The organism is Chryseobacterium endophyticum, assembly GCF_056333165.1.
Window position 1 is genome coordinate 115,343 of sequence record NZ_JBWGXE010000008.1, and the last position, 57,671, is coordinate 173,013.

A 57,671-nucleotide genomic window follows, 5' to 3' on the forward strand; every position below is an offset into this window, starting at 1 on the left:
TGCAATTCTATGATAAAATGTATGAGAGATCGTACGGAGAGCTCTTCAGAGCTCACTCCGATTTTTGAATGCTTTAAAATCATTAATACTTTTTTATTGGTGATGTTTATATTCATATCTAAGGAATAAACTTTTCTCAAAATATATTCCTTAAATAATTTTGGTGTAGAATTGTTTTATGCGATAGGGTTTTAACTTGACAATACAATTTAATTCATTTAAAAATCAATGATTATGATTGTAATCAATATGAAAAAATAAGTTGTACAGCCGCAAAAACAATCAACCATGCTGTGTATACAAAATGTTTGCTAAAGTCTGTTCAGGAGACGGGAAACGATCTTTTTTAAAATAAAAAAAGTTCAGCATGATACTGAACTGTGAATTAAAGTTTTGATGGTGACCCGTTTACTCTTAAACTATTTATTTTTAAAGTAAATATATTCATGCCTCTTGATCCATTGGTCTCCTTCTGTAAAACGGACATCTTTTTGTATTGAAAAAAAAGATGTTCCTATGATGTAGGTCTTTCTGATGACTGCATCTTTTTTATCATTGCCATCATTGCCCATCTTTTCAGTGATGATCTGTACTTTATTTTCGGGGATTTCTGTTCGGGATATTACTTTTTCGTCATTAATAGATTGTTCGTCTTCGGAAATACTAATGGTATCCTTAGAATTTGCACTCCTCTCTTTCGGATAAGTATTGATTAAAAGAAACTTATTGGTGTGATCAATTCTCCTGATCTCAACATCTGCCAACATGGTGTAAGGTTTCCCGGATTCATAATCAAGATAAGTTAAATTTCCCTTCCAGCTTCCCTCTAAACTGGCAAAATCCTCAATAATCTTATGATTCTTTACAGCAAAAGATATTTTTGTAACGGTATTATCTGCGTTTTTTCCAGGGATAATATTAAAAAACAACAGTGCTGAAACTGCGTATAAGCTTACGAACAGGTAAATTTTCATTTTAAATTTTTTTGATTTTTAAGCTTACCAAAGCTATTGATAAAAAAACCAAATTCAATTGATGATAGATAAGTTTTTATTTAAAATGTCCAAAAACCAGTTTTTAATTGCTTTTTATTTCGCCCACGTTATCCGGCAAAAATATGATTTATAACCACTAAATCATAAAAGCAATCTAAAATAAGACAAAAATATCTTATTTTAAATATCTTTGCTCTGCATAACCGAAATTATACGAAATGAAAAGAATACTAACCGCTCTTCTGCTTACATTATCGCTTCTGATCAATGGAATACTGATCTACAAATTCTTCTACCAGGGCGAAAAAGTTCTGATAAAAAAAGACGGCCGGTCCGAAATCAAAATGAGCCGCGAAAACCGTGAATTTGTCATGTCAGAAATGCGGGGATTCCTGGAAAGTGTTCAGAAAATTAATGAAGGAATCGCTAAAAATGATCCCGGACTTATCGCCAGTGTCGGCTGGCAATCCGGAACGTGTAAAGTTAATACGGTTCCGAAAGGACTTGTGAGATCGCTTCCGTTTGAATTCAAACAGATGGGTTTCGGAACGCACAAACTTTTTGATGAAATGGCTAAAATGGCCAAAGAAAAATACGACCGCCAGCAAACCCAGATCAAAATGAATGAACTTCTGAACAATTGTGTTGCCTGTCACAGAACGTATAAAATAACCGCTGAAAATCCTTAAAATGCTCAAATACAAAATTGCAACCGTATTTTTAACGCTCACATCCGGTCTGATGATGGCCCAGGTCGACAGTCTGAAAATGAATTTTGACCTCCGCACAAGAGGCGAACTTGACAATGGCGTTAAAACTTTAATTCCTAAAGGAAAATCGGCTGAAACTACGGTGATTTCCCGCGCCCGATTCGTAGTTGACTATTATTATAAAAGTCTTGAAGTATACGTCAGCGCACAGGATGTGAGAACCTGGGGAGAAACTAATTCCACCGCGGCAAAAAATCAGAACTTTACGCTGAATGAAGCCTGGGCAGCCTATCATTTCTCAGACCGATTTGCGATGAAACTGGGAAGACAAATCCTTTCTTATGATAACGAACGCCTGATCGGTGCATTGGATTGGGCTATGCAGGGAAGAAGTTTTGATGCTCTGAAAGGTATTTTAAGGATAAACAAAAAAAATAAAATCGAAGCAGTTATCACTTATAATAACGATGATAATGACACCAACGATCTTTCTGAAAAAGAAATATATACGATTGCAGACGGAGGAGAAATCACAAAGTCATTCCAGGTGGTGCACTATCAGTATGCCGGAAACAAAAAATTCCAGTTTTCTGCCATTGTCATGAACAATGTCCTGCAAAACCCGTCGGGAACGCATTATGATATGTTGACGATGGGCATTAATGCTAAAAAATATTTCGAACGTTTCGGATTTTTTGGTTCGGCTTATTATCAGACCGGGAAAAATACGCTTGCACAGCGTAAATTGGCGTATCAGTTTTCCATTAATTCGGATTTTCTTATTCATCCGAAATTTAATGTAATCGCCGGTACAGAATGGCTTTCCGGAAATAGTTTTGACACCGGTTCAGGAAGAAACAACGCTTTCAGTCCGCTATATGGGACCAATCATGTATTCAATGGGTTTATGGATTATTTTTATTCCGGAACCAGCCATTTCAACAGTTTCGGGCTGAATGATTATTATCTGAAATCAAACCTGAAAATCAATTCAGATTCTTCTCTGCAAACGAATATTCACGCGTTTACCTCCAACGGAAAATTGGGTTTCAATGCTTCAGGAAACTCATATTCTTCCTATCTCGGAAGTGAACTCGACCTGGTTTTCACCCAAAAATTAGGAAAACTGATTACGGCCAACCTCGGCCATTCATTAATGTTTGCCGGGGAAAGCATGAAATTCCTTAAAAATGTTCCGGATCCGAAAAAACTGCAGACCTGGACCTGGATTTCCCTTAAAATTGCCCCGAATTTCAGACTGAAATAATCCAGCCTTAAAGCAGGTAGTTCGCACAGGATTTGTATTTTTACATTCTCAATTGAAAAACTGATCCCAATATTTAGCAAAACCCTAGAAATCCATGCTGATATTTTCGAATACCTGTCAATATGCCATCAAAGCCTGCATTGTACTGGCCAATGAAAAAAGAAAAATAGGAATTATCGATATTTCCGAGCAGATCAGTACGCCCACTCATTTCACTTCGAAAATCCTTCAGCAGCTTACCAAAAAACAGCTTATTTCTTCCGGGAAAGGAAAAGGCGGGGGATTTTATCTCAACGATGAGCAATTTGAAAATTTAACGATCAAAGATATCTACGAAAATTTTGAAGGAAAAGAGGTTTTAACGTCCTGCCTTTTGGGTTTAAAACAATGCAACGGGGAAAATCCGTGTCCGATACATCATCTTGCTTTAGCGATCAAAGAAAAGGTGCTGATTATGTTTCAGTATAAAATTAAAGACTTAAAAGACCTTGGATCTGTGCTGAAAATGACGGAAATCTAATGATTACTGATACTTATCGATTTCAAGAAGACCAAAACCGACACCATAATCATCACCGAAGCGAAAAGCAAACCATACTTTAAGCTTAAAAAGGGAATAAATACTACCGAAAAAATTCCGGATGCGGCCAGTAATAATTCATTCAAAACAATTCCAGAAATCAATGTTATGACACTAATTTTCAGTATTTCCGTTTTTTGAATAATAGGCAACTGAACTATTTTCCAGACCAGGAAAAGACTGATTCCCATCAATAAAACCAGATGCAGGTAAGCAATCACAACGTTGATATTGCTGAAAGCCAATGTTCCCAATGCCGGAATTACCGACAAACCCTGCAGCATGAACTTTGCTAAAAAAGCAAATCCAAAAGCACCGGCAAGCCATCTTTCTATCGAATTTTTATGGGTGAATATTTTACTTCTTCTGATCCATACCAAAAGTTTAACGGCACCCAATAGCTGGATAACAGAAATCAGAAGCATGAAAATGTATAAAAAACGGTTCATGTCTATCCACAAAACTGACAGTCCGTACCCCAGAAAACATCCGGCAAATAGCAGGTAGAAAAGATTCCGGTTCAATTTTGCAGGGATTGTAATTCCCTGTGGTGGTAGTGAAATAAGAAACAAACCGATGCAGGAAAACAGGAAAAACCCGTTGTACTGGTAATGAAGATAAAAATAAGTCGATGCTCTGAAAAGCACCTCAAATTCATCTTTTTTAGAAGAGAAATAAGCCAGTCCGAAAATTCCGGCGGCTGATAATACGGCAAAAAAAGCGCCTGATTTCAGCCAGATGATCTCAGGATTTTTATTGCTCCTGGTATCAATCAGTAAAAAGATAAAGTAGGCAAATCCCGAAAATAAGGCTATGGATGAAAAGACAATCGACAGCCAGAAATACCCTTTGTAGAGAAATGACACCAGCATTCCATAAGAACCGATCTGGTTGAAAATCATTAAAAACTGGTATTTGGACAGTCTGACACCGTCCACATTTTCATTTAAATATTTTACCGCAAAAAGATAAATCGCCGCACTCACCCAACCGTAAAAAGCAAAATGAGAATGCGATTCCTGCATAAATTTATGGTTGATCCCGGGAATTGAAAACGCCATATTATAGCGCATTGCCACCCCCAAAACCGCCACTATAAAAAAGTTGAACAGGCACAGCTTCAGCCAGAATCCGAAATATTTCATGGGATATTTCATTTAAACAAAAGATTTACTCCATGCGGTCAATAGTCCCGCACTTGGTCTTGTCTCCCGATTTTAAAACAGAAATATCAATGTATTTTACGGTTCCTTTGGCGGCGGCTTCAAACTGTTTTGCTTTTTTATCTGCATATTCCGGGGTATATCCCACGCCAAGAATTACCTTATGCCCGTTGCAGTCGCCCATAGCCAGATAAAGATATTCTCCCAATTGTTTCTCTGTATTTTCCATTTCTTATTTTTTGATCGGTTTAAATTTTATTTGAATTAAATTTTTAAGGTTTAACTTTAAATATGCCTATTGAATCATCATTTCCAGAATTCATCGGGATAGTCATCGATCCCTTTATGATCGGAATCTGACAGCAGTTTGCCTATTTCCTTCATTTGCTCATCGGAAAGGTTGTCTTCATACTCCGGGAAAACCACGCGTTCCTCAAAACGTATATGATCCTGAAGCGCATTGGCAAAATCAAGCAGCAGTTGTTTTTCTTCCGATGAATTGATATGACTGATCAGCTTTCTGATTTCACTGTGCTCCTTCTCCATCTGATTCTGAAGTATGCTGTTTTTTATTTCGGGAAGCACATGATCTTCCGTTTCAAAATGATGACTGAGACTTTCTTTCCAGAAATAATTAACATAATTCAGGATTCTTTTATATGCGATTCCTTTAGTAACGCCCTGCCTGATCTTCCACACACTAAGCAATCCGAAATGATGCTCTCTGGAAAGCGGGACTAAATTTTCATTTCTTTTCATAGTATTTCTTTATTAAAATTAGAAAAAAGAACTGCCATTACCTCACAAAAACGAATGACAGTTCTCATAGTTAATCAATGGTTATCTTTCTTCTTTTAACGACCATCCGGTTTTTAATCCGATAATGAAAATCACCAGCAGCAGTTCTCCCAACGCCAGTAAAATATCACCCGGAACCCGCAGCCATCGTAAGGTATGCATCATATCCGTCTGCATAAATTCCGCGGAACGGGCGTACCAGTATCCTTCTTTAATGGACGCTACCGACTGCATGATTCCGATCGGCAGCAGGCTGATGGTTACCATCACCAACAATCCGATATTGGTTAACCAAAACGCCCAACCGATCAGTTTATCATTCCATTGCCGGTCGGGATATAAGCCTCTCAGGACAAACATCATCAAACCGATTCCGAGAATTCCGTACACCCCGAATAAGGCGGCATGACCGTGAACAGCAGTCGTGTTCAGTCCCTGGATATAATACAAAGCGATCGGAGGATTAATGGCAAAACCAAAGATCCCGGCTCCGAGGAAATTCCAGAAGCACATGGCGATAAAACAGTAGATCGGCCATTTATACGCTTTGATCCATTTGGTAGATTTGCTGATCTGGTAATTCTGCCAGGCTTCAAAACCAATCAGTACCAGCGGAACAATTTCCAACGCACTGAAGGTCGCTCCCAATGCCAAAACCGCCGTCGGCGTCGCACTGAAATACAGGTGATGGAAAGTTCCCAGGATACCACCCGCCAGGAAGATAATGGTGGAAAACAACACCGCATGGGTGGCCGATTTAAGCCTTAACAATCCTAATCTGGTAAACAGGAACGCTGCGACTACGGTTGCAAAAACTTCGAAGAATCCTTCTACCCAAAGGTGCACGACCCACCATCTCCAGTATTCTGCGATGGCCATGTGCGTCTGTCTGCCATACATTAATCCGGCTCCGTAAAATAAGGCAATAGCCACCGCTGAAAGCGTGAACAGCAATAATAAATGCCTGTCGCCGCCTTTTTTCTTCAACGCAGGAAGCAGTGCTCTTACCATTAATACCAGCCAGAGAATCAACCCTACCAGCAGCAGGATCTGCCAGATTCTTCCCAGTTCTACATATTCATACCCTGAATGGCCCCAAAGGAAATTATCTACATAGCCCAGCTTCTGCATCACGCCCAGCCACTGTCCTGCCAATGATCCGAAAACGACGATCAGTAAAGCACCGAACAATATATTGACTCCCAAAACCTGATATTTCGGTTCATATCCTGAAACGGCAGGAGCAATGTACAATCCTGTCGCCAGCCACGACGTTGCAATCCAGAAAATGGCCAGCTGAACGTGCCAGCTTCGGGAAATCGATTGTGGCAGAACCTCATCCAGAGGAATTCCGTAAAAGGCACTTCCTTCCACGCCATAGTGTGCGGTAATCACACCGGCGAGCATCTGAACGAGAATCAGCAGAGCCACGACCCAAATATATTTTAAAGTCGCTTTCATCGAAGGCGTCGGCTTCATATTTCTCAGCGGATCTTCCAGCGGAAGCATTTCACTGATCTCTTCTTCTTTGTTTCGGGCGTGATAAAATACCAGCAGCCCGACACAGCCCAGAAGCATTAAAACACTGAACCCTGACCATAAATGCAGCGAAGGCGGAGGAATATTACCGATCATCTCGTCATGAGGCCAGTTGTTGGTATACGTTACGTTGTCTCCCGGCCTTTCCGTAATGCAAACCCAGGCTGCCCATGAGAAGAAGGCATTCATCTTGGCCATTCTTTCCGTAGTTTTCACCGTATTTTTCGGAATGGCATACTGATCCCGAAGCTGGTTCATCTCCGGCGCATTCATAAAAATTTTAGCATAATATTCAGCCAGTTCGGCCTGAACTTTGGCTCTTTCCGGGGAAATGACAATGGTATTGGTGGCTTCGTCCAGTGTATTTTTACGGAGTTCTTTTTTGAGCAGCACTTTGTACCGGGCCTGCTCGTCATCCGGCAGGTATTTATATATTTTCCCGTCTTTTTTGGCAAGCTCGTCCAGCAGGAGCAGCGATTCCCGGTGAAGATAGTCGGCACTCCAGTCCGGGGCGATGTAGGCTCCGTGTCCCCAGATACTTCCTACGGTCTGTCCGCCGATCGACTGCCAGACGTTCTGTCCGTCTTTAATGTCCTGTCCGGTAGCGACGGTAATACCGTCGGTGGTCACTACTTTATCGGGTACAGGCGGAATTTTCCGGTAGATCTCAACGCCGTAGAAAATAAGGACTGCGAAAGACCCGATGATTACTGCTGTAAGCCAGATCCATAATTTTTTAGGTGTCATATTTTTTTAATTTAATTAATAGCTTCTGAAAATTCTTTTTCCAGTCGGATGGCTTTTGGGAAAAGGATATTGTTTTCCAGGTGGATGTGTTTATGCAAATCGTTTTCAAAATCCTGAAGCATGGAGAAAGTTACCCTGTAGGTGTTGCAGGCATCTGCCGGCGGATTGTACTCATCGGTAAGCTCGGCGATCTTTCTCAGGCGTTCCCCTTCTACGGTATGTTCGTGCTTCATCATATTCACCGGGTTTTCAACGGTTCCGAAAGGAGGCTGCTGGATAGCGTTTCCTGTAATTTGTGCTTTCACCATATTTTTAATGAAAGGGAACAGCATCAGCTCTTCTTTTTTCAGGTGCGCGCCAAGATCCCGGGCAGAAGCTTCAAACAAATCCCGGATCTCAAAAAGCTCCGGATGTCTTCCCCCGTGTACTTTGCAAAGCTTATCGAGAAATGCCTGAAGCACCGGTGTTTTTTCTTCCACATAGCGATGATGGGTCTTTTCTACATAATCTGCGAGTAAATCCAGGGGCCAGCTGTTGAAATTGATGGCAGCCCCGTCATTCTTCGGAAGGTTTCCGATTTCTTCATAAATTTTATCTGCATTCAGTTTTTTATTTTCGCAGGCTTCTTCGATGGTTCTGCCGCCCTTGCAGCAGAAGTCGATGCCGTAATTTTTAAATATAGCCGCTGTTCTGAAATCCTGAGCGACGATGTCTCCTATAAAATCGGTCTGTACATTCATAATTAAATACTTTTTTATCTTTTATTATTTTAAATTTTTTTTGCTGAATCATTCCTGTGGCTTCCTGAATTGTATTGTAATGGAAAGCCTCTTGATATTTGCGGTTTAGCCGGAAACCAGGTTGTTTTAAGCTTCCTTCCATTGCATTTGGTTACAAACAACCATGTTTTAAATAAAATGCAATTGTATTTGGTTACAAACACCCTTGTTTTATTAATATGTAAATTGCATTTGGTTACAAACAACATTGTTTTAAATAAAATGCAATTGTATTTAATTCCAAACAATGTTGTTCCGGGTGTCTGCAGGTCCCACGGTGACAGCAGCTTTTTATAAACTGCGGGTCATCACACGGGGTTTTTACTTTTTGAGGGAAAGAATATATTTTACCATTTTCTGTGCATTTTCTTTGCTGAGCCCGGCATGCGGTGTCATCGGGATCTCTCCCCAAACGCCTTTGCCACCGTCAATAATCTTTTGGGCAAGATGGTCGACGTCTGCATCGGTGTACTTGGCGGCCACATCCTGATAGGCCGGGCCAACCAGTTTAGCATCCACCTTATGACAGGAAAGGCAGTCGGTGCTTTCTACAAGGGATTTTCCTTCTGCTATTTCTGCTTCCGGACCGGTGGCTGCGGCTGTAGAAGCTACGGCGGAAGTATCTTTACGCTTTGGTTCTTCCATCATGATATTCGATTCGGTGGCAGGAACGGATTCGTCAGCAACGGATTCTTTTTTTTCTGAACAGGAAGTGATGGCGAGTGACAACAGCAATGCTGTTACAAATAACTTTTTCATTGTTTTAATTCTTTAGGGATTATAATTCTAATTGTTTTTTAATTTCATTGACCACAGCAACATCGTCTGTATCGAGGCCTTCTTTTTGAAAAGCCAGGGTTCCTTTTTTCGAGTACACACTGATGATGTTGGAATGGGAAAACTGGATCGGCGATATTTCTTTATATTTTACCGCCATGATATTGGCAAGCTCTCGGGTATCGGCTTCGTCGCTGCGGATGAAGGTCCATTTTCCGTCATCGAATCTGTGGGATTTGAGGTAAGCTTTCATCACTTCAGGCGTATCGGTTTTCGGATCAATGGAAATCAGCACGTACTGAATGTTTTCCGGATCCGTGTCTCCTACCTGTTTTGAAATTTTAGCCATCTCGGCACTCAGCCTTGGGCAGGCCGTTTTGCAGGAGGTAAAGATCATCGAGGTGACCAAAACCTTATCTTTAAGGTCGGAAAAGGTAATCTTCTTCCCATCCTGATTTTCCCATTCCGATTGTACATGATAAATAGAATCCGGACTGATGTCTTCGTTTTTTTTGCTGCATGATAAAGTGATCATGGTCAGCAAAACATATAGTATGGTTTTCATAAAGTTTAATTTTCTGTATTTTTAGCACATCTGAAACCCAGGTTATTCAGGCAGTAATCTGCTTTTAAGCTTCCTCTGAGGGCATATCTTACAAATGCCGCATAGTTTCTGAGATCGGATGAAGTGACTGCCGCTCCGGCGCAGAACAGCGATTCGTTGGTGGTCTTGTCTTTCCGGGATTCACCGCTCATCATCACCGAATTGAAGTCGTACGTCCATTCCCAAACCATTCCGTACATATCGTAGAGGCCGTAATAATTGGGTTCGGACCGCTTCACCAGCTGTTTGTTTTTATCTGTTTTCTGATAGGATTTTAAAATGAAACCGGTAAATGCCGGGTTTCGGGATGCATTTTTTGAAACGCGGTCTGCCAGCGCTGCATATTCCCATTCATCAATGGTCGGCAGTCTTTTTCCCACGCTTTTGGCATAAGCTTCAGCAGCGTACCAGGAAATATTGGTAACAGGAGCCTCAGGGCTAATATGCGGCGGGATTTCATAATCATTCTTCCAGTACTTAAGGTAAGTGCTGTCTGCATACAGCTTCAGTACTTTACTTCTGGTCCATTGGGGATTTTTTTTAAGAAACTGCAGATATTCTCCGTTGGTAACGGGAGCTTCATCCATATAAAAGGATTCCACCTTTACCACCCTCCCGGAATCTTTTCCGATAAAAGCTTCATAGCTTCCCGCCTCGATTTTTACCATTTTCTTTGTGCTGGAAATGCTTGTCAATTGATGGTCCGTCTTTTTCTGATGACCGGGCAGATCACGGTTCCCGGAACAGGAAACCAGGCTGATAACAATTATAAAACACATTACGAATACACTTTTCATGATTTCCTGTTTAATCCTAATGGAACCTTTTCTAACTCCTTTTCAATTGATGTTTTGTTTTCCCTTGTTTAGTTTTTCTTGTAAACTGCCGGATTTTCGGGCCCGGTTACTTTTAATTTTCCTAAAGCTCCCTTATTGAAAGCTCTGAAAATAGCATGATCCACGATCACATATTCCCCGGGAACCGTTGCTTTGAATTCAACAATAGACGCTCCGCCCGGCGGAATCACGGTGGTCTGCACATTATCATTGATCTTACTTCCGCCTTCGATATAGACTTTATCAAATATTTCCCCGATCACGTGGAAGGAAGAAGTCAGGTTCGGCCCCCCGTTTCCGACAAAGAAACGAACGGTTTCCCCTACTTTTGCCTGCAATTCGCCGTCACCGAGTAAAGCCCCCGTATGCCCGTTGAACACAACGTACTCGGGATGTTCTGCGATGGCTTTATCCATATCAAACTCCTGCAATCCTTTGTCCCCGAATTTTCCTTTGGTGTAGAAATCGCCCTGCATGATGTAGTACTCGCGGTCAACTTTCGGAAGTCCGCCTTCGGGTTCTATAAGAATAAGACCATACATTCCGTTGGCAATGTGCATTCCTACGGGAGCCGTGGCGCAGTGATAGACGTACAGTCCCGGATTTAACGCTTTAAAATTGAATACTTTTTCGGTTCCGGGTGCTACAAAAGTGGCTTCTGCTCCGCCGCCGGGGCCGTTTACCGCATGAAGGTCGATGTTGTGGGGAAATGTATTGTTTTCGTTGTTTTTAAGATGAAGCTCGATCTCATCTCCTACCCTTGCCCGGATAAAACTTCCGGGCACCGTTCCGTTGAACGTCCAGAAATGATATTGAGTGCCGTCGGCAAGATCACCGGTCTTTTCGATGGTTTCGAGGTTTACCACTACTTTTTTGGCGGCTCTGCTGCCAACCGGATTCGGAACATAGGGCGGAGCTACCAGTTTCTGTGTTTCCGATGATCCGTCTGTGAGTATTTTTTCGGTATCCGTCTGCCCTTCTGCAATCTTAGAATCATTTTGCCTGCAGGAATTTGTATGGATCAGAACGGCTAAAACAGCGGTAATGAAGAATGATTTTCTCATGTTAAATTGTTTTTAAAGGTTTTTGATTTAATAACTCCTCCAATGAGATATAAATACCTTTTAGTATTTTATTAAACCGTAATTTTTAATTGGATCTTATTTAAATTTAATTTTAAAAAGCTTATTGTTTCAGAAAGGTTAATTTCAGATCTAGATTTTTGACAAACATTCTGATCTTCGAATTCTCAAGCATGTCTTTAATTTCCTGCCTGATGTGTTTGAAATCATTATGAATGGGACAGGGATGTGCTTCCGAGCATTCTTTCAGTCCCAGCCCGCAGCCGGAAAAGAGTTTGTCGCCATCGATTTCCCTCACGATGTCTGCGACCGACTGATCGAGATTGGCATCATCCATATAAAAGCCGCCGTTCGGTCCTTTTACCGATTGCACGAAACCTTTTCTGCTGAGATCCTGCAATATTTTCGCAATGAAATATTCCGGAGAACTGATTCCCGCTGCAATGTCTTTGATCCCTATCCGCTTTTCATCCTTCGACTGCTGTGCGATGAAGATCAAAGCCCTGATGGCATATTCACAAGTCTTGGAAAACATGGGCAACTTTTATAGGACAAAGATAGAGATCGAAAATTAAATAAAAGATATTTAAGTATTTTATTTTAATGATTAATATCATTAGACTGTGGGAGGACAGTTTAGATTCAGAATGAAAAGCCTGTTTAAATTCCGAGTATATTTTTAATTTAGAAATCGAGGAAGATGACGGACAATTTTCTCAGTTAAAATTTAAACAGGCTGTATGTTTTACATCTTAATCTCAAATTCAGCCGACGAACGCACGGGTTTTATTTTAAATACACAGACTCCTGCCACAACAAATAAAATACCGGCCAGGATAATCGCCGAAGAAGGATTGCTTCCTAAGAGATTATTGAAGATCGATCCGAAAGACAAAGTCTGGATCAGCATCGGGATCACGATCATCATATTGATTACCCCCATATAAACACCTCTTTTGCTGTGAGGGATCGAAGCCGAAACCATGGAATATGGCAGTCCCATCATCGAAGCCCACCCGATTCCCAACGCGATCATCGGAAGCAGGATGAGATACTCATCTTTGATAAATGGCAAAGTCATCAGTCCAAAGCCGGTAAGGAACAGGCAGCAGATATAGGTATTTTTGGAAGTGAATTTATTGGCAAACGGCACCAGAAGTAACGCAGAAACCATGGTCACGATGTTGTAGGAACCGTTCATCAGTCCGGTCTGCCCTACAGCTACTTCCACCTGGTGAAGCACGTCTTTCGCCCATGTCATATCGGAAGTGGCCACGGAAATTCCCTTTTTGGCACTTTCCAGGAAACCGTTTGCTTTTATTTCATCGGCTTCTGAAATTCCGTACAAAGACCATTTCAGCATGGGCGTGATAAACTGCCAGTACACAAAGAGCGCGTACCACTGGAAAAGGTACACCAGTGACAGCTGCCACAGGATTTTAGGCATTTCCCGGATGGCGGTTATAATTTCTATAAAAGGCGTAAAAAACGTACTTTCCGCTTTTGCTTTTTTTAATTCTGCCAGCTCTTCTTCCGTTGGCGGAATCTCAGGCGTTTTGTAGACCGACCAGGCAACGGATGCAATGGAGCAGAAAGATCCCAGGAAAAATGAATAGTATACCCAAACCGGAATACCGCCGTTTGCCGCGTTCCCGCCCAGGTACTTCTGGAAAATAAACAGTGAAAGGTTGGCTAAGGTAATCCCCGCCCCTACGAATAAACTCTGCATCTGGAACCCGAAGGTCTGCTGATCTTCCGGCAGCTTGTCGCCGATAAAAGCCCGGTAAGGTTCCATGGCGGTATTGTTGGCGGCATCCAGAATCCACAGTAATCCAGCTGCCATCCAGATCGTAGAACTGAACGGGAATAAGAACAGCGCAATACTGCAGAATACAGCACCCAGTAGAAAGAACGGCTTCCGGCGGCCCCATTTCGGGCTCCAGGTTTTATCGCTGATGGCACCGATCAGAGGCTGGATCAGCAGCCCGGTGATCGGGCCGGCCAAATTCAGGATTGGCAGCTGTTCCGCATGGGCTCCCAAAAAGGAATAGATGGGATTCACCGCGGTCTGCTGCAATCCGAAGCTGTACTGAATGCCGAAAAATCCGACATTCATGTTCCAGATCTGCCAGAAGCTCAGGCGCGGAATGATTCTATTGACGTTCATACATTCGGGTTTATGGGTTCATAGTTTTTTCCGAGGATAAGATCCGCATTATTTTTGAAATTCCGGATGATCCGGTGTTCGATTTCCAGAACTTCTTCTACGAAATCGCTTTTTTCATCACGGTTCCGTTTCATCCGGTTTTCATAAGTGTCCCGGTAATTGCGGTCTATGAAGATTTTATAATCAAATCCTTCCGCTTCAAAAATATAGGTTCCTTCCACAATCACAACGTCATATTCCGAAACATTGATTTTTTCCGTCCCGATGGAATTTTCGTTATAATTGACCAACGGTTTTTCGATTTCGGAAACTCCGTTCTTAAAGGCAGTGATGTTTTGGGCCAGTTTTTCGAGATCCACTTCATGGATTCCGACATTATCCAGGGATTTCAGCCTGTTTTCATGGTTGGATCTCGGAGGAAGCTTAAAATAATCGTCCATTTGCAACACGATACTTTTTACCTGTTCCTGTTCCAGCACCTTCTGCAGGGAAAATGCCGTTACCGATTTTCCGCTCCCGCTTTCCCCTGCAACACCGATGGCAATTTTAGAAGGCGTTTGTAAGGAAAGCCGTTGTTTCAGGATGGCTATGATTTCTTTGGCGATGGCCAGATGTTTTTCTTTCAGTTCAATAATATCACCTATCATTTCGTCATTTTTTTGTTATTGGTTGGTTTTTCTACCACAGATTTTCACGGATTTTCACAGATGATGACGCTCTATTTAATACATTAATCATTTCGTCATTTTTGTTGTTTAGTTTGAACGCAAAGTCCGCGAAGTTTTTTTTACTACTAACTGTTTTTAAGTTCGCAAAGGTACTTCGACAGGCTCAGCATAAACTTTTTACTTAGCAAAGACCACGAAGAGTTTGTTTCACAGAGATCTCACGGATTTTCACAGATGATGACGCCTGATTTAATATATCAATCATTTAGTCATTCTTTTATTATTGGTTGTTGTGAACGCAAAGCCCACGAAGTTTTTTTACTACTAACTTTTTTAAGTTCGCAAAGACGTTCTACTTAAAGAAGATCGCAAAGAGTTTGTTTCCCACAGATTTTACGGATTTTAACAGATGGTAATTCTTTATTTAATACATCAATCATTTCGTCATTCTTTTGTTATTGGTTGTTGTGAACGCAAAGCCCACGAAGTTTTTTACTAGTAACTGTTTTTAAGTTCGCAAAGGTACTTCGACAGGTTCAGCATAAACTTTACTTAACTAAGACCGCAAAGAATAAAACCATTTTAAGAGCTTTGAAGGTCTTTTTTGATGCTTCACCACAAACTTTTATGGTAAATCATCAATAAAAATCTTTTATGATCTTACATATGCGGGCTTCAACCAGGCTCAGCTGCCAGAAATCTACCATTCTATGGGTGACCCATGTGTCAAAAAAGCTTTTGTAACTTTTGCGGTTTAATTTTAATTCGTCATCAGAAGATATCCCGACGCGGAAAAGCAAAGCTGTTCCGTTCCCAGCGGCAGAAGTTCATCCGTGGAATAGTATTCCCTGAAATGCTCCCCCTTTTCTTTCATCAGCGATTCGTATTGGGCAATAATTTTCTCGGGAATTTCCGGGAAGCCTTTTCTTTTGAGCCCGAGGCAGAGCCAGCCTAAAAATATCGGCCACGATCCGCCGTTGTGGAAATGATGCGGCTCATTTTTAAAGCTGTAGCTGTAGTTGTTTTCCAGCAGCCTCCAGTCGTCATCGCCCGGGAAAATCACCGGATAAAAAACGGGAAGCATCCAGTGTCCGAATTCTTCATGAACGGTTTCCAGGAATGCTGAAAAAGCATTATATTCCAATTCAAAATCTAAGAGAATGGCCAGTGCGTTTCCGGCAAGATCAAACCTTACATCATAGCCATTGGCATTCAGCGAAGCCCAGAAATAGGGTTTTGCCGGAGTTTTAGCATAGGCTGTTTCGTGATATTTTATCATATCCGAATCGTTTTTGTAAAAATTCTCCTGGATGAGTTGTTTTGTGTTTACGGCCTTCGTTTTCAGGTTTTCATCATGGTAAATTTCAGCAACATTCTTTAAAGCCCAGTACCGTAAGATGTTATCGTATAATGTATATCCGGAAGTGACATATTCATCTGCCCAGTTTCCGCCGAGTGGGCTGTAGACCAATCCTCTCTGATTATATTCCCAGGTTTTAAGACAGGAAAGTGCCTGGTAGATCTGTGGCTGAAGCTTATTTTTAAGAGCTTCATTTTTCTGTTTTTTAAGATACTCACAGGCAACAACCACCCACCATGTTGTGGCATCGGTTCTTCCGACGTGGGTTCCGTAGCTTGCTTTGTCATTCACCACATTGGATGGGATCTGCCCGTTTTCCGCCTGGTGCTTGGCGAGCGTCAGGATCGATTGTTCAAGCCCGGCCCGTATTTCTTCGTCATCCGTTAAAATCCCGGCGTAGCCTGTCATCATGGAATCCCTGGCCCATACTCTTGCATAATTGTCCCGTTGCTGTGCCGATGCCAGGATTCCTTCTTCGGTAATCGCTTTCCGGATGACTTCAATGGCTTCTTGTTTAAACATATTATTGTTATTAAAAAATGCAGAATGAACCGTAAGGTTCATTCCACATGGTGTATACTATTAAAAATCAAATTTTACGCTGGCGCTGTACGAGCTTCCCGGAAGGGTTCTTGCTCTTATGATACCGTTTCCGCCGGTGATGGATCCTTCTTCAGCTTCCGTCACTGCGATGGTATTGAAAACATTGTTCGCATTCACACTTACGGTAAGGTTTTTCATCACCTGGTAAGAAACATACGGATTTACAAGGGCATAGCCCGGCATGATCAGCTTATTGTTGTCCTGTGTAAAGGCTTTCGTAGCCCCGATCAGGTAGAAGCCTACATTCAGCTTATCCATATTGAAATTAGGGTTTACGGAATACATGAACTTCGGTGTTCTTCTCGGCATATTCCCGATAATGGTAGGATCAAGCGCGTTTTTGATTTCAGCGTGGGTGTAAGTAAGCCCTGCTTTCACATCAAAGCTTTTGCTGATTCTGTAATATCCGTCAAGCTCCACACCCACCGATTGGTATTTGTTTTCGGTTTTTCTCTGGGTAGTCGCTTCATAGTTGGCTTCTTTGGTTCCGGCATAGAATAAAGTCGTGTTCAGGAAGTAACCGGCTCCTCTCAGCTTGTAACCGGCTTCCACCTGATTTACTTTGTTTACCTTTACCGCATCCAGTGCCGGATCGTCGTTATTGGTATAGTTGTATCCGGAAAATAAGATTCTGTCTGCCGAAGCGCTTCCACCCTGGCTTACCCTAGCAAAAACCGCATTCTTACTGTTCAGCGCGTAATTGGCTCCTACTGAATATCCGAAGATTCCGTAACGGTAGTTTACAGGAACGTTGATGTTGTCGTTTGAACCTACCATCTGCTCCGGAATGTCGATCACACCGTTTCCGTTCATATCGCGGCTGGTGTAGGTTACCGTAGCTCCGGAGAAATAGCCGGTCACTTTTCCGATGTCATATCTTGCACCGGCATCGATGGTCAGCTTGTCGGTAGCGTTGATTTCGATCTGTGCATGCGGAGCGGTAATATCGTATTTTGTATTGTAATCTCTTTTCAGGTTGCCCCAGTCTTTCATCCCATAGTTCAGCAGACCGTGATCGGTAATTAATGCGCCTGATGTATTTTTAACATCTATCAGCCTTGCATTATTATCGCTCACTTCCTGGATGTAATTGTTCCACATCCATGACATATTGATGTTCTGGGTAGACTTGTATAATCCGGCGTTCATCTTTACATGGCTCCATTTTTTGCTGATGTTGAAATCGTTTACAAAATTATTGAAGTTGTTAAGCTTTACATTAAAGAGTGCCAGTTTCATATAATAAGCGTTCATGTCTACCGGCGTATTGGTTCCTGCATACACGGCACTTCCGAAGTTGGTAAAATTAGCTGCGGTAAAGAAATCGCTTCCTTTGCTTACGCTGGCCGGGAAAGGAGCAATAAACTGTCCATCATTGGCTGCATACCGGATTTTCTCTTCAAATTTCCATCCTTCTCCAAGGTCATAATTGAATTCGGCACCGATGGTCTTAGAGATCGAGTGCATTCCGTCTGAAACATCGCTGTTGAAGATATTTCCGTCATTCCCCAGGGTTCTGTCGTGCTGTAAGTTAATGGTCTGCAAAGCTCCGGTAAGGATGTTATAGCTTGGTAAAGAAGACCATTTGGGATCGGAATCCGTTCCGGTAACGCTTACCGGCATCGGCATATAAGCCGCGGTTCTGTCATCCAGGAATTTAGCATAGACTCTGAAGCTTCCGCGATCGAACTTTTTAAGCAGGGAAATCCTGAACTGTCCGCCGTTGTTGGAATTGAATCCTGTTTTTCTTGGTCCGTCACCGATGCGGTAAAATCCGCCTACTGAAGCGTATGTCCCTTCTGCGATTCTGGTTCCGTAATCGAAATCCGTTCTGTAGTTTTTATAGTTAAGGCCCATCTGCTGGGTGATGCTTCCGCCTTCCTTCTCTCCTGTTTTGGTGATGAAGTTGATGATCCCCGCCGGAGAATTACTCGCAAAAACAGATGCAGAACCTCCTCTAAGCGCTTCGACCCTGGAAACAAAAGAATCGAATCTGGTAAACTGGTCCTGTGTCCCGAAAGCAATATCCCCGAACTGCATCACCGGTAGCCCGTCTTCCTGGATCAGCAGGTATCTGGAACCTCCCGCCGAAACAGGAACCCCTCTTACCGTAATATTTGAGTTCCCTTCCCCTCCGGAAGATTCCGAACGGATTCCCGGGATGGTACGAAAGATTTCAGCTGTCGTCCTTGGCGCGGCATTTTCTATATCTTTCATCTTTAAGGTAGAAATAGAAGTACTGGTTTTGATGGAGGCTTTCGGATTCGCATTTCCGGTTACCACCACCTCGTCGATGGCCTTGCCTCTGGTAATGGTATCATTTTCCGTGCTCTGAGAGAACATAAATGCGGCGGTATTCATAGCACCGAAAATGAGAAGTCTGGTAAAAATTTTTGATTCCATATGTTTTGGGAGTTTTTAATTATGGTCTAAAAGTATTTTTTTTACCATATCCAAAATGCAGTTTACAGGCTATGTTAAATTAGTATTAATTTCAACCGTTTGCGCAACCGTTTGCAGTGGATAACTAATTTTTATTTTAACTTTTTATTAACTTTTATTTTAAAAATATTAACATTTTTTAACTTAATTTTAGCCTCATAATATCACTAAATTAACCCAAAAATTGCCTCCATTAACTTAAAAATGAAAAGAGTCACTATAAAAGACCTTGCAGAAATGCTTAATATCAGCGTCTCCACTGTATCCCGGGCACTGAAAGATCACCCCGACATCAGCCATGCAGTAAAGGTCCGTGTAAAGGAGGCAGCGGCAACTTTTAATTATATTCCCAACGATTTTGCCATTAATTTCCGGAAAAAGTCTTCAAAAATGATCGGGCTGATCATTCCCGAAATGTCGATGTTTTTTATTCCGTCCATCATTAAAGGAATATCTTCGGTTCTTCACCGGGAAGGCTATCATTTTTTCGTGCTTTCTTCCGAAGAGTCGCTCAGTATGGAGGAAGAGAATATTGTAACCTGCATCAACTCCAGGGTAGACGGAATCCTTATTTCGCTTACCAGGCATACGAAGGATCTTTCGCATCTGCAGAGAATCCGGGAGATCGAAGTTCCGGCGGTTATTTTCGATAAGACCATTCCGCAGAACTTCTTCGAAGAGATCATTTTTGATAACAAACTGTATGCAGAAGCGGCGGCTGACAAATTCATCGAAAACGGCTGCAAAAAGATCCTGGCTATCTTCGGGGACGAAAACCTTGAAATTACCCAGGCAAGAAAGGATTTCTTCCTGCAAAAAATAAACGCATATCCCGATATGGAATGTAAGGTTATTTATTGCGAATCGGCCGACAATGTAAAGGAAAAACTGAACATCATCCTGGATTATGAAAGTTTCGACGGGTATTTTGCCATGAGCGACGAAACGCTTGCCGGGCTGCACAGCTCATTAATTAAAAAGAAAGTCCAGACTTCCGTGGTAAAGGTCGTGGCGATCACCGAAGGGATTTTGCCTAAATATCTCGACGAATCTTACGAATGCATCATCAATGACGGGTTCAGTATGGGAACGATGGCGGCCACTACCCTTCTGAATATTTTAAAAAAGAGATCGCATCACGCATAAATTTAACCTAAAAAAAGAGGAGTTGTTCAAAGTACAATATTGAAATACAATCCATCACCGATAAAAAAAATACGCCGAATGAAGAAAACATTCAACGTATAGATGTAAGTGAAGAAAGTATTATTAAAAGGTTATTTTCTAATATCGGGTGATTTATGTATATTTTTCATCAATAATCTGGCTGATCTCTTTTATAAAATCGTCGTAACTGGATTTTTTATTTAAAAAACCAAAATAGGAAAACCCATTTCCCATGATCTGTGCAACGATATCCCGGGAATAGACGGATGAAATAAAAACAGGCAGAAAAGGCATGGTAAGGATTTTTTTTATGTTCTGTACACCAATCTTCAGGGAATCCATATCGAAAAACATAAACATCGGATAGCCGTCTTCAAAGAATAGCTCCTCTTCATCAAAAATTTCTAAAAAATAAGTTTTTTCAACAAACGTCACCAGTTTGCTAATCAATAAATCATTCCTGCTTACCATGAAGCATTTAATCGTATTACTCAAAAAATTGTCCAGGTTATGGTTGGCGTTGTATATTCCATTGTGGTCGAATCTTTAGAACTCTCAGATTTTTTCACAACTTTTTTTTTCACTTTCAGCTTATGCTGCTCTTGTTTTTTAATTTCAGTTTTCATGGCTATTAATTTTGATACAAAAAAATAACAGATTGAAAACGAAAGCAAAATCATTCGCCGGAAAGCCGGATAATACCGACAGAAGAGTAAAAAATAAGGTTTAAAGAAAAAAGAAAATCAACGGGAATTTCAATTACATATGCAGAATCTGCAATGTAATTAGATTATTTTTATATTCTATTTAAAAAAAATACGAAAACATACAGATCTGTAATAAAAGACCTATATCACAAATTTCTGTCAATGACGTGAAAAGGAGTTAAAAGCTGATCCGCTATAAACCAAGTAAGGAAAATAATTCTTCTTTTTTGCTGATGGCCAGGGAGATCACTTTACCATTGTTCAGTTCTACCATATTGCCGTTTACGGCCTGGACCGCAGATACATTGATAATAAAAGAACGCTGTACTCTGAAAAAATCCGGGAGCCTGAGGGCTTCGTCCATAGATTTCATGGTAGAAAGCGTAGTGTAGGAATTTTTTTCGGTGGCAATTTTTAAATAGTCGCCCTGAGCTTCAACATATAAAATATCTTTAAGCAGGATTTTGACCAATTTGCCTTCCGTTTTAATAAAGATACGGTCTGTCAGTACCTTTTTCTCAACTTTTTTTGTGTTTTCAATATAATCTTTCGCACGGTTCACCGCTTTTAAAAACCGGTCAAAACGAACGGGTTTTACGAGGTAGTCTTTGGCTCCCGTATCGAAGCCGTCGAGGGCAAAGTCGCGGTGTGCAGTGATGAAAATTACGGTGGGAGGGTTCTGCAGAGATTGTATAAGCTCGAGACCGTTTATTTTGGGCATCTGAATATCAGTCAACACGATATCGACCTCAAAATTCTGCAGGTGATCCAAGGCCTCAAGCGGATCTCCAAATGAAGCCGCCAGCGTAAGAAACGGTATTTTTTCAATAAAACTTTCAATGACTTCCCTTCCCAAAGGTTCGTCATCGATCACTATACAACGTAATTTTTTGCTCATTCAAACTAATTTTTAAAGAAACCCTGTAAACTCCGTTTTTATCTTCAACAGACAGTTCGTGCCTGTTCGGGTATAATAATGCCAGCCTTTTTTTTGCGTTGGAAATGCCGATGCCTCCAAAATAATTTTTACTCCCGTCCGGTCTGTTGACGTTTTCGCTATCATTTTCGATAACAAATAAAAACGAATCGTCCCGAATATCAATAAAAACGTTTACAAATTGTTCCTGAGTGCTTTTCAAACCATATTTAAAGGCATTTTCTATGAACACAAATGTGAGCAGCGGCGCTACCTGATAGTCTTTTCCCGGATGTTCTTCCTTTACGGTGAGGGTGATTTTTTTATCTTCAGGGTAACGCATCTTTTCTAATGCGAAATAATTTGAAATAAACTCCAGTTCTTTCTGCACAGAAACCTTCTCTGTATTTGATTCATATAAGGTGTATGCCATTATATCCGACAAATTTAAGACAATTTCCGGAGCTTTATCGTCTTTTTTCACCGTTAATGCATACAGATTGTTCAGGGTATTGAATAAAAAGTGAGGATTCAGCTGGGCTTTTAAGAACTCTTTTTCGATATTGATATTATTTATTTCAAGATCAGATTTTTGTTTCTGAATACGCAGTTTGGCTTCATTAAGCCTGGTGACATCAACAATAATCTTGGTAAAAAAGAAAGGGGAAAGCGAGTAAATAACCGACAGTGTATTGAGAATAATAAATTTAAATTTAAACACTTCCATCAGGTTCGGATGATAGTCTTTTTCTTTGCCCATGATCGGGTACAGATTGGTCAGGTCATATTCCAGATAAGCGGCCGCGACGTAGAAAAAGTTGTTGATAAACAGCCAGGTAACGATAAGAAACGGTACAATAATAATGATCAGCCAAAGATTTTTCTTTTTCTTGGCAAAAGGCAGCAGGAGATAAAAAAATAAATAGAACACCACGGCACTGCTCACCAGGACTCTTACCGCTAAAAACATGGACTGCCCGAATGAGATATTAATCGCAAGATAATAATCTAAAAAGAGCAACAGGGTAAATGAAAACCACATGAAGACATGGGATAGAATTCTTATCCCGACATTATATTGTTCTTTGTGTTTTATAAAATTTACCAGTCCGGCAAAAGTGAGAATTCCATTCTCTTTTTTAGAATAGCTCATCAATATTAATTGTTTAACAGTCTGTTATAATAATTCTTCAGAAAAATATAGCCCATATATTCAAATGGTCTCTGGCTGGAATCGAACCATCGGTTGATGCTCATGTGAATAAAGCTGGGCAGATTTTCCCTGGAGAGATCCAGATTTTTTATTTTTACATCTCTCAGGGCAAAAGCATCATTCAGTTCGGAACTTTCCATATAATCATACAGGTTTTTCGAATACAGCCTGTATTTCGAATATAATGACTTTTTCATATGCTGATCGAATTCCGTTTCGAATGCCGATTCCATTTCTTTGCAAAAATAAAATTTGTCAACTAAACTAAGATCAAATGCAGATAAATAACGATCTATATTTTTGATGGCTGAAAAAAGCCGGTAATCTTCATCACCTTCAAAATATCCGGAATCCAGGCAATTTATAAAAAAATTACTGTCGTAGCAGAACAACATTTCGGTATCCTCTATTTTTTCCTCACCGTATCTTTCAATCTCGCGTCGGTAGGTATCGAGCTGAACATTCCAGATCGCATGGTTTTTCATATACGGATCCAAAGCCGTATACAGGTTCTGTAAAATTCCGGGAAAGAAGGAAGTATCTTTTAAATTCAGCCTTAACCTGATATGGTAATGAGGATCTGTATACCTGATGAAAAAAAACGATTTGATCATTCCATCGGATTTCCAGGCAGACAGCAACGGCTGCAGGACCTCTTTTATTAAAACGTCTGAAAAGGGCGAGCTGCAATATATTTTAGTATAAAACCATTCTGATCCGGGTATAAAATCCCTCTGGATCGATTCCCGATATTTTTTTCCGGCAGGCAATCTGAGCGGATGAGGATTCGTATTTTGATACGGAATAATGATCTGGTCCGCAGATTTCAGACCTTCTTCAGGCATTAGCCATTCCGACAATACAACATGATCTTTTTTTCGGATTTCCTCTAAAAGCAGCGTGATGTATGAATCGTTTTGCAGATCTAAAAACAATTCGTTGTCACCTTCAATCATTGATACAAACTGACAGGCCCCAATACTTTTCATATGTTCTTTAAGCGCCTCAGCAGGTGAATTATGTTTTAAAATTCCGGCAATATCATCTGCTCTTAAAATCCAGCTGGCCCTGTGCAGGATGATTTTTTTGTAAACAATTCTCGGATAGAACCTTTTGAGGCTGAGGCTGTAATCTAAACTAAAATTCAAGCCCGAAACATTCTGGTACTGAAGGGAGCATAAAAATTTAAAGGCCGGAATGGTGCTGTTGCTGAAGTTATAAGCATTCGACAGCCTGGGAATAATCCTTTTATTCAGGATTTTTGATTTAATGATTACTTCATCGTTTTCTACGGAAACTATAAGATCATCCAATGAAATCTGGTTTTCTGCTTTTAATGAGGCTTCCGTAAGGATGCATATTTCATACTCTGAAAATGAATTATTGCGGGTAACATTCCCTATTTTCCCAGCAGGAATATGGCGGATGTCAGCAAAAATAATTTCAGGATTGTTATTTTTTTCAGTATTCCGGATATCGAAACACAGATTTTCTATTTCATCATCAAGATAGGCAAACCGCCCGATGAGAGACGCATTTGCCCCGCCCATATTCTGTATAAAAAAATGATCCTGGTGAAAGCTTCCCATCAGCGTAATATTTCCGGGGATTTTCTTTTGGGAAGCCGGGATATCCGGAATATCAGAATCTTTTACTTCCAGCGTGTAGGCTTGTCCGGACTTTTCTATTTTGTCGTACAGCCATTCCGTTTTGGGTTTTGGGATTATCGTTTTACTGTCACTGCTTTTTTGGTGTTCAGACCCTGCAAAATAATCGTCGTAAGGAATATTTCCCAGAGATTTTTCGGCCGGGAAACCGATTCCGAATTCATTATCCAGAACCCTCAGAAAAGGCACTTCCTGGTTTTCGTATTTTATTCTGAACACATTGATGAAATTCCTGATCTGCTTGTCGATACTTGATTCACTATTCGATATTTTGCCAACGAACTGTATCGCTGAAGATATATCAGATGCGTATTGGTGATAAAGCTCTTTATATTTTAAATGGTCCTTACCCCCGTTTATAAAATCAATATGAAAAAAATGCTTTGAAACCATGCCATTTTGGCTCACAAGATCTTCCAGTTCATGGATTTCCTTTAACGGCAAAAAATCCGGTGGTGTACTGTTTATCAGCAATATGCATTCTGAAAGCTTATCCAGCAAAATTGAGTACTGTCTCTCTTCGGGAAAGCAGTGGGCTTCTATATTTGCGACTGTTTCTTTTAGCCGGTCAAGGTTTTTCACATCGGCAATTTCACTTACCAAAAACCCTGAATCGATAAGATCAGTAATAAAATCCGTAATTTCTTCATCCGTAAAGCTGTCGGGAAGAATCGATTTTATTTCATTTAAAGTAGCTCCGTCTTTCTGCCATAAGGTATTATACACCAGATCGATATATTCGGTTTTCTCCAATGAGCTGAGCTGATATTCGGTTTTATTTTCTTTTTCGGAAAAAAACGGTTCTGTAAATCTGTACTGATCTGCGATCCTGTAAACCGAGCTGTTTATGGTGTATTTCAGCCAGGGAATTATTTTCACATCATTTCCGATATTTTTTTTTATTTCATCTAAAAATGCCAGATCAATTCTTGCGACACGCCTGTTATTTTCTTGATCATCTTTATCAAAATACCCTATTCCCAGGCCGGCGAAAGTTCCGTAAGGTGTTGCTCTTGTACTGGCTCTCAGCACATACTTCTTTAGAGTCCTGAAGAGTTTTTCTTCTTTTGATTTTTTTAAATTTCCTGCTTTATACAACTGAATGGTTCTGTACAAATCGGGGGAGCTCCAAAAAATGGACGTGGTAAAAAGTGGGTCCTCCAACGCATTTAGTACAACTTCATCCAGCGGCTTTGTTTTATTTTTTCCTAAAAAAAGAATATCATAAGAAAAAGAAGGCTTTCTTATGATATATCTATGGTAATTTTTAAACGAATTTTCTGTCGGCATAAATATTTTAATTCAAATCTAAAAGACACTCCCAAAGATGCGATAAAAAATACTTTTATCACTTAATAAAATTTCTCCTTCACCTTGCATTACGGGCATTACGGGAATTTCTTTATGTTCGGAAGTGATGATCTTTTTTCCGGGAATCTTTACGTAGGCCTGGTGCATGCCGTCGATTTCCACGGGCAGTATGGAGGAGATGGTTCCTTCAATAAAACCATATTCATGGCTGGGAAACCCATGAAGGCTGAACTTTACCGTTTGTCCCATTTTTACATTCCCTGATCCTTTTACCGGAAATTTTATTTTAATTTCAGAACCTGTAGATTCCGGAACGACCCATATAATTTTATCCAATGTATTGCTTTCATTTGTGCCGTTGGAAAGGTAAATCTTTCCTGCCATGGGCGTTATGGTATTGTATTCTTTTCCGGTATTCTTATCGATATGGACGAGAAGCGTATCTCCCGGCTTTACCACATCCCCGTTTTTCACTAAAAAATTGAAAATCTGACTGGCGTCATCTCTTTTCACGGTCACCTTCCCCGGCTGGTTTTCAGACTGTACAATGACGGTAGTCTGCAGGGTTTCAGGATATTTTATAAAAAAAGAAACGAATAAGCCCATCACCCCGATGATAAAAAGGCATGTAAGCCCCCAACGGGTAATCCAGCTTGGTATAATGCCGACAATTTCTTCCATCTCGGCACTTCTCTCTTCTAATATTTGATCTAATTCTGGCATAATTACGCGGCACCAAGTTCCAATTGGTTTTTTACTAATTCAAAATAATATCCTTTATTCTTTGCAAGCTCGTAATGATTGCCCTGCTCTACAATTTCCCCATCTTTCATGACAATGATCTGATCCGCATGTTTTACAGTACTCAACCGGTGTGCAATAACCACTACGGTTCTGCCTTCATAGAATTCATTGAGATTTTCCATGATAATTTTCTCATTATTGGCGTCAAGAGCACTGGTCGCTTCATCAAAGAACAGATACTTGGGATCTTTGTAGACCGCTCTGGCGATGAACAATCTCTGTTTCTGCCCTCCGCTGAGGCCTGATCCGCTGTTTCCTATCCTCGTGGTAAAACCAAGGGGGAGTTTTGAAATATACGGATGCAGGTTGGCTATTCTTACCGATTCAAAAAGTTTCTCTTCGTCTATTCTTTCTCCTTTCATGGCAATATTCCTTGCTATGGAATCGGAAAAAATATATCCTTCCTGCATTACAGTTCCTACATTATTTCTCCAGAGCTGGGCCGAAATATCCTGGAGAGATATGCCGTCTACCATGATATTTCCTTCGCTGGGTGCATAAAATTTAAGCAAAAGTTTCAGCAGCGTGGTTTTTCCGCTTCCGCTTGCTCCTACGATGGCTGTAATTTTACCTTTCGGAATAAAAAGATTGATATCTTTAAGCACCAGAGGACTTTTAGGCGAGCCGTAACGGAAAGAGAGGTTTGAAATTTCAATTCCGGAACCGCTGTTTTCTTTTAATCTTTTGGTGAATAATTCGTGACTGAGGTAGAGTGAATCAGAATCATGTTCGGGACGGATCGGGTGTTTAGTGTCATTAAAGCCGATCAGATCTTCATCGCTTTCTTCTTCTTTCCTGTTGTGAATTTCATTCAAACGATCCAAACTTATCTGTGCATCCTGAATGCTTTTTATGAAGGAAATAATTTGGGTAAGCGGACTGTTCATCTGCCCTACGATGTAGGAAATACTTAACATGACCCCTAATGAGATCTGCTGGTTGACCACCAGGCTTGCGGCCAGGTAACTGATGAGAATATTTTTCAGCTGGGTAAAAAATGTAGCCCCCATTTCCTGATACTGTTCAAGCGAAAGGCTTTTGATATTTACTTTAAAAAGTTTGGCCTGAATCCTCTCCCACTCCCAACGTCTGCTTTTCTGGCTGTTGTAGAGCTTGATTTCCTGCATTCCGGTAATAATTTCGTAAAGGCTGTTCTGATTTTCCCTGGCTCTCTGGAATCGGTTGTAATCGATATTTTTTCTTCTTTTGAGGAAAAGGAGGATCCATCCTATCGAAAGAATGCTTCCTACGGCAAAAACCCCTAAAAGCTGCATATTGTAAATTCCCAGAATAAAAGAAAATACAAAAAGGTTGATGATCGAAAAGAGGGTATTAAGGGTAGATCCGGTAAGAAATGTTTCAATCCGGTGATGGTCATTGATTCTCTGGGTGATATCCCCTACATTTTTAGATTCGAAAAAATTGACCGGAAGTTTCATCAGCTTGATCAGAAAATTGGATATGATGCTGATGCTTATCCTTGTACTGATGTGCAGCAGGATCCAGTTTCTCAGCATATCTATCGCTACGCTTCCCAGAAATAAAAGCAGCTGCGAAAACAAAATAAGATGAATAAAGCTTAAATTTTTCCTGTTGATTCCGAAGTCTACCAAACTTTGGGTAAGAAACGGAAAGCACATGCTGATCAAACTTGCGAGCACCATCCCTAAAACCAGCTGTACAAAGTATTTTTTGTATGGTTTCAGATAGCCTAATAAAAATCCGAATCCGCTTCTGTTTTTTTCTACCCCTTCTTCGTTCCGGTAGAAATCGGGTGTGGGTTCCAGAAGCAGTGCTACGCCTTTTTTATTGGAAGTAGAAAGCCAGCATTTTTCAAAAACATCTTTTTCGACCCTTACCATGGTGTGGCCTGGATCGGCGATGATAATCTGTTCTTTTTTCCGGAAAAGACTCTTTTTCTTGATGTCGTAGAGCACAATAAAGTGTTCCTGGTTCCAGTGGAGCACACAGGGAAGAGGAACATCATTGGCCAGCTGTTCGTAGTCCAGCTTTGCCGTGAGCGTTTTAAATCCTATTTTTTCTGCCGCCTCGCTCAGTCCCAGAAGACTAACCCCATTCTTAGTAATATAGGAATTGGCTCTTAAATAGTCGAGTGAGTATTCTTCTCCGTAGAATGAAGATATCATCCGCAAACAGGTGGGACCACAATCCATGAAGTCCAGCTGTTTGTAAAATTTATATTTTTTACTAAGAATTGCCATTGGTGGTTGTTTTACAAATTAGAAGTTGGCCATTGGGTCATCACTGTAGGATCGGTTTTCCTGCCTCCTGTGATGGCTTCTGCATCTACAGGCTCAATATCGGTCGATAGTTCTTTCGTGATGCCGAGAAATTTCACTTTCTGCTTATCCACTAATGTTTTATTGTCTTTAGGCGTCTGGTTTTTGTTCTTTTTATCAGTATTTTTCATCTTTTTATAGGTTTATTAGGCGTTAGTATCCGAGAAAAGATTTTTGATCTTCAGATCTGTATTTTGGGTGTGATTTTGGGTGTAAATAGGTGGTTTATATTCTCTGAAGCCTCCGAAAAAGCTGTCAGACTGTACCTGATCCTGAATATCCAGCTTTTGCTTACAGCTGTCTATGTCTCTGTTTTTAGTTTTTGTAATCCGTAATTTCTGAAACAACTTTTTCATTTTCGTATAATTTTCTGATTAAATTGAGTATAGAGATCGTTCCTGGAAATAATGCTTCCTGATTTTTTCCGATAAAATGATCCGTTTCTTCCTGGTGAATTTCAAAACCTGGTTTTGAGATCAGCTCTAAAAAGTCTTTCAGAACATATTCACCTTCGTATTCAGGGACAAACTGAACCAGAATATTGGATATAAAATCCAGGAAAGAACGCAGGTATCTTTTATTTTTCAATCGGGAAAGAATCTTAACCGTATCATAAACGATCTGGTACATCATGGTACATTTCAGGACAGATTCTTCTTTTTTGTCATCAAAAGCAAATTCTGAAAGATACTTTATTCCAACATTCTTTTTAGTAATAATGAACAGTAAGAGTTTGCAGTTCAGCATAATTCCTTCCGAAAAATGATTGGTCCTGAAACCTATCCTCGCTATATTCTGATATTGCTGGATCTGAATAAAAACAGGCAAATCTACTTTCGTAAGCTCTTTGATTTTCTGATTGGTGACAATTGATTTTAAAGTAAGGTATCCTGCTAATTTGATATTTCCGGTTTTGTAATACCAATAGGCTTTTTTAGGATAAAGGGTGTCTTTTAAAATGAGTTTAAAAGTTTCGTCTTTACTTTCCCGCGGAAACATTTTTTCACCGTACTCAAACTGAGAAATACTTTCCTGCATCCGGTTTTCCTTTATGAGGCTGAAGGCGTCGAAAAATGTATTCTCCAGGCTATTGTACAGTGCAGTATCATCCAAAGATCTCGTATTTATAAATTCCCTGGTATAGATACCGGTGAAGAGATCATCATTGATAATGGAGGAAATATTTTTCTGCATAATTTAGCCGGCTATTCTGATCAGTTTCTTTCTTACGATTTCCTTTTTCTGGTTTTCATCGAAATCATAGACACAATAATCTTTGTCTTTATTTTCCATGGCGTGCTGTGAGCATCCTCCGTTGCATAAAGGAAGGATAGAGCATGAAAGACAAGGCTTGTTTTTAAACTTGATGTTCATTCTTTCATCGAACTTCTCGTTCCAGTTTATCTCACCATTCGCCTGTAATGTGCCTTCTTTGGAGCCCCCCGAAAAATCCCTGGCGGTACATTTGAAAACTTCTCCGTTGTAATTGATGGTTGCATTATTGATTTTATCTGCGTAACAGGAATGTTTCACATTATCCGGAACGGCTCCTTCATGGGCAGCAAATCCAAGAGCTTTTACCTTTCGGATCAGATCATTTACCCTTTCGGTAGTCTGTGCATCTTCCACAACCTGCCAAACCTTATGAAAAGAAATGGATGCATAATCTCTCTTTTCCACATCAATTTTCTCAAGATCTTTGTACACTTCTTCGAAATCATCAAGATTGTCATTGGTGAAATTGACCCTGATTCCTACTCTGAAGTCATTTTCACAAAGCTTTTTTACATTTTGAATGATCACATCATAAGATCCGCGTTTTGCGTTTACATACCTTACCGTATCGTGTGAGGCTTTATTCCCGTCCAGAGTGATCTGAAATCCGTTTATAGGATATACTTTCAGCTCTTCAATCATTTCGTCGGTGAAAAGGAAGCCGTTGGTGGTAAACTGGGTATCGAATTGCACCCCGTATTCTTTACAGATCTTATCTGCAAAGGCCATGATCGGTGCGATTACTTCTTTGTAGTACATCAAAGGTTCTCCTCCAAACCAGGAAATATGGAATGTTTTCAGTTCCTTTTTTGTGGTGATGATATTGTTGATCAGAAGACAGGTCTTGGTAACCGTTTCGTTGTTCATCTTCGATCCTTTCACGTGGGATTCGTAGCAGTACCAGCATTTAAAGTTGCAGTTCATGGTTGGATTCACGATCAGCGAGTAATGGGTTTCATCACTGTCGATCTTCTTGCTCAGTGCGCGCACTTTATCCACCTCATCAACTTCTTTTTCCACAATAAAACCATTTTTATACAATGACTGGTAAAAAGTAGGATGATAGCCGGAAAGATCCTGAATATCTTCTTCTGTTCTCAGTGCTTTGAACAGGTCTAATATCGTCGCATCAATACCTATAAACTTATTACTGAAAGAATTATAAATATAGTTTTTGTTATTATGAAAAATACTGTGATTAAATTGGCTTGTTTTCATAATTAGTTTTTTTAAAGAAGTCAGCCTAAAAAAATTTTAGGCTAACTTAAAATTTAAAATTAAGGAGGTTTTTTTAGCTAGCTGTCGGAGAGGTAGTCGGAGAAGTCGTACCCGTTCCAGGTGATACAGAGCACTTACATTTAGAGAAGTTGATCTCAATAAGTTCTAATTGCTCTTCTGAAACAGCATCTGAAAAACCTCCAGCCAATTGTCCGGCTTCGTTTTCATTGATAGATTCGAATTGTAATGATTTTGATAAGTGCTCAAGCGCCTTTTCTTTTGAGTTGTTTAAATCTTTAGACATTTTAATTTAATTTATGGTTATTACTTACTCTTTTATACCGGTTTTCAGTTTTCCCCGTAGTTGTTGCAACAATATCTTTACAATCAATTCTTTTTTCAGAATGATTTGTACTTTTTCAGTTATGAGTTTCCGCCTGTTTGCGGTTTGTGATATCCACACTTTGACCAGTTAACATGGATAGTCTCTTCCTCCTCTTCTGATGTAGGTTCCGAAAAGCCACCTGATAATTGTCCGGATTCATCTTGATTCATTTCTTCAATTTTCAATTGTCTGGATAATTTTTCAAGAGCATCCTCTTTTTCTTCCGGATTATTTTCTTTCATTTTAATTAAGTTTTTATGGTTATTAGTTTTTAGTCCTTTTATGCATTAAAGTCTTCCTTTTTCATCAGCACTGCTGGATTCTATCTTTTTTGCCTTAAAGCTTTCTCCGCTTTTGAAATTGTAGATCAGAGAAAGAGACAGTACCCTGGATTGCTCCTTATGGCTGATATGGATTTTCGTATCATTAAAGTAGCTTGTCGCCTTATAATTATTGGTGTAGAAAAGGTCACTCACAGAAGCCCGTGCCGTAAGCTGATTCCTGAAAAACTTTTTCTGCAGCCCGAGATCTACTCCGGCGATACCTTTGGTTACGATATTTCCGGTTACCATCTGTGGGGTGTAAAATCCGTTTAATGTAAACGTATAGTTCTTGCCCAATGAAATTTCCTGTTCAGACTGTAATACGAACGATGGTTTTTCAATCAAGAAATAAGGTGATTTTGAAACCGTATGGGTTAAAAGCAGGTTATTATTGGTGGTCCACCATTTTGCAATATTTACAGGCACACTTATGGTCGCCGTTAATACTTTACTTGTTCCCGCATTCGCCTTAATTACGGTGACCAACTCCTGCCCCGGATAATTTTCGATGATCTGGGCAATGATATCGGTGGTATAATTATAACTTAGCGCCGTATAATATTTTCCGCCCCACATTCCGCTGACCTCGAACGAATTGGTAAACTGAGGCTTCAGATAAGGGTTTCCTGTAGTTACCGAATAATTGTCGATATAATATTTATACGGATTAAGATCAAAATAAGAAGGTCTTTTTATCCTTCGGTTGTACGAAAAGGCTAAAAAATTGTTCCCTTCCGCATCCAAATTTCTTTTCAGGAATAGTGATGGAAACCAGTTAAAGTAATTCTGAGAAACCTCTCCCAGCTGGCTTCCGGTAAGCGTTCCGGATACATCCGACTGCTCTCCCCTTACGCCCAGTTTATATTCAATTTTCTTCCATTCGCCGCTAAAACTTGAAAAAGCAGCATAAATTCTTTCCCTGTATTTAAAATTGAAATTATTTTCCGGAACGCTGTACCATGAGTTCTGAAATATTTCATAACTGTTTTCATTATCGATATCGGTGCTTGTAGCCTTTGCTCCGAAGCTTAAATTTTCCCCGGATTTAAAATTCCAGTTGTATTTGGCATCCGCCGTAAAGATCTTCGCCGTACTCGGGTATGAAAATCGGAATAAAGTATCTCTTACAATAACATTGTTGACATCAAAATCCCGGCTGTCACTGATGCTGTTTCCCGTTCTCTTATTGTACGTATAATCTGTTACAAAACTGAATTTTGAACCCAGCGTATCGGTTTTTATGCTGTAATTAAGACCTCCGTTATGATAATTTGTCTTCGATTCCGTAGGAAAGCTTCCTATCGATCTTACATTATTGGCCGCATCAGGATAAGAGATATAAGAATCTGATACGGAGTTACTCGAGAAATTACTGAACTGCCCCGTATACTGCAGGCCCAAAGACTGCTTGTCTGAGAAATCATACGTCGATCCTATTTTTATCCGGTTGCTTTTATTTTTCTGAATATCGGTTGAAGACTGCTCATATTTTCCTCCATTCGTAAAATCTCTCTTCTGGCTCAGTTCTTCATAGCTTTTGCCATTGGTATAAGAATAACTTGAACTTAAACCGAATTTTCCTTTTTTATAATTAATGGCTGCATACGGATTGTAGCCAGGGTATTTCCCTAAACCGATCGAATAATCATTTCCTATATAGCCATTGATGCCTTCCTTGGTATTTTTTTTCAGAATGATATTAATGATTCCACCGGAGCCTTCCGCATCAAATTCTGCCGGAGGATGGGCGATCACCTCTATCGACTGTATTTCATTGGATCGTAAATTCTGGAGATAATTCTTCAGATCGACGCCACTGATGTTCAGCATTTTTCCGTCGACCATTACCCGGGTTCCCCAGACCCCGTTGATGGAGATTTTACCGTTATTCACAAAAACGCCCGGCGCCAGCCTGAATAAATCTAAAGATGATTTTCCCGCTGCAATAGGATTATCGGATACATTCATCACGATTCGGTCGATCTTTCTTACGATCGTAGATTTTGCTCTTTTACTTACGACAACTTCCTGGATGTCCGTTACCTTTTCCTTAGGTAAGGCAATAGATACCGTAACTTCGGGATCATTAAAATTAAACTGTTGAGAAAAAGGAGCTGAGTTTTTATAAGAAGCCACTACTTTATACGTTCCGCTTTCAGGAAATAAAATCTGGAATTTTCCGTTTTCATCAGCAATCTTTTCTGTGAAAGACTGTGAAGGATTATTTACATTATAAAACTTTAAAGAAGCAAAAGACAACGCCCGACCTTCATTATCCGTCACCTTTCCGGTTACGGTCGTCTGTCCGTAAAGAGCTCCGTACCCCAGAAAAAATGCCGCAATAATAAAAACTGATTTTCTCATTACTAAAAAATTATATCTCAAAAGTATCAGGATAGAACTTTTTAATCAATTTTAGTCGATAAGATGTGGCATTTTCACGATAAAAATACAGAATAGACCGTTAAGGGATCGTTTTCAGGAAAGATTACGACAGATAATTTACCCTTATTTTTCGTGTAGATCATTAAAGGTAAACATAAAAGCCCAATAAACAATAGCATCTAAACAACTATTAATCAACAATATAATCCATTTAATAATTTAAATCTTTCATACACATAGTATTCAGCGTATCAAATTGTTCGTAAGGAATAAAATCCGGGATTTTCAATGCTAAAGGTTTAATTTAACATTTTACTACATTTGTTCAGAAAATACTTCGGAAATGCTCAAAGAATTCGCATACAAACAGTTCGGCCAACTGCAGTCTTCAGATTTTGCAGTTGATGACAGTATACTGCTTTCCATTGCAGACAACATCAAAATTCTTTTTTTGACTAAAAACACCACGGTAAAAGTCGATTTCGAAACTTTCAGCCTGGATTCTGATGCCCTTCTCTTTATTAATCCGAAAGTAAAGATCAAATTCCTGCAAAGTGAGGATGGTCATGAAGTACTCCTGCATTTCAACAGAGATTTTTACTGTATAGAGATTCACGACCAGGAAGTAGCCTGCGACGGTATTTTGTATAATAATGTATTCGAAGTTCCTTTTATAGAGCTGGACGAAGCGCAGGCTTCCAATATCAGATCAATCATGGAAGACATCCGGTTTGAGATGAAAAACAGCGATGCCAATACGGAAGAAATGCTCAGGGTTTTGCTTAAGCTCATTATTCTGAAATCAACAAGGATCTGGAAAGACAAACACCGGCTGTCGGAGAACGACCGGCAGCCTGATGTACATTTTCTCAGGAAATTCAGCAAGCTGGTGGAAGAAAACTACAAAACCCACCACACGGTAGCCGATTATGCAGAAATGCTTTTCATCAATCCGAAAAGCCTCAGCAAGAAAATAGGCCTCCTGAGCAGGGAAACGCCAAATGATATTATTAAAAACAGAATCATACTGGAAAGCAAACGCCTGCTGGCACATACGGATATGACCGTTAAAGAAATTGCCTATCATCTGAATTACGAAGATGACGCTTATTTCATTCGATTCTTCACAAAAAATACGGGCGTGTCCCCGACCAAATTCCGGAAACAGTTCTGACCTTATTTACAATATCACATCAAAGTGCAACCATAGATCGCGTTTTGCTTTTTCTGTCAAAGAGAAAAAAGTGCAATTCAAGGCGAAGACCGTCCATTGATAGATACTGCTTTTTAAGAGAACTTTGCATCATCAAACAAACAGTAACAATTTAAACAGTAAAACAATGAAAAAATCGGCTTTAATTTTAGTAATGTTAGTTTCACTTTTTGCTAACGGTTTAATGGCTCAGACACAAAGAATCCCGGCCTCTGCGGAAAGAGCGGAATATATAGAAGTGGAAAAAGGGGTAAAGCTTCATGTGACGGATATCGGCGAGGGCAAACCGATCGTCCTCATCCACGGATGGCCTTTGAGTGATGAAATGTATGAATATCAGTATCAGTACCTTTCAAGAAAAGGTTTCAGAGTAATTGGCATTACCCTTCGGGGATTTGGTAAATCTGACAAGCCGTACGGAAAATACGATTTTGATGTTTTCTCGGACGATATCAAGGTGGTTTTAGATAAACTGAAAATAGAAAATGCAGTCTTGGGCGGTTTTTCAATGGGTGGTGCCGTTTTGATTCATTATGTTACCAAATACAATTCTGCGCACGTCGGCAAGCTGGCATTGTTTGGTGCCGCAGCCCCTTCCTGGAAACAGAGAGAAGGGTTCCCAGAAGGCATTCCCGCTGATGTAGCTGAAAACCTCATTAAAGCTACCCTGACAGCCAGACAGAATCTTGTGGCAGGTCTCGGCGCGGCCTTCCAGGCAAAAGAAGGGAATATTTCAAAAAATATGGAAAGATGGATTGAAAGAATGAGTCTTGATGCTTCCCCTTACGCAACAACAGAGGCGATTACCGCACTGAGAGATCTGGATCTTAGACCTCAGCTATCGAAAATTCATATTCCTGTTGTGATATTCCATGGGGTGCAGGATAAAAGCTGTCCTTTTGTGTGGGCAGAAAAACTGCAGCAGGGAATCAAAAATTCAAAGCTCATCCGTTTCGAAAACAGTGGCCATGCCTTGTTTCTGGAAGAAGCGGATAAATTTAACCATGAGCTTGAAAAGTTTGCGATTTAAAATAAGATTAAAGACTTCATCAAAAAACTTTCCTTTTCGGGAAAGTTTTTCGGTTTTCTAAAATGCTAGCGGATATGACCATCACAGCGTTTTTTAAGATCGGTAATAACTCCCGTGTAAAACAACACTGTATGGTATTCTGTTTCCAACACCGGACTATATAGAAAGATTATTTTTCACCAGCCGATCTCGCCGGAATCAGGATTCGTTTCCTCACTGAAAAATTTTCCGGTCGGTCCGTCATTACCAATCAAAACGTATTTGATAATCCGTTCGGCCGCCACGCCCACTTCTCCTCCATTGAAGAAGGTAAAATCGGTCCTGGTAAGACCGGGACAAACCGCATTCACCCTGAAGTCCGTATCCCGAAGCTCATACGCCAGCTGAACCGTATACATATTAAGCGCTGCTTTTGACACGGCATATACTCCGTATCTGGCATAATGGTAAGCCGCCCATTCCGGGTCACTCTGCAAGGAAAGAGAACCTACGCTGGTGCTGACATTGACGATTCTCGGTTCCTGCGATTTCTTTAAAAGATCTATAAAAGTCTTTGTCACATCGGCCGTTCCTATGAGATTTGTTTTCAGCGCATCCAGATATTGATCAGAGGTAGCTTCCAATACGGTGTAGGGATCACTTCCGCCATTGATGCCGGCATTATTGATCAGCACATCCAGCACCGACACTTTTTTGCCGATCTCCTCACGGGCTTTTTGTATTGACGCAAAGTCCGTAATATCCAGTTGTACGGCTTCTGCCCGTAAAAGACCTTCTGCTATCAGTTTTTCAGCCGCTTCAATACCATTTTCCAAACGGCGGCTTCCGATGAATACGAAAAATCCTTTTTGTAAAAGCTTCCTTGCCGTTTCAAAACCAATACCTTTATTTGCTCCTGTAATTAATACTGTTTTCATAACATTTAATTTTAATTCAATACAAAATTCAGGCATTCGCCAACGGTATCGTTTACCAAATGTTAAAAAAAGCAGATTAGCGGATATTTTTTCTTATCCTGCTCAGAGACTGCTGTGTTACGCCCAGGTATGAGGCAATATATGACAAGGGTACACGGTTGATCAGTAAAGGATAATTTTCCATAAACTCTAAGTATCTCGTGGTGGCATCCTGGGAGATGACCGGTCCTCTTCTTGATTTCTGGTACATACAGAGCTGAACCATTTTATTTTTAATGTTATCCCAGCCGATAATGATCTGCGAAAGTTCTTCCCAGTTACCTTTTGAAAATACAATGAGGTTACAGTCCGTAACCGCCTGCAAATATTCGGAAGAAGTCGCATTTGCCTCGAAATTGACATAATCGCACACCAGGCTGCTTTCACTGATAAAACAGCGCGTGATCTCTTCTCCTTTGTTATTGTAATAGCAGCCGCGTATAACGCCCTCTACGACAAATCCCACCTGCTTCGGAATCTTCCCCGCCTCCGAAAAAAAATCATCTTTTTTCAACCGGAGCACTTCACCTTTACTTTTGATAAGGTCAATCTGCTGCCTATTGAGACTTCCGAATTTCAGAATATATCCAATCATTTCTTCCATTCGGTGAAATTAGAAATTATATCTTTTTTGTCGTTTAACAATTGGTAAAAACTTCGTATTCATGAATAAAGAGTAAAACAGAATTTCCTCTGGGTAAAGCAGAAGTAATCATTTATTTTTTAAACTTCATCGTTAAGCACAGTATTCCTATGGAGTAATCCCCAAAAATGCAATTCATCCAAAACTTTACCTAACGATAATCCATGTTCTGTGATCGAATACTCAACCGTGGGCGGAAATGTACTGAATACCTCGCGTTTCAGAAGCTTATTGGCTTCAAGGCTTTTTAGTTCTTTCGATAGCATCTTATCGGTAATCCCTCTTATTTCACGGGAAATTTCTTTAAAACGTTTCGGCTTCTCTGATAATGAAAATAAGATGAGCAATTTCCATCTTCCTTCCAGAGCTTCGAGGGCATCCTGTATGGATAACATCGTTTTTGGGCAACCACCGTTTGACAGCATAGATCTGATTTTGTAATTACTATCTTACCGGACAGCGCTATCCGACGAGATAGTAATATATTTCGGATAGTAAAGATATATAATTTTGTGTTTACTATTTAATACAAAACTATGAACGAGCAATCTCCATCAAAAAAAATCTTGAACATCCTTACCTTCATATTTCAAGGTCTGTTATTTTTAATACTTGGGTGGGCAGGGATTATGAAACTTTTTAAACCGGAAGACCTTCCTTTTCCCTGGATTAAAGATCATCCCAAATTGGTCCTTCTGACGGCAGCTTTTGACCTCTTGGGAAGCATTGGAATTATCCTTCCTCCTATTTTAGGGTTAAAAAGTAAAATCACCGTCTCGGCCTCCATCGGAATCATTCTTCTAATGCTATCGGCCATTGTTTTTCACGTACTCAGAAATAAATCCGGCGATATTACATTCAACATTTTTGTGATGGCTATGGCCGCATTTATCATCTGGAACAAAACAAAGCAGATAAAATCCTAGCAGAGCAGCCCATCTTCCGAAATAGAACGACGGCCGAATTCACCGTCATTACTTACAAAAACAAAAGCATTGATCTGAAAGCTTGTTCAGATCAATGCTTTTATCTTTTCTTATTAAATGTTCCTTACCTGATATTTCGCATTCACCGGGATTACACTGTGGGTGACGAGCCGCCATCCACGGAAATATTGGTTCCCGTAATATATTTCGATTCGGAGGAAGCGAGAAATGCCACGATGCCGGCCACCTCTTCAGGCTCTGCCATTCTTCCCATCGGCACGCCTACAGTATCAATGATATTCCGGAAGGATTCCTCAAAACTCGCCCCTGACTGTCGGGCCATATTTTCAATGAATTCATTCATCAGAGGTGTTTTTACCACACCGGGAGAAACAGTGTTCACCCTGATGCCCTTCGGTCCTACCTCGTTTGCCAGTGCTTTGCTGTACGCGTTCAATGCGGCCTTTGCAGATGAATACGACATTGTCATGTCCCAGATCGGCTGTTTTGCCGCTCCTGTGGAGATATTGATGATGGCGCCGTCCTTCTGTTCAATCATTGCGGGAAGCAACGCTTTGTTGATTCTCACCGCCGACATAAAATTGAGTTGCCAGTCTCTGAACCAGTCCTCATCTTCCAATGTACTGTAACCTCCTCCCGGACTGAGATTCGCGCCGGCATTGTTGACGATGATGTCTATTTTACCATACTTTTCCAGGATCTCTTTTGCTATTTTTTCAGCGCCTTCAGCCTGGAAAAGATCAGCTGAAATAAAATGATGATTGTTAAAATTATCCTTCGCTTCAGTCCGGGCAGCGACCACTACCACTGCTCCGTTTTCACTTAACTTATCGGCAATAGATTTACCGATCCCTTTTGTTCCGCCTGTTACCAGGGCTATTTTTCCGTTTAATGAGTCATACATAACTGATTTATTTTAATATTAAGTTGCAAATCTATTTCCATTACTTTACTTTTGCAAGTAGTTACACGAATGTATACCAATAACCCGATTGTAACTTTTATTGAAAACCAACTATTTATGATTAAAGAAAAATCAGAAAAAACGGAAAATAAATGTGAGCTTCAGAAAATCTTAGACATTATCGGAGGAAAATGGTCGATGTCGATTATTTATGCCCTGGCTTTCGGAAAGAGACGCTTCAAAGAATTAGAAAGACTAATACCCGGAATCAGCACACGAATGCTGGTAAAAGAACTGAAGAACATGGAAGAAAATGACATTATCAATCGCAAAGCTTTTGCCACAGTTCCGCCTACTGTTGAATATTCATTAACGGAGAAAGGCAGAAAACTGCTGCCGATCATCAATGAATTATATCAATGGGGATTGGAATACGGCATTACTGAACAGAAAAATATTTCAAAATAATTACGTCTGTTACTGCAGATCAATCTATTTCACGCTGATTCTTCCATACAAAATTCCCGATACGCTTTTCAATAAACCACCGCCGATCCTGACGGACATAGTGATCGTTGTACACAGCTCCAATAGTGGTCATGGTTTTCTTATCTTTTCCATTACTGATCAATGTGATAAGGCAATAACAGGTGCCTGTGGCTTCATCTCCTTTGATGGTAAATAAGGATTGTCCATTAAAATGGTATACAGTATCCACGTCTTTCAGAAACTCTTCGAATGCCCTGGCCATGACTTCACGCCCTTTTAATTCCATAATGACTTTACCATTACTTCTGGTTTCCGATATGGCCTGCTCTGTAAAAAGCTGTACCTGATTGTTAAAATCTTTTTGATCCCCAAAAACAGAAACCTTGTCTACAAGTTCTCTCAGCATTATTTTGTCTTCTGACATCGTATTGTTCATTGAATGATGATTAAAGTTAAAACAAGGCTTTCTTTTAACCCGGAAAGCCTTTGTTATAAATATTTCGTTAATTATTATGATTTACGGTAAGAACAATTTTCCCCTGAATATGCCCTTTGGCCGCTCTTTCGTGCGATTGACGGGCTTCAGAAAGTGGAAATGTGCTGTCGATAACGACTTTTATAATCCCCTGATCAAGCAAAGTGGCCAACTCTGAAAGCTGTTTGCCGTTGGAACGCACCTGGGTTGCCGATACGTTAACCCCTAATTTTTCTGCTTCATCCCGATCTGTGAACCCCAGAGGAAAGATCGGAAACAATGAACCTCCGGCTTTCAATGTCTTTAAGAATCTTCCTGTTTTCGGGCCTCCGACCGCATCGATGACCAGATCCACATCTTTTACCACTTCGTCCGCGTTGGTTTTTGTATAATCAATGAATTCATCTGCGCCCAGTTCCCGTAATAAGTCTTCCTGTTTTCCGGAAGCTACGGCGATGACCCTTGCGCCTTTCCATTTGGCGATCTGCAGTGCAAAATGCCCTACTCCGCCACCCGCTCCATTGATCAGCACGGTTTTACCTTCGAGGGGAACAGGAATATGCTGGTCAGGCTGTAAAGGATTCTGCTCATCATGACCCACTTCAATCATAAACTGCCAAGCGGTAAGCAGTGACATCGGAGCACCGGCTGCATGAATATGATCGATACCAGCCGGTTTCAGGGCAAGTTCTGAAATCGGAACATTGACATATTGTGCATACGCCCGGCTCGGCCCATAACTTGGAAATCGCACCATGGAATACACTTTGTCACCCACAGAGAATCCTTCCACATCATCGGCAACCGATTCAACGACTCCCGAAATATCCGTACCTAAAATGATGGGAAAAGGAACCTTCGGCTGCCACTCGGGCGGTAGCATTTTGTATCCGTCACGCAGGTACCAGTCCGGTGGATTGAGACCTATGGCATGAACTTTCACCCGTACTTCCCCTTTACTCAACTCAGGAACCGGAGCGTCTTCATAGAACAGTACTTCGGGACCTCCGAACTTATGCTGACGTACAGCTTTCATTGTTTTAACTACTTTTAAATTGCTTTTTTCGTTATCTGACTGTTGCATTTCTTATTTCTTTAAATGATGGTACAAAATTAATTTAATAGTATCTTTGTTACAAGTATATACTTTTTGGTATGCTATAGACTAAAAAGTATGTATTACTGAAAATCAATTTATTAAAATTTAAAAAAGATGAAAAATAAAACATCTGTACCGGAAACCGATCAGCAATGTGGCGTCGATTACGCGTTCAAACGTATCGGAGGAAAATATAAAGGAAGGATATTGTGGCACCTGAATTCCAAAGAGGTATTGCGTTATGGCGAACTCAGAAGAACGCTACCTGATATTACTACCAAAATGCTGACACAGACCTTGCGGGAACTTGAGGACGACCGGCTGATTACCCGGAAAGTATATCACGAAGTCCCGCCAAAAGTGGAATACGCGCTCAGTGAAACGGGCATGGAACTGATTCCGTTCATCAAACATCTGCACCATTGGGGCAACAAACAGCTGGAGAAGGAAGTGATTTCGTGTGAAAAATGATAATACATTTTTGATCAATGCACATGACACGAATAAACTTCATTTGTTCATTACAACACGGTCTGGATCTCAACCGTTAGATTTCGGTGGTGAAGACCCGGGATAGATTGATTTATTGCTGATTGTTATTGGCTAATTAAATGACTGCCTGAACTCCAAAGGTGTCTGATTCGTCTTGCTTTTGAATAACCTGGTGAAGGATTGTGGGTAATCAAATCCCATATGATAGGCAATTTGTGAAACAGACAGATCCGTCGTGGAAAGTATGTCCTTAGCGGTTTCAACAAACCTGTTGTGGATATGTTGCTGGGTGTTGAGCCCTGTTAAGGAACGCAGCATGTCGCTCAGGTAACTTGCCGAAACATTCAACTGATCAGCAATATTCTGCACGGTTGGCATTCCGTTCTGAAGTTTCTCATCATCATTAAAATAATGGTCCAGAACTTTTTCAAACTTCTCAATGAGATGATCGTTGACGGCCTTAAAGGTGATAAATTGCCTTTTGTAGTACCGGCTGCTGTAATTGAGAAGAAGTTCGATCTGCGAAATGACCAGATCCTGACTGAAATCGTCGATTCTGTTCCTCAGTTCTTCATCAATAATATTAAATACTGAAAATAAGGTCTCCTTTTCTTTCTCTGAAACCTGAAGCGCCTCATCCTTGGCATAGGAAAAGAAACCATATTGCCTGATCTTCTTTGCCAGCGGATAGGAAAGCAGGAAATCAGGATGCAGCAGGACAAGAAATCCTTTGCTTTTATTGTTCCTGGGCTTTTCAAAAAGCTGACCGGGAGCCGTAAAAACCAGACCGCCTTCGCCAAAATCATAATGGTGCTGTCCGTACTTAGCGCTGCCGATGGTGTCTTTATAGGCAATTTTATAAAAGTCCAATACCATCTGATCGGGCAGCCCTTCAGGGATCGTCATATCTTCAAGACGGATAAAACTCACCAGCGGATGCTCCGGTTTTGCTAATCCGAACATCTTATGGAATTCAGATAACGAATTGAATTTATGCAGATGCAAGTTGATTTTCATTTTTTAATCATTAAAACCAACACCTTAAATAACATACCTCAGGTGCTGGTCATGTAAAAATAGTGAATTAATTACCAAGGTGTTTCACCGGATTCGGGATTATATTCTTCACTGATGAATTTCCCGGTGGGTCCGTCCTGAGCGAGCATTGCGTATTTTGCTATTCTTCTTCCGCCGTCTTCCACGGTTCCGGTACCTCTGTGATTATTAAAATCTGTAGCAACGAATCCGGGGCATACCGCATTGATCTTAAAAGCGGTGTCACGAAGTTCGTATGCGAGATGGATGGTATACATATTCATTGCGGCTTTTGAAGCAGTATAAACGGCCGCTTTATGACTGTAATACGCCCAGTCGGGATCGGAATGCAGGGTAAGCGAACAGCCGCTGGAAGAGACATTAACGATCCTTGGCTGTTCAGATTGACGAAGGAGATCCATAAATGCCTGTGTCATTCGGATAACGCCGTAGAGATTGGTGTCCATTACTTTTTGAAAAGATTCTACCGGTGCCTGCAGGGCAGCTTGTGGCATTCCACCATTTATTCCCGCGTTATTGATGAGCACATCCAAAACATCGGTTTTATTTCCGACTATCCGTCTTGCTTCTTCTACTGAGGCAGCATCGGTTACCTCCAGCTGTATTGCTTCTATATTTTCAAAGCCTGCGTCTTTAAGCTGTTGCACCGCTGATTGGCCGTTCGCAATATTGCGGCTTCCGATAAAGACAAAATATCCGTTTTCTAAAAGTTGTCTGGCCGTTTCAAATCCTATTCCTTTGTTGCCACCTGTTATTAATGCTGTTTTCATTTTTAATCTTTTTTTTGGCTATATTTCTGTGCAAATTCTTTTGCAAAATCTGCTAATTTCACTTTCCCGAATGTTGGTTTATGGGCATAAAAATCTTGATACAGGCTGCCGTCCTCCTGTGCCTTTTGCATGGCAACCATACCTTTAGCGATCCATTCATTGACGCCGGCAGAAAGCATTTGATCTAATAATTGTTCACCCGGAATTACTTTCCATTCTAGATCCGTATTACCTATTGCTTTCCCTAACGAAGCAGCAATTTCATCCGGAGAAACCTCATCGCTTGCGATATAATGAACTGTTCTTCCGCTGAAAGATTTTTCCATTTCTTCTGCAATAGTCGCTGCAATATCATAAGGTGAAACCCAGGGTTCTCTGCGTGTTCCTCCGTAGCCCTGAATAATTTTTCCCTGAGACCGTATCGTCGGAAGCCAGCGGTACATATTGGTGAAAAATCCTACGGGACGCATAAATTTGATCGAAATATCTTCAGGAAGTGTCTGTAAAATCTGCTCAACATTGTAATGCACCAAAAGACTTCCGGTGCCCTGCTCAGAGTGCGCACCAATACTGCTTAAGTGGATGACCTTTTTTACACCTGACTGTTGAACAGCTGCTACATATATCCTGGCTATTTTCTTAAATTCAGCTAAGAAATCGATATCTTTATCGAAGAGACTTCCTATACTTTCCCAAGCTTCCATTAAGTAAACCGCATCAGTACCTTTAAAGGTTTCTGTTAAAAATTCCACATCCTGGATGCTTCCTATCGCTGGAACGGCATCTAATGTTTCTATGTCATGAATTCTTTCTTTTTTACTGCTGATCACCGTAACCTGATGTCCGGCAGCTACCAATAATCTGGTTAATGGCTTTCCGATGTTCCCTAAAGAACCTGTTAATACTATTTTCATTGTCTTGATTTATAGGTACAAAATTGCACCAACCATTGCTCATACAATTAACAGAATCGTGGCAATACTTAACCAAAATGCGAAGCATCGGAGAAAAAACAGAAAACAGCATACAAAATGGATTATTATCCAAATTAAATCTGTTTTCTGTTGCTAGAAAAGGGATCAGAGCTTACCATTAATCTCATTTATTTTCTTCAGAAAACTCAAAGACGGGTTTAAAACTTCTATGAGTATAACGAAAGCAGAAATTTTGCCCACTCTAAGCTTTTCTATTTCTAATTTATTTTGATTCTCGTTCAGTTTCCTTACTTTACATAAATTTGCCCTGATTTTTCCGTACCACGGCCCGATTTAGCTACAGACTTTTGCATATATTTGTAAAACGTATGAATATCCAAGAACATTTTCAGGATGAAAATTTCAGCCTAGATCTGATCCTGCAGGCATTGGCCTCGTCTCCCGCACCGACAGCGCTCTACTCGGGTGAGGACATCATCATCCGCTTTGCCAACCAAGGAATGCTTGAATTGTGGGGCAAAAACTCATCTGTCATTGGCAAACCTCTGATGGAAGCAATTCCGGAACTGGAAGGACAGCCGTTTCTGGCACTCCTTCAGCAGGTATGGCGCTCAGGACAAACCTATTCCGTATCTGAAGCCCCTGCAAAACTGATCAAGGACGGAAAAGAAGTATTGGATTATTTCGATTATGAATACAAAGCCCTTACCGACAGCCAAAATAAAACCTGGTGCATACTCAATACCGCACTGAATGTTACGGCACGACGAGAATTTATTCAGCAAATCAAAGAAAAGGAGGAACGGGAACATGCGCTCAATGAGGAAATGGCGGCAACGCTCGAAGAACTCACTGCCACGAATGACGAGCTAAACAGTTCACTGGGACAGCTTGCACAAAGCAGAAAATACATCCGTACCATCATTGAACAGGCACCTGTGGGCATTGCCATGCTGAAAGGCCCGGAACAGGTTATTGAGATCGCCAATCCCGCCATTCTCAAGATATGGGGCCGCAAAGAATCAGAGGTGGTTGGTTATCCGCATGAATCTGCCCGTCCCGAATTGCAGGGACAGCCGGTCAATAAATGGCTTACCGAGGTGTATAACAGTGGTAAACCTAGGATTAATAATGAATTTACAGTACGGTTGCTGGATAATAACGGTTTGAGAGAAGCTATCGTCAACTCCATATACCAGCCTATATTTAACGAAGATGGGACCGTTTCGGGAGTATTGATTATCCTCGAAGAGATTACGCAGCAGGTCTTGGAACGCCGGAAGAATGAGAACGACCAGCAGATGCTGGCACTTGCCATCGATGCGGGACAACTGGCCACATTTTATTATCAGCCCGCAAACAACCTGTTTGCCGGAAATGCTTTGCTAAAAACATGGTTCGGCCTATCTGCCGAGGAATACCTGGACCTGTCATTTGCCTTGGAAGTTATCATTCCGGAAGATCGTGAACGGGTTAAAAATGCCATCTTAAACGCCCTTGCAGAAGATTCTGATGGCCATTACTTTGTTGAATACCGCATTAAGAACAATAAAGAGCAAAAAGAGAGGCTGCTGCAGGCAAACGGGCGGGTTTTTTATGATGAAAAAGGCAATCCGGCGAGTCTTAACGGAACTTTAAGGGATATCACGGAGCAGAAAAAGGAAGAGAAGCGAAAAGATGACTTCATGGGTATGGTAAGCCATGAGCTTAAAACACCGTTAACGTCATTAAAGGGTTATCTGCAGCTGCTTCAGCGGATGGAAGCCAATGCGGAAGGCTCAAAACAGCGCCACATGCTGGATCGGTCGGTCATGCAGGTAGATTACATGAATACCCTGATCAACGGCTTTCTGAATGTGTCAAGGCTGGATTCGGGGCAGATGCACATCGCAAAGAAAAATTTTGATGTAGACACCCTTTTCTCAGAAATTGAACAGGAATTGCTTCTGACACACCATTCCCGTCATTTTATTTTCAGGGGATCCGGAGCGGTTCAGGTATTTGCCGACCGTGACAAAATATTGCAGGTACTCCATAATCTCATCGGGAATGCAGTCAAATACTCTCCGGTTAATACCCCGGTTACCATAGAATATACAACCATTGACAATAACCGACTGAAAATCAGTGTGCACGACGAGGGCATCGGAATAGCAGAAGATGATCAGCAGCGGATATTTGAACGATATTACCGTGTAAAGGATATTAGTAATCCGACGATATCCGGTTTTGGAATCGGGCTTTACCTCTGCAAGGAAATTATCGAGCTGCATGATGGCACAATAGAGGTTGAGAGTACAAAGAACAAAGGAACAACATTCTCATTTATCTTACCTATTTAAATGGTTTAATCAGGATGTTTAATTCATATTCGTATTAAAACGTTTTTTAAAGAATATATTTTATTTTGGTGCCTTTTTGGCTTTCAACTTGCTGTCTATCATTTAATCATTAAATATTCTAAACTGATGGACAATAAAGAATATCGCGAGTTATTTCTCAGAAAAATCAATACAGGCAGAATAATTACCGGTATCATATTAGGAATATGTATTATTGTTCTGTCTTCATTAATAATAGTTTACACATTTTTTGAAAAGCAATTGCAATTGCCCGACTACAGTTATTTTTTACCGTTATATTTGATCCAGTTAACCCTGTTTATTGCTGCACTGATGTGTAGCATTTCTTTTTTCGGAAGTTACAAAAAGGTCCTTACCATTATCAATGACAAAGATTTGGAAACGTTGAAAAAAATAGTTAAATCTCGTTTCTGGCTGGAAAGATATCTTCCGTCTTTCATTATATACTCAGGTAAGATCCGGGTTTTTAAATGGTTCAGACAACCTGAATTTTATTTTACCGAACTGAAAGGGATTAAGCTTAAAACCAATGTATTTACAAGAGGTGGACAAAACAGACTGGTAATATTCAACAAACTGAAAGGAGGCACTTTCTTTTTTGCAATCGACAATAATTCAATCCAGAGAAAACATCTGCTTGAAAAAGCGGTTGAGTATAATCCCAATATCGTTATAGAAGGCAATACGTACTAAAATAATTCCGATGAAAATCTGCAGTTTGCATTTATCACAATCTGTATTACCATAAAATAATTATATGATTAAACGAATTCTACTCCTGACGTTGGCTTATGCTGCATTAACGGTTATCATCACCCTCACTCTTTCTCAGCATCAATCATTTGTAGCTATTTTGTTGGTTCTAAATTCAGTTTTTGCCGTCCTGATCCTAATAACCCTTTTTAAAAATTTTAGACTTTCAAAACAAAACATGAATACGAATCATCATAGTCAATATAAAATACCTGATGACAGGAACAATTTCAAAACTGATGCATGGTTCAAAATATCTCAAAAACCCTTTCTGGCGGGCTTGGAAAAACGGTTGATCAGCAGCCAGGACTTTTATTATGATCAAAGCTTTTTTTATGCCATTGATGAAGCAGGAAATGGATCTAAGTATCCGCTTACCGATATCGCTGAACTTAGCGGGACCGGGACTCAAATCAATAACAACCGCATCTGGCAGGTTAAAATATTTAAAGGCTCAGAAATGATAGAATACCGGTTTGCCCATAACTTTTCCATTTGGAATAAAAACTTTTTGAATTTCTACAACAGGGTAAAACAAATCAGTCCACAAGCCGTAAAATCAAAATGGAGTTTGTGGCGGATGTAAGGGATGAAAACTATTCCTTTTACAATTTTTCCAGATCGGTCAGCTTAACATAGCCTGCTGTATCCTTATCTTTTGTATTGCGGTAGTGAACAAAAACCCAATTTCCCTTAGCGCCGCCATCAAGGTTAAAACTAACGGTGTTTCCCTTTACCACATATGATTTCTGTTTAGATTTCCCATCAGGCCTGGAGTAGAAAAACGATTTATCCGCCATTACGATGTAATCTCCGGCAGTCGCCTCTGAAATTTTCCTGTATGTTCCATTAAAATCTTCCGGCAGGTGGTCGGTAGTGCAATTTTCAAACTTTGCAGTGATTGCATGATCGTTCAGTGCCAGACTGACACCGCAGTCCGGGTCATTCTCACTGCTCTTCAGAAGGGCGTGATTGTTTATAAGAATACCTTGACCATAGTACGATCCGGTTTGGGCACTGGGAGTATTCCACCACGCAAATATTTCGGCAGTTATATGATTTTGCTTCTTCACCACGGAAATAAGGCCGTACGAACCATTGCTGTTCTTTAATTCATACGTTCCGTTTTGTGCATGCGCAAGGCATCCGGTAAAAATCATAACAGTAAAGATAAGAGGTTGAAAAAATTTAACAGCCTGTTTTATACGCGCTATACGATAATCATTCATAACATTTTTAAGTGTTTAAATTAAGAATTATTTCTTTTTGAAATATCTGACCGCTGCCTCCAACTGAGAATCATACTGAGTAGGATACAAAACATCATTCAGGTTTCTCTTGACAGTCAGATCAGGCTTAATTCCTATTCCTACAAACTCATCTCCATTGGGTAAAACCACTTTTTTGGTACAGATCCAGGCGGTTGTATTTCCGGGTAAATCGATTTGTAAAGGCTGGCCTGTACTTCCATTTGTGTAGTCTCCGATTCTCTTTATGTTTTTCTGGTCATACAGATAAATAAGAAAATCTTCGGCAGCAGAAGCTGTACCGCTATTGGTGAGCACTGCTACCGGAACATTAAATTTAACATCGGTATGAGCAATAGTCGGCTTGTAATCATAGCTGTGAAATTTAGAACCTATGTAGGCTTTGTAAAGATTGACAGCCTCCTCTTTTGTTATTCCCCATTGCGGCTTTCCACTGATGGTGTCCTGCGCGGTAAGGAATGAGCCGATAGCCCGCTCTGTCGGAATGATCTCCCTGCTGTAGTTTCTTGCGCCATAAATCGTATCGCTTTTTACAAAGTGCTTCGCGATGTTCAAAGCATTCTTGCCACTTCCTCCTCCATTATCTCGAATATCAATAATAATATTTTTTGCCCTTCCGAGTTCACTCATTTTTGACTCAAATTGTTTAACGACTTCTGCATCATCAAATGTCCTGATAGCAATATAAGCGATCTCATTTTTCAACCATTTGAATTCAAAATTGCTGCGTTTTGGAAGGGGTATGGAGCTTAATTCTTTTTCTTCTGTTTTTGAATGGGTCAAATGAAATTTTCTAACGTCACCTTTTGGGGTTTTGATTTCAATATCATATTGTTCTCCTTCCAATCCTGACAGTAAATTGTAAGCCGCAGTGTTGTTAAGGTCGTTTTCAGTGGAAGCCGAAATGTAGGGATTGACAAACCTGGACTGATATTCCTGTGAGGCCATCCCGTTGACTTTAACAACTTCACTACCGACGGGAATTTCTTTTTCTTTACTTTTATTGACATCAAAAACATATACCTTTCCCTGTACATAGGTTAAGAACAAACGGTATTCCCCGAAATGGGTAGTCATAATCTCATTCTGAATATTCTCGGGGAAATAGACTTTAGTATGTCCGTCTTTTAAAACGGAACAAAGCTTCTGAAGTTCTCTGAAATACTGGTAATCGTTATCCGTTTTCTGAATATTTGAAATAGCATCTTTATAGGCAGCATTCCATTTTTCCTGGTCGACTTTGTACATGTACACAAAATTATAATTCGCGTCACTCCAGAATTTAGAAAGTCCATACATCTTGTCATTCAGGGAAAGTGTTTTAGGAATCTGACTGTAAATAAGATTGCTGACCAGAAGAATACAAGTTAAAAATAACCACTTATTTTTCATAATTTATTATCTAAAATTTATTGATAAAGAGCCATCGATATTACTCTTTGCTGATCAATAATAAACAATGGTAATGCCGGCAATTTAAAGATCTCTAAATCGTTGACAGACTGCAGATTAAAATTAATCTCATTTTAAATTTGTCCGTATATGAACATTTACTGTACATTAACGGACAGTTCGAATAGCTCCACCTTCTTATGAAAATGTTTGATTTATGAATCATATAAGCAATTCATTATTTCCCGTTAGTCTTTAAAATTTGATCGACGATTATATTTTGTATCTTTTCCGCTTCCTCGGTAAGCACGGAATGTCCTGCATTCTTAAAAGTAAACAATTCTTTTTTAGGTGCTTTTAAAGCTTCAAAATAAGCTTTTGAGATATCGAAATTCGTCTGCAGATCTTTTTCTCCTAAAAAGAAATACACCGGACACTTGATTTCCGGTAATTCCACAGATAGGTTTTGTTTCATTACCTCATTCCATGTCGGCATCCAAACTTCAGCCCAATCCTGCAGGTATTTTTTTAAAAGAGGAACGTCTTTTTCCGCAAAAGGATGACCATCATAGCCGAACATCCATTTTCGTAAATAGTACATGTCTTCGTAACTTTTAAAGGGAACATTAACCGCATTTAATTCTTTTAATTCGACATTGTCAGACTTCGATTTTGCATCAGCTTTTAGTTTTTCAAGCAATAGCTTTTCACTTTTTGTCTGATTTACGACAGGGCTGAAAGCAATATAGGCATTTAAAATCTCAGGATGTTTCTGAGCCATTTTAAATCCGAGTACGGTTCCCCATGATTCTCCTACGAGGTATAATTTCTTTTTATCAAATTTTTTCAACAATATTTTTATCAGTTCGTAGGTGTCATTTTCCATCAGATTTAAGGTAACAGGGCCTTTCGATTTGTTGATGGCATCTGTCATTCCCGCTCCCCGCTGATCCCACTGAATCACAAGAAAATGTTGCTGAAGAATGTTCGAAAATATTTCAGCCTGCTTCATCCGTGAACTTCCTGGACCGCCGTGTAAAAAAAGAATGAGGGGCGCATCTTTGCTGCCACTGTAAGAAATCACCTGTTTTATATTTCCGACAGCCAGTGTATCATATGAAGGTTTGGACTGTGCCGCCAGATCAACGGCAAATAACACCATGATAAAATGGAATATTAAAGTAGTTTTATTGAACATACATGCTGATTTAAAAAGAATTGGTACTGATTATCATTAAATTTGAATGAACACTGTAAAGATATTGCATTTATAGCATATTTATAATACATTTAAATGAATACCATTACAAAATCAACAATAAATAAATGTTATAATACAATACTATTTTTCAGTAAAAAACCATGTAAAAAAGCGATCTCCAGCCTGCGCATTTCAGCAGAAAAAATATCAGATTTATATATTCTTAGGGAGCTCATAAGTTAAAATGAATGTTTATTTCTAATTTTGCAGAAGAATATTCCAACGAACCAATGGTCTCCTACCATTATAAAAAACTATTTAATGAGCACTTTTCCTGTAACCGCAAGTATATTATCAGAAACGGAATTATGTAATTTTATCCGGCAAAAGTATTCATTAAAAGGAGAGTACCATTGTAAGTTATTCAGAACAGGTGTCAATCACACCTACTTCGTCACGGGCAGTGAAGATAAATTTGCTTTCAGAGTCTATTGCCACAACTGGAGAACCAAAATAGAAATCGAACAGGAGCTGGAACTTTTGAGCTTGCTACGCCAGAACTCTCTTTCGGTATCACACCCGATCCCGGATGCGCAAGGAAATCTGATACAGGTCATCAATGCTCCCGAAGGCATTCGTTATGCCGTTCTTTTCTCATTCGCTGAAGGACAGAAGATGCGTTTTATGTCAAACCAAACTTGCTTTTCCATTGGTTCACTGATGGCAAAAATCCACAACATGACCGAGCGCAAAAAGATCAAGAGGGTAGATTATAATTCTGATGTACTTTTATATCAATCCTACGACCTAATCAAATCATTCTTTGCCGAAGATCTGGATGAAATGAAATTCCTTAAACACATTTGTTCTGCAATAAGCAAAAGATTCGAAGAAGTCGAATTATCAGAACATCAGAATGGAATTGTTCATCTCGATATCTGGTACGATAATTTAAGCGTGAACAATGAAAATGAGATCACTATTTTTGATTTTGACAATTGCGGAAATGGCCCGCTGATTCTGGATGTCGGTTATTTCTGCAAACAACTCTTTTTTATTGAGGCCGATAAAGAGGAGTATGAATCAAAAGTACAAAGCTTTTTAGACGGTTATCTGCAAGTTCGGATGCTGTCGGATGCTGAGCTTCGATTGATCCCTGATGCCGGTGCAGCCATTTTCGTATACTATCTGGGCATACAAGCCAAACGATTTGACTGGTCCAATATCTTTTTCACTGAAAATTACCTTAAAATGTTTGTCGGAAGAATAAAAGACTGGATCAGTTATTATGAAAATAAGAATAACAAAATTATAGTTTGACATTAAAAAATCTGTCTGCTGCTATCTCCGCTAAATCTATAAATCTGATTCTTAATTCATTATTTAAATACTCAATCCGTTTCCCGGAACTGCATCGGGGTCATCTGCATATTTTTTTTGAAGAAATTATTAAAGTGCGTAGCCTCTTTGAAACGCAATGAATAAGCAATTTCGGAAATATTCCAGTCGGTATGCCTTAGTAAAATCTTTGCCTCCTGTAAAAGACCTTCCGCTATGATCCCGGAAGTCGTTTTTTCAGTGATCTCTTTCACGACGCGGTTGAGGTGATTGACATGAACGGAAAGCTGGCCCGCAAAGTGTTCTGCCCGCAGGAGCTGAAGGGTTTTATCGTTTTTGTAGACGGAGAGCGCTTTTTCGTAGTTCATGGTTAAGGTTGATTCTAGCTCTGTCAGATTCAGTCTTATTATTTATTTTATGCAGCTGATACCTTTTTCCCCTTATGCCAACATTCCCATGTCTGCAAATTTTAAAATAGCCTACCAACGATGTTGCCGATAGGCTACTGGATTTTATTCTTTGTCAATCTCAATGACCAACTTACCCTGTAATGTAGTAACGATTACGTATGAATGGCATTCGAAACCGATTTTCTCCAACCATTTTCCTTGTAACATGATTTGAGGAACAATTGATCTGCTCCAGGCATAATCCCTACATTTTGGCTGAATTTTTAACCTTCTCATTCCGTTTGGAAGTTTTGGTTTACTGGGTTCACAGGCTCCGCATGTACAGACCTTGTTCGGTTGTAACTCCTGGGTTACTTTTGGTGTTTTTTTCGTGTGTCGCATAGTTGAAAAAAAATAAACGCCCAGGTCGCTGCGACACACGTCGGAAACCGAAGATAGGCCGGACTTACACCGGATCGCCTGAGCTATGTTGTTAATAAGAAAATTTGTCGGATTAGCTCCAACGTGTATCGCAGCATAAATATAAGATTTTTATTTTAATTATTGAGAGATAAATGGTTAAAACTTATTTTTTGGGAAAAAATTAATGAATTACTTCGGCCCTTACTCCATCATTATTGGCAATTAAACGCCATAATTTAACATCTATACTGTCATTTTGAAGTTTTCTTTGGAAGAATTTTGCTTGAACCACATCGTGAGTGCCCATTAAGACTTGAAATCCTTGATCACTTATGTAATCTCGCAAAAGGTCAAATACACCAGAAGCATGTACAAGATCATGGTGTTGAGTTGGATCATCTAGTAATAGTGATTTCCATGGTGTCCATTTGTAGGTGCTAGCCATGGAGAGCATAAAAGTTAATTGTAAGTCAGTCGCTTGAGCTTCACTAGCTACTTGCATTACACTTACCTTTTCGTCATGAAGGTTAATTTTAACTTCTGCCTGTGATTTGTTTCTATGTGAGAAACTTTCTAGTTGTGTATCTACAAAGCGTGGGTTTACGACAATCTTTTTTAGTAAAGAAACCCATAATGGATTTATTGCTTTAATCTTATTGTGTACGCCATTAACTTCTTCACCGATTTTACGATATAATTTTTCAAGCGCAGCTTTTCTTTCTGTTATGAAAGACAGTTCATTATCTATTTTCGATAATCGCTCCTTCAAGCTTGATAAATAAACCTGTTCGTCTAGGTTCTCGCAGATTTCCTTTATTTCTTTATCCAATGTGGTAAATTTCTCTGCTGCGTTCCAACGACCTAATTCATCATTTATTTTATTCAAGTCTTCTAATCCTTTTTTGAGAAGATCTAATTGCTTGAGAAGATTAGTCTTTCCTACATTAAAATTATCAAATGAAGGTGGTTCAACTAAGTTACGATCTTTCCATTCAGCCAAAATTTCATTCTGCTGTCCTTGTAACTTCGAAACAGCCATATTCAGTTCCCTGATTTGCTCTTCTGCCTCTTTTTTAACCTTCATGATTTGTTCACTTAACCTTAAGTTGTCAGTTATTTTTAATGTAGTAGCTTCAATTTCTAATGTTGTAGTTGAAATTTGTGAGTCTAATGAATCTATGTTAATTAACGAAAGAGATTGCTCAATTTTTTCAATTTCGGTTTTTATATTTTCCAGAGATACATTAAGTTGACTAATATTTAATTCATTAGATTGAATTATATCTCTGGTTAGGTCTCTAGCTACTACTAATTTACTTAATTCTTCTGAAGATGGCTCTTCTCCAAATTCTGTTTTATCCTTAACGATTTTCTCTAGATTTACATTGTTTTTTTCTTTTTCAACTATTAACCATTCATTTGCTTGGTTAATATTGCTACTATCAGGAAATCTAGGTATGCATTTTTCATTAATAAATCTTTGAACATTTTTTAATTTATCCTCATTTTCAGTTAAATTCTCATTGATTTTACTTAGTGTCGTTTTTTCATTTTTTATCTGCAGTTTTTTAGTATCAACTTCTGTTTTTAATGTGTTATTCGTTTCAATTTCATTATTGATAACAGGATCTATTTGCTCCAATGCCAGAGCTATTTGCTTCGAAAGTTCGTCGGGTTCATACTCTGCGTTACAAACAGGGCATTTTTTCTGGTCATCAGGTAAATTTTTTGCTATAATTCCTACTGCACCAAGAATCGCATCGGAAGCATTTTTTAGGGAATTGAGTTTGGCTTGACTTTCTTTAAATAACTCTTCTATTCTTAGCAAATCACTCTGAAACTCTTCTAATTTTTTCTGGGATTCTGCTTTTTGTGCGGTTTGAATGTTGATGAGATCTTTTATTTCATTCACCTTTAACTCATGGGTACTCCAATCATCAATTAGCGATTGTAGTGACTTGAATTCACCTTGCTTATTTAGCGCTTCTACTTCACGTGCCCTAATAGAACTGAGCGTAGTAAATTTGGCGTTTAGCTTATCAACGAGTTCGCTCTGTGATTTTAATTTTTCTTTCTGCTCAGAAATAGATTCAGAAATGGTTTTGATCGATTTTTCTATCGATATAAATTTAGCTTCTTCCTCTTTCTTTTTATCTATTAGCTCTTTTGATTTTTGTAAGTCTTTTTGTATGTCTGTCTGTTTATTAAGGATATCTTGAAGCGCGGTAAGTGAATTCTTCAATGGGGTAATGTCTGTATCTGATTTCTCTATTATGTCTGTTTTTCCAGCAATCTGCTTCTGCTTGTCTAATATTTCTTTATTGTTATTTTCAAAAAGAGAGATTTTGCTTTCAAGATTTGAAAGATCAAATAGACGCTTTTGATTATCCTCTTGTAATTTGAGTAAAACAGAGTTTACAAGTCCACGATAACTAACAACGGCATCTGGTTTTTGATTAATATTTTCAGAATTTGACAAATCAGCAAATTGTTTGTGAATCTTTTGTATTTGATCAATAATTTCATTCAAAGGCTTTAGAACATAATTTAACTTTGCCGCATCTCGTTCTTTTAATTTATTTTCAAATGAAGAGACCTTTTTGTTCTGATTATCCTTCTCATTTTTTTTGTCATTTATTGTTCTTGTAGCAGCATTTAAAGTATTTGTTTTTGTTTTTGCAATGGCACTTAAATCTTTACCGATTGATAACTTATCTAACAAATCTCCTGCCTGGGAAGATTCTTCT

The 57,671-nt window shown here is 39.8% G+C and carries 57 protein-coding genes (2 of these 57 running past the window's edge); 13 read left to right on the top strand and 44 right to left on the bottom strand.

Annotation, left to right across the window (positions count from 1 at the left end; translation table 11 throughout):
• Together AC0N32_RS16655 and AC0N32_RS16660 are read right to left on the bottom strand one after the other, a co-directional pair.
• Positions 1-116 carry the 5' end (the start) of a CinA family protein gene (locus AC0N32_RS16655; protein WP_476394966.1) on the bottom strand. It extends 511 nt beyond the left edge of the window, so the window shows 116 of its 627 coding nt (coding positions 1-116); its start codon is at positions 114-116; the stop codon falls past the left edge of the window.
• A gap of 303 nt (positions 117-419) precedes the next feature.
• Entirely contained in the window at positions 420-974 is a 555-nt protein-coding gene (locus tag AC0N32_RS16660) for a hypothetical protein (protein ID WP_476394967.1), read from the bottom strand.
• 239 nt (positions 975-1,213) lie between these two features.
• Here AC0N32_RS16660 and AC0N32_RS16665 point away from each other — a divergent pair, with 239 nt between their 5' ends.
• The 3 genes from AC0N32_RS16665 to AC0N32_RS16675 all read left to right on the top strand — a co-directional run bounded on the left by AC0N32_RS16665 (position 1,214) and on the right by AC0N32_RS16675 (position 3,492).
• Positions 1,214-1,684, top strand: coding sequence for a hypothetical protein (locus AC0N32_RS16665; protein WP_476394968.1), 471 nt, complete (start codon positions 1,214-1,216; stop codon positions 1,682-1,684).
• 1 nt (position 1,685) lies between these two features.
• Positions 1,686-2,972: an alginate export family protein gene (locus AC0N32_RS16670; RefSeq protein ID WP_476394969.1), complete on the top strand. Its 1,287-nt coding sequence runs from the start codon at positions 1,686-1,688 to the stop codon at positions 2,970-2,972.
• 94 nt (positions 2,973-3,066) lie between these two features.
• Complete coding sequence (locus tag AC0N32_RS16675) at positions 3,067-3,492, top strand: RrF2 family transcriptional regulator (RefSeq protein WP_476394970.1); 426 nt, start codon at positions 3,067-3,069, stop codon at positions 3,490-3,492.
• Here AC0N32_RS16675 and AC0N32_RS16680 read toward each other — a convergent pair.
• From AC0N32_RS16680 to AC0N32_RS16745, 14 genes are all read right to left on the bottom strand, one after another.
• Positions 3,489-4,697 carry a hypothetical protein gene (locus AC0N32_RS16680; RefSeq protein WP_476394971.1) on the bottom strand — a complete coding sequence of 403 codons (1,209 nt, stop codon included), beginning with the start codon at positions 4,695-4,697 and terminating at the stop codon, positions 3,489-3,491. The genes AC0N32_RS16675 and AC0N32_RS16680 overlap by 4 nt on opposite strands.
• Positions 4,698-4,722: 25 nt before the next feature.
• Entirely contained in the window at positions 4,723-4,944 is a 222-nt protein-coding gene (locus AC0N32_RS16685) for a hypothetical protein (RefSeq protein WP_476394972.1), read from the bottom strand.
• 77 nt (positions 4,945-5,021) lie between these two features.
• On the bottom strand, positions 5,022-5,474 hold the full coding sequence (locus AC0N32_RS16690) for a hemerythrin domain-containing protein (protein WP_476394973.1): 453 nt from the start codon (positions 5,472-5,474) through the stop codon (positions 5,022-5,024).
• 81 nt (positions 5,475-5,555) lie between these two features.
• Positions 5,556-7,799, bottom strand: coding sequence for a nitric-oxide reductase large subunit (locus AC0N32_RS16695; protein ID WP_476394974.1), 2,244 nt, complete (start codon positions 7,797-7,799; stop codon positions 5,556-5,558).
• Positions 7,800-7,810: 11 nt separating this feature from the next.
• Positions 7,811-8,539, bottom strand: coding sequence for an iron-sulfur cluster repair di-iron protein (gene ric, locus AC0N32_RS16700; RefSeq protein ID WP_476394975.1), 729 nt, complete (start codon positions 8,537-8,539; stop codon positions 7,811-7,813).
• A gap of 360 nt (positions 8,540-8,899) precedes the next feature.
• Complete coding sequence (locus AC0N32_RS16705) at positions 8,900-9,337, bottom strand: c-type cytochrome (protein ID WP_476394976.1); 438 nt, start codon at positions 9,335-9,337, stop codon at positions 8,900-8,902.
• Between the two features lie 19 nt (positions 9,338-9,356).
• Positions 9,357-9,920 (bottom strand): SCO family protein, encoded by a 564-nt coding sequence (locus AC0N32_RS16710; RefSeq protein WP_476394977.1) that lies wholly within the window; start codon positions 9,918-9,920, stop codon positions 9,357-9,359.
• A gap of 5 nt (positions 9,921-9,925) precedes the next feature.
• A complete protein-coding gene (locus tag AC0N32_RS16715) occupies positions 9,926-10,756 on the bottom strand; it encodes a formylglycine-generating enzyme family protein (protein WP_476394978.1) in 831 nt (276 codons plus the stop codon).
• Between the two features lie 68 nt (positions 10,757-10,824).
• The gene (gene nirK, locus AC0N32_RS16720) at positions 10,825-11,859 is read right to left on the bottom strand and encodes a copper-containing nitrite reductase (protein ID WP_476394979.1); all 1,035 of its coding nucleotides are present in this window, start codon (positions 11,857-11,859) and stop codon (positions 10,825-10,827) included.
• 121 nt (positions 11,860-11,980) lie between these two features.
• On the bottom strand, positions 11,981-12,412 hold the full coding sequence (locus AC0N32_RS16725; RefSeq protein ID WP_476394980.1) for an RrF2 family transcriptional regulator: 432 nt from the start codon (positions 12,410-12,412) through the stop codon (positions 11,981-11,983).
• Between the two features lie 210 nt (positions 12,413-12,622).
• The gene (locus AC0N32_RS16730; RefSeq protein WP_476394981.1) at positions 12,623-14,044 is read right to left on the bottom strand and encodes an MFS transporter; all 1,422 of its coding nucleotides are present in this window, start codon (positions 14,042-14,044) and stop codon (positions 12,623-12,625) included.
• A complete protein-coding gene (locus AC0N32_RS16735; protein WP_476394982.1) occupies positions 14,041-14,691 on the bottom strand; it encodes a uridine kinase family protein in 651 nt (216 codons plus the stop codon). The genes AC0N32_RS16730 and AC0N32_RS16735 overlap by 4 nt, the downstream gene beginning before the upstream one ends.
• Before the next feature lie 781 nt (positions 14,692-15,472).
• Entirely contained in the window at positions 15,473-16,594 is a 1,122-nt protein-coding gene (locus AC0N32_RS16740; RefSeq protein ID WP_476394983.1) for a glycoside hydrolase 100 family protein, read from the bottom strand.
• 60 nt (positions 16,595-16,654) lie between these two features.
• Positions 16,655-19,078 carry a TonB-dependent siderophore receptor gene (locus AC0N32_RS16745; RefSeq protein ID WP_476394984.1) on the bottom strand — a complete coding sequence of 808 codons (2,424 nt, stop codon included), beginning with the start codon at positions 19,076-19,078 and terminating at the stop codon, positions 16,655-16,657.
• Between the two features lie 243 nt (positions 19,079-19,321).
• On the opposite strand from AC0N32_RS16745, the gene AC0N32_RS16750 reads away from it, so the two are divergent.
• Positions 19,322-20,263, top strand: coding sequence for a LacI family DNA-binding transcriptional regulator (locus AC0N32_RS16750; RefSeq protein WP_476394985.1), 942 nt, complete (start codon positions 19,322-19,324; stop codon positions 20,261-20,263).
• A gap of 153 nt (positions 20,264-20,416) precedes the next feature.
• Here AC0N32_RS16750 and AC0N32_RS16755 read toward each other — a convergent pair whose 3' ends face one another.
• The 13 genes from AC0N32_RS16755 to AC0N32_RS16815 form a co-directional block, all read right to left on the bottom strand.
• Positions 20,417-20,779: a hypothetical protein gene (locus tag AC0N32_RS16755; protein WP_476394986.1), complete on the bottom strand. Its 363-nt coding sequence runs from the start codon at positions 20,777-20,779 to the stop codon at positions 20,417-20,419.
• A 405-nt stretch (positions 20,780-21,184) separates the two neighbouring features.
• The gene (locus AC0N32_RS16760) at positions 21,185-21,889 is read right to left on the bottom strand and encodes a LytR/AlgR family response regulator transcription factor (protein ID WP_476394987.1); all 705 of its coding nucleotides are present in this window, start codon (positions 21,887-21,889) and stop codon (positions 21,185-21,187) included.
• A complete protein-coding gene (locus tag AC0N32_RS16765) occupies positions 21,855-23,060 on the bottom strand; it encodes a sensor histidine kinase (protein ID WP_476394988.1) in 1,206 nt (401 codons plus the stop codon). The genes AC0N32_RS16760 and AC0N32_RS16765 overlap by 35 nt, the downstream gene beginning before the upstream one ends.
• Positions 23,061-23,065: 5 nt before the next feature.
• On the bottom strand, positions 23,066-26,077 hold the full coding sequence (locus AC0N32_RS16770) for a lantibiotic dehydratase (protein ID WP_476394989.1): 3,012 nt from the start codon (positions 26,075-26,077) through the stop codon (positions 23,066-23,068).
• An 18-nt stretch (positions 26,078-26,095) separates the two neighbouring features.
• Entirely contained in the window at positions 26,096-26,821 is a 726-nt protein-coding gene (locus AC0N32_RS16775; RefSeq protein WP_476394990.1) for a hypothetical protein, read from the bottom strand.
• Between the two features lie 2 nt (positions 26,822-26,823).
• Positions 26,824-29,124, bottom strand: a complete 2,301-nt coding sequence (locus AC0N32_RS16780) for a peptidase domain-containing ABC transporter (RefSeq protein ID WP_476394991.1) — start codon at positions 29,122-29,124, stop codon at positions 26,824-26,826.
• 11 nt (positions 29,125-29,135) lie between these two features.
• The gene (locus AC0N32_RS16785) at positions 29,136-29,333 is read right to left on the bottom strand and encodes a hypothetical protein (RefSeq protein ID WP_476394992.1); all 198 of its coding nucleotides are present in this window, start codon (positions 29,331-29,333) and stop codon (positions 29,136-29,138) included.
• A 15-nt stretch (positions 29,334-29,348) separates the two neighbouring features.
• Positions 29,349-29,558, bottom strand: a complete 210-nt coding sequence (locus AC0N32_RS16790; RefSeq protein ID WP_476394993.1) for a hypothetical protein — start codon at positions 29,556-29,558, stop codon at positions 29,349-29,351.
• Positions 29,518-30,396 carry a hypothetical protein gene (locus AC0N32_RS16795; RefSeq protein WP_476394994.1) on the bottom strand — a complete coding sequence of 293 codons (879 nt, stop codon included), beginning with the start codon at positions 30,394-30,396 and terminating at the stop codon, positions 29,518-29,520. Before AC0N32_RS16795 ends, AC0N32_RS16790 begins: the two co-directional genes overlap by 41 nt.
• A gap of 3 nt (positions 30,397-30,399) precedes the next feature.
• Entirely contained in the window at positions 30,400-31,695 is a 1,296-nt protein-coding gene (locus AC0N32_RS16800) for a radical SAM protein (RefSeq protein WP_476394995.1), read from the bottom strand.
• Positions 31,696-31,768: 73 nt separating this feature from the next.
• Positions 31,769-31,999 carry a hypothetical protein gene (locus AC0N32_RS16805; RefSeq protein WP_476394996.1) on the bottom strand — a complete coding sequence of 77 codons (231 nt, stop codon included), beginning with the start codon at positions 31,997-31,999 and terminating at the stop codon, positions 31,769-31,771.
• Between the two features lie 119 nt (positions 32,000-32,118).
• Positions 32,119-32,322: a hypothetical protein gene (locus tag AC0N32_RS16810; RefSeq protein ID WP_476394997.1), complete on the bottom strand. Its 204-nt coding sequence runs from the start codon at positions 32,320-32,322 to the stop codon at positions 32,119-32,121.
• A gap of 45 nt (positions 32,323-32,367) precedes the next feature.
• On the bottom strand, positions 32,368-34,767 hold the full coding sequence (locus AC0N32_RS16815) for an outer membrane beta-barrel protein (RefSeq protein ID WP_476394998.1): 2,400 nt from the start codon (positions 34,765-34,767) through the stop codon (positions 32,368-32,370).
• Between the two features lie 364 nt (positions 34,768-35,131).
• On the opposite strand from AC0N32_RS16815, the gene AC0N32_RS16820 reads away from it, so the two are divergent.
• Positions 35,132-35,962, top strand: coding sequence for a helix-turn-helix domain-containing protein (locus AC0N32_RS16820; RefSeq protein ID WP_476394999.1), 831 nt, complete (start codon positions 35,132-35,134; stop codon positions 35,960-35,962).
• Between the two features lie 193 nt (positions 35,963-36,155).
• Positions 36,156-37,031 carry an alpha/beta fold hydrolase gene (locus AC0N32_RS16825; RefSeq protein ID WP_476395000.1) on the top strand — a complete coding sequence of 292 codons (876 nt, stop codon included), beginning with the start codon at positions 36,156-36,158 and terminating at the stop codon, positions 37,029-37,031.
• 176 nt (positions 37,032-37,207) lie between these two features.
• On the opposite strand, the gene AC0N32_RS16830 is transcribed toward AC0N32_RS16825, so the two are convergent.
• The 3 genes from AC0N32_RS16830 to AC0N32_RS16840 form a co-directional block, all read right to left on the bottom strand.
• Positions 37,208-37,948, bottom strand: coding sequence for an SDR family NAD(P)-dependent oxidoreductase (locus AC0N32_RS16830; RefSeq protein WP_476395001.1), 741 nt, complete (start codon positions 37,946-37,948; stop codon positions 37,208-37,210).
• A 76-nt stretch (positions 37,949-38,024) separates the two neighbouring features.
• Positions 38,025-38,591, bottom strand: a complete 567-nt coding sequence (locus tag AC0N32_RS16835) for a Crp/Fnr family transcriptional regulator (protein ID WP_476395002.1) — start codon at positions 38,589-38,591, stop codon at positions 38,025-38,027.
• A gap of 119 nt (positions 38,592-38,710) precedes the next feature.
• Positions 38,711-39,025 (bottom strand): winged helix-turn-helix transcriptional regulator, encoded by a 315-nt coding sequence (locus tag AC0N32_RS16840; protein ID WP_476395003.1) that lies wholly within the window; start codon positions 39,023-39,025, stop codon positions 38,711-38,713.
• A 141-nt stretch (positions 39,026-39,166) separates the two neighbouring features.
• On the opposite strand from AC0N32_RS16840, the gene AC0N32_RS16845 reads away from it, so the two are divergent.
• Positions 39,167-39,556: a DoxX family protein gene (locus tag AC0N32_RS16845; protein ID WP_476395004.1), complete on the top strand. Its 390-nt coding sequence runs from the start codon at positions 39,167-39,169 to the stop codon at positions 39,554-39,556.
• A gap of 151 nt (positions 39,557-39,707) precedes the next feature.
• On the opposite strand, the gene AC0N32_RS16850 is transcribed toward AC0N32_RS16845, so the two are convergent.
• A complete protein-coding gene (locus tag AC0N32_RS16850; protein WP_476395005.1) occupies positions 39,708-40,481 on the bottom strand; it encodes an SDR family oxidoreductase in 774 nt (257 codons plus the stop codon).
• A gap of 117 nt (positions 40,482-40,598) precedes the next feature.
• Between AC0N32_RS16850 and AC0N32_RS16855 the strand changes: the two genes are divergently transcribed.
• Positions 40,599-40,949, top strand: a complete 351-nt coding sequence (locus AC0N32_RS16855; protein WP_476395006.1) for a winged helix-turn-helix transcriptional regulator — start codon at positions 40,599-40,601, stop codon at positions 40,947-40,949.
• A gap of 19 nt (positions 40,950-40,968) precedes the next feature.
• Here the strand turns inward: AC0N32_RS16855 and AC0N32_RS16860 are convergent, their stop codons facing one another.
• Both AC0N32_RS16860 and AC0N32_RS16865 read right to left on the bottom strand, forming a co-directional pair.
• Complete coding sequence (locus AC0N32_RS16860; RefSeq protein WP_476395007.1) at positions 40,969-41,406, bottom strand: nuclear transport factor 2 family protein; 438 nt, start codon at positions 41,404-41,406, stop codon at positions 40,969-40,971.
• Between the two features lie 67 nt (positions 41,407-41,473).
• Positions 41,474-42,529 carry an NADP-dependent oxidoreductase gene (locus tag AC0N32_RS16865; protein WP_476395008.1) on the bottom strand — a complete coding sequence of 352 codons (1,056 nt, stop codon included), beginning with the start codon at positions 42,527-42,529 and terminating at the stop codon, positions 41,474-41,476.
• A 129-nt stretch (positions 42,530-42,658) separates the two neighbouring features.
• Between AC0N32_RS16865 and AC0N32_RS16870 the strand changes: the two genes are divergently transcribed.
• Positions 42,659-43,015 carry a winged helix-turn-helix transcriptional regulator gene (locus tag AC0N32_RS16870; RefSeq protein ID WP_476395009.1) on the top strand — a complete coding sequence of 119 codons (357 nt, stop codon included), beginning with the start codon at positions 42,659-42,661 and terminating at the stop codon, positions 43,013-43,015.
• A 132-nt stretch (positions 43,016-43,147) separates the two neighbouring features.
• Here the strand turns inward: AC0N32_RS16870 and AC0N32_RS16875 are convergent, their stop codons facing one another.
• The 3 genes from AC0N32_RS16875 to AC0N32_RS16885 all read right to left on the bottom strand — a co-directional run bounded on the left by AC0N32_RS16875 (position 43,148) and on the right by AC0N32_RS16885 (position 45,776).
• Positions 43,148-44,053, bottom strand: a complete 906-nt coding sequence (locus AC0N32_RS16875; RefSeq protein WP_476395010.1) for a helix-turn-helix domain-containing protein — start codon at positions 44,051-44,053, stop codon at positions 43,148-43,150.
• A 71-nt stretch (positions 44,054-44,124) separates the two neighbouring features.
• Positions 44,125-44,862, bottom strand: a complete 738-nt coding sequence (locus AC0N32_RS16880) for an SDR family oxidoreductase (RefSeq protein ID WP_476395011.1) — start codon at positions 44,860-44,862, stop codon at positions 44,125-44,127.
• 2 nt (positions 44,863-44,864) lie between these two features.
• Positions 44,865-45,776, bottom strand: a complete 912-nt coding sequence (locus AC0N32_RS16885) for an NAD(P)H-binding protein (RefSeq protein WP_476395012.1) — start codon at positions 45,774-45,776, stop codon at positions 44,865-44,867.
• Positions 45,777-46,165: 389 nt separating this feature from the next.
• Between AC0N32_RS16885 and AC0N32_RS16890 the strand changes: the two genes are divergently transcribed.
• The 3 genes from AC0N32_RS16890 to AC0N32_RS16900 all read left to right on the top strand — a co-directional run bounded on the left by AC0N32_RS16890 (position 46,166) and on the right by AC0N32_RS16900 (position 49,499).
• Positions 46,166-48,139 carry a PAS domain-containing sensor histidine kinase gene (locus AC0N32_RS16890; protein ID WP_476395013.1) on the top strand — a complete coding sequence of 658 codons (1,974 nt, stop codon included), beginning with the start codon at positions 46,166-46,168 and terminating at the stop codon, positions 48,137-48,139.
• Positions 48,140-48,265: 126 nt separating this feature from the next.
• Positions 48,266-48,853 carry a hypothetical protein gene (locus AC0N32_RS16895; protein WP_476395014.1) on the top strand — a complete coding sequence of 196 codons (588 nt, stop codon included), beginning with the start codon at positions 48,266-48,268 and terminating at the stop codon, positions 48,851-48,853.
• Positions 48,854-49,091: 238 nt separating this feature from the next.
• Positions 49,092-49,499, top strand: a complete 408-nt coding sequence (locus tag AC0N32_RS16900; RefSeq protein WP_476395015.1) for a hypothetical protein — start codon at positions 49,092-49,094, stop codon at positions 49,497-49,499.
• A gap of 19 nt (positions 49,500-49,518) precedes the next feature.
• Here the strand turns inward: AC0N32_RS16900 and AC0N32_RS16905 are convergent, their stop codons facing one another.
• From AC0N32_RS16905 to AC0N32_RS16915, 3 genes are all read right to left on the bottom strand, one after another.
• Positions 49,519-50,073, bottom strand: coding sequence for a hypothetical protein (locus tag AC0N32_RS16905; protein ID WP_476395016.1), 555 nt, complete (start codon positions 50,071-50,073; stop codon positions 49,519-49,521).
• A gap of 96 nt (positions 50,074-50,169) precedes the next feature.
• Positions 50,170-51,573: a S41 family peptidase gene (locus AC0N32_RS16910; RefSeq protein ID WP_476395017.1), complete on the bottom strand. Its 1,404-nt coding sequence runs from the start codon at positions 51,571-51,573 to the stop codon at positions 50,170-50,172.
• 238 nt (positions 51,574-51,811) lie between these two features.
• Positions 51,812-52,771: an alpha/beta fold hydrolase gene (locus tag AC0N32_RS16915; protein ID WP_476395018.1), complete on the bottom strand. Its 960-nt coding sequence runs from the start codon at positions 52,769-52,771 to the stop codon at positions 51,812-51,814.
• Between the two features lie 324 nt (positions 52,772-53,095).
• On the opposite strand from AC0N32_RS16915, the gene AC0N32_RS16920 reads away from it, so the two are divergent.
• Positions 53,096-54,094, top strand: coding sequence for a phosphotransferase (locus AC0N32_RS16920; protein WP_476395019.1), 999 nt, complete (start codon positions 53,096-53,098; stop codon positions 54,092-54,094).
• 71 nt (positions 54,095-54,165) lie between these two features.
• Here AC0N32_RS16920 and AC0N32_RS16925 read toward each other — a convergent pair whose 3' ends face one another.
• The 3 genes from AC0N32_RS16925 to AC0N32_RS16935 form a co-directional block, all read right to left on the bottom strand.
• The gene (locus AC0N32_RS16925) at positions 54,166-54,480 is read right to left on the bottom strand and encodes a helix-turn-helix domain-containing protein (RefSeq protein WP_476395020.1); all 315 of its coding nucleotides are present in this window, start codon (positions 54,478-54,480) and stop codon (positions 54,166-54,168) included.
• A gap of 144 nt (positions 54,481-54,624) precedes the next feature.
• Entirely contained in the window at positions 54,625-54,903 is a 279-nt protein-coding gene (locus tag AC0N32_RS16930; RefSeq protein ID WP_476395021.1) for a SymE family type I addiction module toxin, read from the bottom strand.
• Between the two features lie 202 nt (positions 54,904-55,105).
• Positions 55,106-57,671, bottom strand: the 3' portion of a protein-coding gene (locus tag AC0N32_RS16935) for an AAA family ATPase (protein ID WP_476395022.1). 395 nt of this gene lie beyond the right edge of the window; only the last 2,566 of its 2,961 coding nucleotides appear in the window; its start codon lies off the right edge, out of view — the gene reads right to left on this strand; the stop codon is at positions 55,106-55,108.

Coding starts and splice junctions, on each gene's coding strand:
- AC0N32_RS16765 (WP_476394988.1), bottom strand. CDS start 23,060: ATGAGCTATTCTAAAAAAGAGAATGGAATTCTCACTTTTGCCGGACTG.
- AC0N32_RS16685 (WP_476394972.1), bottom strand. CDS start 4,944: ATGGAAAATACAGAGAAACAATTGGGAGAATATCTTTATCTGGCTATG.
- AC0N32_RS16900 (WP_476395015.1), top strand. CDS start 49,092: ATGAATACGAATCATCATAGTCAATATAAAATACCTGATGACAGGAAC.
- AC0N32_RS16680 (WP_476394971.1), bottom strand. CDS start 4,697: ATGAAATATTTCGGATTCTGGCTGAAGCTGTGCCTGTTCAACTTTTTT.
- AC0N32_RS16865 (WP_476395008.1), bottom strand. CDS start 42,529: ATGCAACAGTCAGATAACGAAAAAAGCAATTTAAAAGTAGTTAAAACA.
- AC0N32_RS16925 (WP_476395020.1), bottom strand. CDS start 54,480: ATGAACTACGAAAAAGCGCTCTCCGTCTACAAAAACGATAAAACCCTT.
- AC0N32_RS16890 (WP_476395013.1), top strand. CDS start 46,166: ATGAATATCCAAGAACATTTTCAGGATGAAAATTTCAGCCTAGATCTG.
- AC0N32_RS16905 (WP_476395016.1), bottom strand. CDS start 50,073: ATGATTTTTACCGGATGCCTTGCGCATGCACAAAACGGAACGTATGAA.
- AC0N32_RS16855 (WP_476395006.1), top strand. CDS start 40,599: ATGATTAAAGAAAAATCAGAAAAAACGGAAAATAAATGTGAGCTTCAG.
- AC0N32_RS16845 (WP_476395004.1), top strand. CDS start 39,167: ATGAACGAGCAATCTCCATCAAAAAAAATCTTGAACATCCTTACCTTC.
- AC0N32_RS16820 (WP_476394999.1), top strand. CDS start 35,132: ATGCTCAAAGAATTCGCATACAAACAGTTCGGCCAACTGCAGTCTTCA.
- AC0N32_RS16750 (WP_476394985.1), top strand. CDS start 19,322: ATGAAAAGAGTCACTATAAAAGACCTTGCAGAAATGCTTAATATCAGC.
- AC0N32_RS16930 (WP_476395021.1), bottom strand. CDS start 54,903: ATGCGACACACGAAAAAAACACCAAAAGTAACCCAGGAGTTACAACCG.
- AC0N32_RS16725 (WP_476394980.1), bottom strand. CDS start 12,412: ATGTTTTCCAAGACTTGTGAATATGCCATCAGGGCTTTGATCTTCATC.
- AC0N32_RS16690 (WP_476394973.1), bottom strand. CDS start 5,474: ATGAAAAGAAATGAAAATTTAGTCCCGCTTTCCAGAGAGCATCATTTC.
- nirK (WP_476394979.1), bottom strand. CDS start 11,859: ATGAGAAAATCATTCTTCATTACCGCTGTTTTAGCCGTTCTGATCCAT.
- AC0N32_RS16920 (WP_476395019.1), top strand. CDS start 53,096: ATGAGCACTTTTCCTGTAACCGCAAGTATATTATCAGAAACGGAATTA.
- AC0N32_RS16875 (WP_476395010.1), bottom strand. CDS start 44,053: ATGAAAATCAACTTGCATCTGCATAAATTCAATTCGTTATCTGAATTC.
- AC0N32_RS16835 (WP_476395002.1), bottom strand. CDS start 38,591: ATGGAAGAAATGATTGGATATATTCTGAAATTCGGAAGTCTCAATAGG.
- AC0N32_RS16885 (WP_476395012.1), bottom strand. CDS start 45,776: ATGAAAATAGTATTAACAGGTTCTTTAGGGAACATCGGAAAGCCATTA.
- AC0N32_RS16800 (WP_476394995.1), bottom strand. CDS start 31,695: ATGAAAACAAGCCAATTTAATCACAGTATTTTTCATAATAACAAAAAC.
- AC0N32_RS16790 (WP_476394993.1), bottom strand. CDS start 29,558: ATGAAAAAGTTGTTTCAGAAATTACGGATTACAAAAACTAAAAACAGA.
- AC0N32_RS16745 (WP_476394984.1), bottom strand. CDS start 19,078: ATGGAATCAAAAATTTTTACCAGACTTCTCATTTTCGGTGCTATGAAT.
- AC0N32_RS16670 (WP_476394969.1), top strand. CDS start 1,686: ATGCTCAAATACAAAATTGCAACCGTATTTTTAACGCTCACATCCGGT.
- AC0N32_RS16910 (WP_476395017.1), bottom strand. CDS start 51,573: ATGAAAAATAAGTGGTTATTTTTAACTTGTATTCTTCTGGTCAGCAAT.
- AC0N32_RS16810 (WP_476394997.1), bottom strand. CDS start 32,322: ATGAAAGAAAATAATCCGGAAGAAAAAGAGGATGCTCTTGAAAAATTA.
- AC0N32_RS16840 (WP_476395003.1), bottom strand. CDS start 39,025: ATGTTATCCATACAGGATGCCCTCGAAGCTCTGGAAGGAAGATGGAAA.
- AC0N32_RS16715 (WP_476394978.1), bottom strand. CDS start 10,756: ATGAAAAGTGTATTCGTAATGTGTTTTATAATTGTTATCAGCCTGGTT.
- AC0N32_RS16830 (WP_476395001.1), bottom strand. CDS start 37,948: ATGAAAACAGTATTAATTACAGGAGCAAATAAAGGTATTGGTTTTGAA.
- AC0N32_RS16850 (WP_476395005.1), bottom strand. CDS start 40,481: ATGTATGACTCATTAAACGGAAAAATAGCCCTGGTAACAGGCGGAACA.
- AC0N32_RS16825 (WP_476395000.1), top strand. CDS start 36,156: ATGTTAGTTTCACTTTTTGCTAACGGTTTAATGGCTCAGACACAAAGA.
- AC0N32_RS16860 (WP_476395007.1), bottom strand. CDS start 41,406: ATGAACAATACGATGTCAGAAGACAAAATAATGCTGAGAGAACTTGTA.
- AC0N32_RS16775 (WP_476394990.1), bottom strand. CDS start 26,821: ATGCCAGAATTAGATCAAATATTAGAAGAGAGAAGTGCCGAGATGGAA.
- AC0N32_RS16740 (WP_476394983.1), bottom strand. CDS start 16,594: ATGTTTAAACAAGAAGCCATTGAAGTCATCCGGAAAGCGATTACCGAA.
- AC0N32_RS16780 (WP_476394991.1), bottom strand. CDS start 29,124: ATGGCAATTCTTAGTAAAAAATATAAATTTTACAAACAGCTGGACTTC.
- AC0N32_RS16870 (WP_476395009.1), top strand. CDS start 42,659: ATGAAAAATAAAACATCTGTACCGGAAACCGATCAGCAATGTGGCGTC.
- AC0N32_RS16760 (WP_476394987.1), bottom strand. CDS start 21,889: ATGAGCAAAAAATTACGTTGTATAGTGATCGATGACGAACCTTTGGGA.
- AC0N32_RS16895 (WP_476395014.1), top strand. CDS start 48,266: ATGGACAATAAAGAATATCGCGAGTTATTTCTCAGAAAAATCAATACA.
- AC0N32_RS16815 (WP_476394998.1), bottom strand. CDS start 34,767: ATGAGAAAATCAGTTTTTATTATTGCGGCATTTTTTCTGGGGTACGGA.
- AC0N32_RS16675 (WP_476394970.1), top strand. CDS start 3,067: ATGCTGATATTTTCGAATACCTGTCAATATGCCATCAAAGCCTGCATT.
- AC0N32_RS16710 (WP_476394977.1), bottom strand. CDS start 9,920: ATGAAAACCATACTATATGTTTTGCTGACCATGATCACTTTATCATGC.
- AC0N32_RS16785 (WP_476394992.1), bottom strand. CDS start 29,333: ATGAAAAATACTGATAAAAAGAACAAAAACCAGACGCCTAAAGACAAT.
- AC0N32_RS16805 (WP_476394996.1), bottom strand. CDS start 31,999: ATGTCTAAAGATTTAAACAACTCAAAAGAAAAGGCGCTTGAGCACTTA.
- AC0N32_RS16660 (WP_476394967.1), bottom strand. CDS start 974: ATGAAAATTTACCTGTTCGTAAGCTTATACGCAGTTTCAGCACTGTTG.
- AC0N32_RS16915 (WP_476395018.1), bottom strand. CDS start 52,771: ATGTTCAATAAAACTACTTTAATATTCCATTTTATCATGGTGTTATTT.
- AC0N32_RS16795 (WP_476394994.1), bottom strand. CDS start 30,396: ATGCAGAAAAATATTTCCTCCATTATCAATGATGATCTCTTCACCGGT.
- AC0N32_RS16695 (WP_476394974.1), bottom strand. CDS start 7,799: ATGACACCTAAAAAATTATGGATCTGGCTTACAGCAGTAATCATCGGG.
- AC0N32_RS16880 (WP_476395011.1), bottom strand. CDS start 44,862: ATGAAAACAGCATTAATAACAGGTGGCAACAAAGGAATAGGATTTGAA.
- AC0N32_RS16770 (WP_476394989.1), bottom strand. CDS start 26,077: ATGCCGACAGAAAATTCGTTTAAAAATTACCATAGATATATCATAAGA.
- AC0N32_RS16730 (WP_476394981.1), bottom strand. CDS start 14,044: ATGAACGTCAATAGAATCATTCCGCGCCTGAGCTTCTGGCAGATCTGG.
- AC0N32_RS16665 (WP_476394968.1), top strand. CDS start 1,214: ATGAAAAGAATACTAACCGCTCTTCTGCTTACATTATCGCTTCTGATC.
- AC0N32_RS16705 (WP_476394976.1), bottom strand. CDS start 9,337: ATGAAAAAGTTATTTGTAACAGCATTGCTGTTGTCACTCGCCATCACT.
- ric (WP_476394975.1), bottom strand. CDS start 8,539: ATGAATGTACAGACCGATTTTATAGGAGACATCGTCGCTCAGGATTTC.
- AC0N32_RS16735 (WP_476394982.1), bottom strand. CDS start 14,691: ATGATAGGTGATATTATTGAACTGAAAGAAAAACATCTGGCCATCGCC.